Origin of the sequence: Paractinoplanes pyxinae (assembly GCF_026626335.1) — a bacterium.
Lineage (GTDB): Bacteria > Actinomycetota > Actinomycetes > Mycobacteriales > Micromonosporaceae > Actinoplanes > Actinoplanes pyxinae.
Map to the genome: position 1 here is coordinate 1 of NZ_JAPNTZ010000002.1, position 56,287 is coordinate 56,287.

At 70.2% G+C, this 56,287-nt stretch carries 52 protein-coding genes; 30 read left to right on the top strand and 22 right to left on the bottom strand.

Features of this window, described 5'->3' with window-relative positions:
* Together OWR29_RS04665 and OWR29_RS04670 are read right to left on the bottom strand one after the other, a co-directional pair.
* On the bottom strand, positions 1-1,477 hold a 1,477-nt coding region (locus tag OWR29_RS04665), incomplete at its 3' end, for a galactose oxidase (protein WP_267561195.1).
* A gap of 26 nt (positions 1,478-1,503) precedes the next feature.
* Positions 1,504-3,177 (bottom strand): hypothetical protein, encoded by a 1,674-nt coding sequence (locus tag OWR29_RS04670; RefSeq protein WP_267561204.1) that lies wholly within the window; start codon positions 3,175-3,177, stop codon positions 1,504-1,506.
* A gap of 87 nt (positions 3,178-3,264) precedes the next feature.
* Here OWR29_RS04670 and OWR29_RS04675 point away from each other — a divergent pair, with 87 nt between their 5' ends.
* The 3 genes from OWR29_RS04675 to OWR29_RS04685 all read left to right on the top strand — a co-directional run bounded on the left by OWR29_RS04675 (position 3,265) and on the right by OWR29_RS04685 (position 5,968).
* Positions 3,265-4,944, top strand: a complete 1,680-nt coding sequence (locus OWR29_RS04675) for an alpha/beta hydrolase (protein ID WP_267561206.1) — start codon at positions 3,265-3,267, stop codon at positions 4,942-4,944.
* A gap of 120 nt (positions 4,945-5,064) precedes the next feature.
* A complete protein-coding gene (locus OWR29_RS04680) occupies positions 5,065-5,748 on the top strand; it encodes a toll/interleukin-1 receptor domain-containing protein (protein ID WP_267561208.1) in 684 nt (227 codons plus the stop codon).
* Positions 5,645-5,968, top strand: coding sequence for an SCP2 sterol-binding domain-containing protein (locus OWR29_RS04685; protein ID WP_267561210.1), 324 nt, complete (start codon positions 5,645-5,647; stop codon positions 5,966-5,968). Before OWR29_RS04680 ends, OWR29_RS04685 begins: the two co-directional genes overlap by 104 nt.
* A 30-nt stretch (positions 5,969-5,998) precedes the next feature.
* Here the strand turns inward: OWR29_RS04685 and OWR29_RS04690 are convergent, their stop codons facing one another.
* The 4 genes from OWR29_RS04690 to glpK (OWR29_RS04705) form a co-directional block, all read right to left on the bottom strand.
* Entirely contained in the window at positions 5,999-6,631 is a 633-nt protein-coding gene (locus tag OWR29_RS04690; RefSeq protein ID WP_267561212.1) for a CGNR zinc finger domain-containing protein, read from the bottom strand.
* Positions 6,632-6,807: 176 nt separating this feature from the next.
* On the bottom strand, positions 6,808-8,211 hold the full coding sequence (gene sthA / locus OWR29_RS04695; protein ID WP_267561214.1) for a Si-specific NAD(P)(+) transhydrogenase: 1,404 nt from the start codon (positions 8,209-8,211) through the stop codon (positions 6,808-6,810).
* Positions 8,212-8,314: 103 nt separating this feature from the next.
* Positions 8,315-10,039: a glycerol-3-phosphate dehydrogenase/oxidase gene (locus tag OWR29_RS04700; protein WP_267561216.1), complete on the bottom strand. Its 1,725-nt coding sequence runs from the start codon at positions 10,037-10,039 to the stop codon at positions 8,315-8,317.
* Between the two features lie 13 nt (positions 10,040-10,052).
* On the bottom strand, positions 10,053-11,510 hold the full coding sequence (gene glpK / locus OWR29_RS04705) for a glycerol kinase GlpK (protein WP_267561218.1): 1,458 nt from the start codon (positions 11,508-11,510) through the stop codon (positions 10,053-10,055).
* Positions 11,511-11,587: 77 nt separating this feature from the next.
* Between glpK (OWR29_RS04705) and OWR29_RS04710 the strand changes: the two genes are divergently transcribed.
* The gene (locus tag OWR29_RS04710; RefSeq protein ID WP_267561879.1) at positions 11,588-12,349 is read left to right on the top strand and encodes an IclR family transcriptional regulator; all 762 of its coding nucleotides are present in this window, start codon (positions 11,588-11,590) and stop codon (positions 12,347-12,349) included.
* Positions 12,346-13,812 (top strand): glycerol kinase GlpK, encoded by a 1,467-nt coding sequence (glpK, locus tag OWR29_RS04715; RefSeq protein WP_267561220.1) that lies wholly within the window; start codon positions 12,346-12,348, stop codon positions 13,810-13,812. Before OWR29_RS04710 ends, glpK (OWR29_RS04715) begins: the two co-directional genes overlap by 4 nt.
* Here glpK (OWR29_RS04715) and OWR29_RS04720 read toward each other — a convergent pair.
* Positions 13,802-14,638, bottom strand: coding sequence for a universal stress protein (locus OWR29_RS04720; protein ID WP_267561222.1), 837 nt, complete (start codon positions 14,636-14,638; stop codon positions 13,802-13,804). The two genes, glpK (OWR29_RS04715) and OWR29_RS04720, sit on opposite strands and share 11 nt — an antisense overlap.
* Positions 14,639-14,784: 146 nt before the next feature.
* Here OWR29_RS04720 and OWR29_RS04725 point away from each other — a divergent pair, with 146 nt between their 5' ends.
* From OWR29_RS04725 to OWR29_RS04735, 3 genes are all read left to right on the top strand, one after another.
* On the top strand, positions 14,785-15,255 hold the full coding sequence (locus OWR29_RS04725; RefSeq protein WP_267561223.1) for a helix-turn-helix domain-containing protein: 471 nt from the start codon (positions 14,785-14,787) through the stop codon (positions 15,253-15,255).
* Between the two features lie 12 nt (positions 15,256-15,267).
* Positions 15,268-15,831, top strand: coding sequence for a PIN domain-containing protein (locus OWR29_RS04730; protein WP_267561224.1), 564 nt, complete (start codon positions 15,268-15,270; stop codon positions 15,829-15,831).
* A gap of 106 nt (positions 15,832-15,937) precedes the next feature.
* The gene (locus tag OWR29_RS04735) at positions 15,938-16,738 is read left to right on the top strand and encodes a zf-HC2 domain-containing protein (RefSeq protein ID WP_438872551.1); all 801 of its coding nucleotides are present in this window, start codon (positions 15,938-15,940) and stop codon (positions 16,736-16,738) included.
* A 111-nt stretch (positions 16,739-16,849) separates the two neighbouring features.
* On the opposite strand, the gene OWR29_RS04740 is transcribed toward OWR29_RS04735, so the two are convergent.
* From OWR29_RS04740 to OWR29_RS04750, 3 genes are all read right to left on the bottom strand, one after another.
* Positions 16,850-17,083, bottom strand: a complete 234-nt coding sequence (locus OWR29_RS04740; protein ID WP_267561227.1) for a hypothetical protein — start codon at positions 17,081-17,083, stop codon at positions 16,850-16,852.
* Between the two features lie 73 nt (positions 17,084-17,156).
* Entirely contained in the window at positions 17,157-17,594 is a 438-nt protein-coding gene (mscL, locus tag OWR29_RS04745) for a large conductance mechanosensitive channel protein MscL (RefSeq protein WP_267561880.1), read from the bottom strand.
* 117 nt (positions 17,595-17,711) lie between these two features.
* On the bottom strand, positions 17,712-18,065 hold the full coding sequence (locus OWR29_RS04750) for an STAS domain-containing protein (protein ID WP_203814771.1): 354 nt from the start codon (positions 18,063-18,065) through the stop codon (positions 17,712-17,714).
* A gap of 144 nt (positions 18,066-18,209) precedes the next feature.
* On the opposite strand from OWR29_RS04750, the gene OWR29_RS04755 reads away from it, so the two are divergent.
* The 6 genes from OWR29_RS04755 to OWR29_RS04780 are packed head-to-tail and all read left to right on the top strand — an operon-like array spanning position 18,210 to position 23,783.
* Complete coding sequence (locus OWR29_RS04755; protein WP_267561230.1) at positions 18,210-19,052, top strand: STAS domain-containing protein; 843 nt, start codon at positions 18,210-18,212, stop codon at positions 19,050-19,052.
* Between the two features lies 1 nt (position 19,053).
* Complete coding sequence (locus OWR29_RS04760; RefSeq protein WP_267561232.1) at positions 19,054-19,482, top strand: STAS domain-containing protein; 429 nt, start codon at positions 19,054-19,056, stop codon at positions 19,480-19,482.
* Positions 19,479-19,883 carry an anti-sigma regulatory factor gene (locus OWR29_RS04765; RefSeq protein ID WP_267561234.1) on the top strand — a complete coding sequence of 135 codons (405 nt, stop codon included), beginning with the start codon at positions 19,479-19,481 and terminating at the stop codon, positions 19,881-19,883. Before OWR29_RS04760 ends, OWR29_RS04765 begins: the two co-directional genes overlap by 4 nt.
* Positions 19,880-20,911, top strand: coding sequence for an ATP-binding SpoIIE family protein phosphatase (locus tag OWR29_RS04770; RefSeq protein ID WP_267561881.1), 1,032 nt, complete (start codon positions 19,880-19,882; stop codon positions 20,909-20,911). Before OWR29_RS04765 ends, OWR29_RS04770 begins: the two co-directional genes overlap by 4 nt.
* Positions 20,908-22,257, top strand: coding sequence for a sensor histidine kinase (locus OWR29_RS04775; protein ID WP_267561236.1), 1,350 nt, complete (start codon positions 20,908-20,910; stop codon positions 22,255-22,257). Before OWR29_RS04770 ends, OWR29_RS04775 begins: the two co-directional genes overlap by 4 nt.
* Positions 22,254-23,783, top strand: coding sequence for a SpoIIE family protein phosphatase (locus OWR29_RS04780; protein ID WP_267561237.1), 1,530 nt, complete (start codon positions 22,254-22,256; stop codon positions 23,781-23,783). The genes OWR29_RS04775 and OWR29_RS04780 overlap by 4 nt, the downstream gene beginning before the upstream one ends.
* Before the next feature lie 7 nt (positions 23,784-23,790).
* Here OWR29_RS04780 and OWR29_RS04785 read toward each other — a convergent pair whose 3' ends face one another.
* Entirely contained in the window at positions 23,791-25,875 is a 2,085-nt protein-coding gene (locus OWR29_RS04785; RefSeq protein WP_267561238.1) for a S9 family peptidase, read from the bottom strand.
* A gap of 128 nt (positions 25,876-26,003) precedes the next feature.
* Between OWR29_RS04785 and OWR29_RS04790 the strand changes: the two genes are divergently transcribed.
* Positions 26,004-27,146, top strand: a complete 1,143-nt coding sequence (locus OWR29_RS04790; protein ID WP_267561239.1) for an FAD-binding oxidoreductase — start codon at positions 26,004-26,006, stop codon at positions 27,144-27,146.
* 118 nt (positions 27,147-27,264) lie between these two features.
* Here the strand turns inward: OWR29_RS04790 and OWR29_RS04795 are convergent, their stop codons facing one another.
* Both OWR29_RS04795 and OWR29_RS04800 read right to left on the bottom strand, forming a co-directional pair.
* Entirely contained in the window at positions 27,265-27,870 is a 606-nt protein-coding gene (locus OWR29_RS04795; protein ID WP_267561241.1) for a dihydrofolate reductase family protein, read from the bottom strand.
* A gap of 113 nt (positions 27,871-27,983) precedes the next feature.
* A complete protein-coding gene (locus OWR29_RS04800) occupies positions 27,984-30,068 on the bottom strand; it encodes a SpoIIE family protein phosphatase (RefSeq protein ID WP_267561242.1) in 2,085 nt (694 codons plus the stop codon).
* Positions 30,069-30,129: 61 nt separating this feature from the next.
* On the opposite strand from OWR29_RS04800, the gene OWR29_RS04805 reads away from it, so the two are divergent.
* Positions 30,130-34,536: a HAMP domain-containing protein gene (locus OWR29_RS04805; RefSeq protein ID WP_267561243.1), complete on the top strand. Its 4,407-nt coding sequence runs from the start codon at positions 30,130-30,132 to the stop codon at positions 34,534-34,536.
* Between the two features lie 24 nt (positions 34,537-34,560).
* Positions 34,561-35,109: a response regulator gene (locus OWR29_RS04810; RefSeq protein WP_267561245.1), complete on the top strand. Its 549-nt coding sequence runs from the start codon at positions 34,561-34,563 to the stop codon at positions 35,107-35,109.
* On the opposite strand, the gene OWR29_RS04815 is transcribed toward OWR29_RS04810, so the two are convergent.
* The 3 genes from OWR29_RS04815 to OWR29_RS04825 form a co-directional block, all read right to left on the bottom strand.
* Positions 35,110-35,457, bottom strand: coding sequence for a thioredoxin family protein (locus OWR29_RS04815; protein WP_267561247.1), 348 nt, complete (start codon positions 35,455-35,457; stop codon positions 35,110-35,112).
* The gene (locus OWR29_RS04820; protein WP_267561249.1) at positions 35,430-35,819 is read right to left on the bottom strand and encodes a MerR family transcriptional regulator; all 390 of its coding nucleotides are present in this window, start codon (positions 35,817-35,819) and stop codon (positions 35,430-35,432) included. The genes OWR29_RS04815 and OWR29_RS04820 overlap by 28 nt, the downstream gene beginning before the upstream one ends.
* Positions 35,820-35,969: 150 nt before the next feature.
* Positions 35,970-36,296 (bottom strand): STAS domain-containing protein, encoded by a 327-nt coding sequence (locus OWR29_RS04825; protein ID WP_267561250.1) that lies wholly within the window; start codon positions 36,294-36,296, stop codon positions 35,970-35,972.
* A 146-nt stretch (positions 36,297-36,442) separates the two neighbouring features.
* On the opposite strand from OWR29_RS04825, the gene hemL reads away from it, so the two are divergent.
* From hemL to ccsB, 6 genes are read left to right on the top strand one after another with little or no spacing between them, the layout of a single operon-like run.
* On the top strand, positions 36,443-37,792 hold the full coding sequence (hemL, locus tag OWR29_RS04830; RefSeq protein WP_267561251.1) for a glutamate-1-semialdehyde 2,1-aminomutase: 1,350 nt from the start codon (positions 36,443-36,445) through the stop codon (positions 37,790-37,792).
* Positions 37,789-38,445 carry a histidine phosphatase family protein gene (locus tag OWR29_RS04835; RefSeq protein ID WP_267561252.1) on the top strand — a complete coding sequence of 219 codons (657 nt, stop codon included), beginning with the start codon at positions 37,789-37,791 and terminating at the stop codon, positions 38,443-38,445. The genes hemL and OWR29_RS04835 overlap by 4 nt, the downstream gene beginning before the upstream one ends.
* Positions 38,446-38,447: 2 nt before the next feature.
* The gene (locus OWR29_RS04840) at positions 38,448-39,008 is read left to right on the top strand and encodes a TlpA family protein disulfide reductase (protein WP_267561254.1); all 561 of its coding nucleotides are present in this window, start codon (positions 38,448-38,450) and stop codon (positions 39,006-39,008) included.
* Positions 39,008-39,811, top strand: a complete 804-nt coding sequence (locus tag OWR29_RS04845) for a cytochrome c biogenesis CcdA family protein (protein WP_267561255.1) — start codon at positions 39,008-39,010, stop codon at positions 39,809-39,811. Before OWR29_RS04840 ends, OWR29_RS04845 begins: the two co-directional genes overlap by 1 nt.
* Positions 39,808-41,430, top strand: a complete 1,623-nt coding sequence (resB, locus tag OWR29_RS04850; protein WP_267561257.1) for a cytochrome c biogenesis protein ResB — start codon at positions 39,808-39,810, stop codon at positions 41,428-41,430. The genes OWR29_RS04845 and resB overlap by 4 nt, the downstream gene beginning before the upstream one ends.
* Positions 41,430-42,410, top strand: a complete 981-nt coding sequence (gene ccsB / locus OWR29_RS04855; protein ID WP_267561258.1) for a c-type cytochrome biogenesis protein CcsB — start codon at positions 41,430-41,432, stop codon at positions 42,408-42,410. The genes resB and ccsB overlap by 1 nt, the downstream gene beginning before the upstream one ends.
* Here the strand turns inward: ccsB and OWR29_RS04860 are convergent.
* Positions 42,407-43,342: a hypothetical protein gene (locus tag OWR29_RS04860; RefSeq protein ID WP_267561260.1), complete on the bottom strand. Its 936-nt coding sequence runs from the start codon at positions 43,340-43,342 to the stop codon at positions 42,407-42,409. The genes ccsB and OWR29_RS04860 overlap by 4 nt on opposite strands.
* 94 nt (positions 43,343-43,436) lie before the next feature.
* Here OWR29_RS04860 and OWR29_RS04865 point away from each other — a divergent pair, with 94 nt between their 5' ends.
* Genes OWR29_RS04865 through OWR29_RS04885 form a run of 5 tightly spaced genes read left to right on the top strand, consistent with a single transcriptional unit; the run spans position 43,437 to position 48,157 of the window.
* Positions 43,437-44,897, top strand: a complete 1,461-nt coding sequence (locus OWR29_RS04865) for a menaquinone biosynthesis decarboxylase (protein ID WP_267561261.1) — start codon at positions 43,437-43,439, stop codon at positions 44,895-44,897.
* Positions 44,894-45,790, top strand: coding sequence for a menaquinone biosynthesis prenyltransferase MqnP (gene mqnP / locus OWR29_RS04870; protein WP_267561263.1), 897 nt, complete (start codon positions 44,894-44,896; stop codon positions 45,788-45,790). The genes OWR29_RS04865 and mqnP overlap by 4 nt, the downstream gene beginning before the upstream one ends.
* 31 nt (positions 45,791-45,821) lie before the next feature.
* Positions 45,822-46,346 (top strand): SigE family RNA polymerase sigma factor, encoded by a 525-nt coding sequence (locus OWR29_RS04875; RefSeq protein WP_267561264.1) that lies wholly within the window; start codon positions 45,822-45,824, stop codon positions 46,344-46,346.
* Positions 46,333-47,463 (top strand): hypothetical protein, encoded by a 1,131-nt coding sequence (locus OWR29_RS04880; RefSeq protein WP_267561266.1) that lies wholly within the window; start codon positions 46,333-46,335, stop codon positions 47,461-47,463. The genes OWR29_RS04875 and OWR29_RS04880 overlap by 14 nt, the downstream gene beginning before the upstream one ends.
* A 55-nt stretch (positions 47,464-47,518) precedes the next feature.
* The gene (locus OWR29_RS04885) at positions 47,519-48,157 is read left to right on the top strand and encodes a UbiX family flavin prenyltransferase (RefSeq protein ID WP_267561267.1); all 639 of its coding nucleotides are present in this window, start codon (positions 47,519-47,521) and stop codon (positions 48,155-48,157) included.
* On the opposite strand, the gene OWR29_RS04890 is transcribed toward OWR29_RS04885, so the two are convergent.
* Positions 48,130-48,405 carry a BldC family transcriptional regulator gene (locus tag OWR29_RS04890; protein WP_030442123.1) on the bottom strand — a complete coding sequence of 92 codons (276 nt, stop codon included), beginning with the start codon at positions 48,403-48,405 and terminating at the stop codon, positions 48,130-48,132. The genes OWR29_RS04885 and OWR29_RS04890 overlap by 28 nt on opposite strands.
* Before the next feature lie 213 nt (positions 48,406-48,618).
* Here OWR29_RS04890 and OWR29_RS04895 point away from each other — a divergent pair, with 213 nt between their 5' ends.
* Positions 48,619-49,068, top strand: coding sequence for an Lrp/AsnC family transcriptional regulator (locus tag OWR29_RS04895; RefSeq protein WP_267561268.1), 450 nt, complete (start codon positions 48,619-48,621; stop codon positions 49,066-49,068).
* 38 nt (positions 49,069-49,106) lie between these two features.
* On the opposite strand, the gene OWR29_RS04900 is transcribed toward OWR29_RS04895, so the two are convergent.
* The 3 genes from OWR29_RS04900 to OWR29_RS04910 all read right to left on the bottom strand — a co-directional run bounded on the left by OWR29_RS04900 (position 49,107) and on the right by OWR29_RS04910 (position 52,478).
* Positions 49,107-49,763, bottom strand: coding sequence for a putative glycolipid-binding domain-containing protein (locus tag OWR29_RS04900; protein WP_267561269.1), 657 nt, complete (start codon positions 49,761-49,763; stop codon positions 49,107-49,109).
* A 92-nt stretch (positions 49,764-49,855) separates the two neighbouring features.
* Positions 49,856-51,664, bottom strand: coding sequence for a DEAD/DEAH box helicase (locus OWR29_RS04905; RefSeq protein WP_267561270.1), 1,809 nt, complete (start codon positions 51,662-51,664; stop codon positions 49,856-49,858).
* Between the two features lie 304 nt (positions 51,665-51,968).
* Positions 51,969-52,478 carry a hypothetical protein gene (locus tag OWR29_RS04910; RefSeq protein WP_267561271.1) on the bottom strand — a complete coding sequence of 170 codons (510 nt, stop codon included), beginning with the start codon at positions 52,476-52,478 and terminating at the stop codon, positions 51,969-51,971.
* 403 nt (positions 52,479-52,881) lie between these two features.
* Between OWR29_RS04910 and OWR29_RS04915 the strand changes: the two genes are divergently transcribed.
* On the top strand, positions 52,882-53,556 hold the full coding sequence (locus OWR29_RS04915) for a hypothetical protein (protein WP_267561272.1): 675 nt from the start codon (positions 52,882-52,884) through the stop codon (positions 53,554-53,556).
* An 826-nt stretch (positions 53,557-54,382) separates the two neighbouring features.
* Here the strand turns inward: OWR29_RS04915 and OWR29_RS04920 are convergent.
* Positions 54,383-56,098: a C40 family peptidase gene (locus tag OWR29_RS04920; protein ID WP_267561273.1), complete on the bottom strand. Its 1,716-nt coding sequence runs from the start codon at positions 56,096-56,098 to the stop codon at positions 54,383-54,385.
* Positions 56,099-56,287 lie beyond the last annotated feature (189 nt).

The following is a 56,287-nucleotide window of genomic DNA, read 5'->3' on the forward strand; positions in this document are numbered from 1 at the left end:
CGACCAGCGCGACCTTGCGGATGCCGGCCGCCTGCGGGGACGAGACGGTGAAGTTCGCGCCGATGCCGACGGTGGCGGGTGCGGCCGAAATGGCCGGGCGGTCGGCGAGTCCGCCGCTGCCGTCCTTTTTGTAGAGATACGGCGGGGTGAAGTATTCGATGTTCTTCTCGAGATACCCGGCGTCGAGGCAGGCCAGGCAGACGCCACCGCCGCCGGTCATGACCCGGCCGTCGGGCAGCAGCGCGGCCGTCGAATGGTATTGCCGGATGCGGCCGGCACTGGCCAGAACCGTCCAGGAACCGGTCGCGGGATCCCACCGTTCGGCCGTGGTCGCGGCATTCTGCAGGTCGATCAGCGCATTGTTGGCCGTGCTGGTCATGCCGCCGGTGGCCAGCACGGAGCCGTCGGCCAGCAGGGTCGCGTTGAGCTGGCGGCGACCGGTCGAAAGGGAACCCGTCGGGGCTAATGAAGGGAAGAGGCTGGCGTCGCTGTTCAGCACCACCGCCGTACGCGTGGGAACTTTCGCCACGCCGTTCTCGGTGATGTTGCCGCCTCCGACGACGACGGATTTCCCGATGTCGTACGTGGCGAAGCTGCCGTAGTCCCGCAGAATGCTGTCCCGGTTGCCGGTCGCGGTGATGACGCCGTTTCCCGACGTGGTGATGGTGTACGCGGTGGCGTGCGGGCCGAACAAGCCGAGTTGGGTGTCCGGGCGCGAACTCAGGAAGGGATAGAGCCGTGCGCTGTATTTGGTGAAGCCGGTGAGCGGTCGGATGGCGCCGTTCGTCTGGTACACCTCAGCCGTGGCCGGTCCGCCGCCGACGATGACGCTTTCGCCGTTCGCCGTCTCGGCCACCGACGGATACCAGCGCGCGGCCGCCATGTCTTTGCCACGGGTCCACGTTTCGTTGCGCCAGTCGAAGACGTACGTGTGAACCGTGCCGTCCAGCTGCGCGTTGGCGTTTCCACCGGCGACCAGAATGTTGCCGTTCGCCAGGTGCGCGAACCCGGCACAGAAGATGTTCGAGCCTTGCAGATCGACCCGCCGGTACGTGTCGTCGGCCGGATTCCAGAGCATGGCCCGGGTGAAACTGTGGTCGGGATAGTCCTCGCTCGGCAGGTCGCCGACCGAGTCCCAGATGAGCATCTTGCCGTTGGGGAGAACCGCCGTGAAGACGGGAACGACCGGAGTATCGACAACCGGACTCCACGATCCGGCCTGTCCGGGATCGGCGTCGGCCGCCGCTTTTGTGCGGGCTGTTCCGGGGCGTACTCCGGTCGCCTTTTGAATGCGGGCGGCGTTCTCGGTCGTACGGGCCTCGATGGTCCGCATCGGCGTGCCGGCCAGATCTTCGGTCATGTGGTCGTGAAGGTGGCCGTGGTCGTGCTGGTGCGCGTGCCCAGCGGCGGAGTCTGTATCGAAGACCGTGGTGCTCAGAAGCAGCAGTCCGCAGAGCAGTCCGGCGACTCTTCGCATGCCACGGTCCTCTCGATCGTTGCTGTCTATCGGGCCGGGCACACGACGATGCCCGTGGGTGCCGGCAGGCGGGCCGCCGGCGAGCAGTCGAAACGGTGGCGCAGCGCCGTACGCACCTCGACGCTGGACCGCGAAATGGAGAACCAGCCGGGCTGCCATACGAGATAGCGCGCCCCCTGGTCGTCGGTGACGCACCGGAGGTTGTCGGCATAGCTGCGGGTGGAGCGAACCGGTCGCACGTACGTGCCGCGCTGAACCCACTGCGGCGACGGATAGCGGCAGTGCGTCGGATTGCCCAGCCGATGGTTGACCGAGCCGAAGGCCAGATACAGCACCGGAGTGTCCGGTCCGATCCGTCGGCGCAGCTCTGAATAGCCCGCGTCGGCCGGACGCTCGTTGCTGAGGGCGTGGTTGAAACCGCTGAAGGCCAGCGGGGCATGCGGCAGGTTGGCCAGCACGATCGCCGCGATCAACGCGAGGGCGCCGGCCGTGGCCGAGGCGGGACGCGCCGCCCGGCCGTGATTCAGCCAGGTCGCGATGGCGGTGAGCACGGCGGCCGCCGCGAAGGCCAGGGTGATCACGGTGACGTTGTCGTGCCGCCACTCCGGCGGGCGGCGCAGCAGCACAAAGCTGACCGCGGTGACGGCCACTGTGGTCACCAGCAGCGGCATGCGAGCCGCCGGGCTGAGCACGAACGCCGCGGCCCAGACGCCCGCGGCCAGCACGGGCACGGCGGCGAAGTGGTACATGAAGAACTCGCCCTGGCCGTAAGCGGAAGCGAGCGACAGTCCGGCGGCGAGCAGGGCCACCACGGCCGCTGTCCGCCGGGGACGCCCACGCCCGGTGCGCCGGATCAGCGCCACGGCGGCGGCCGGCGCGACGGCCACCACCGGGCTCAGCAGCATGACGTCGCCCAGGCCGACGAGCAGGCGGTGGATGTTGTGCCACTCGACGCCGTGGTGGATCGGCGAGTTGGCCACGAGACCGGCCTGATCGGCCAGCCAGATGGTCTCCCAGGGCAGGAAGTGCCTGGTCACGGCGTACCAAATAATCGCGAAGCCGACGGTGTGAGCGGCGGCCCAGGCGGCTCGGCGGCGATCGAATGCGCTCAGCAGAAGCAGCGCCAGAATGGCCAGCGGAAACGTGGCCAGCTTGACGGCGATGGCCAGGAAGGCGGCGAACCCGCCAAGCAGAGCCCCGAGCCAAAGCGATCGCGGCGCCAGACCAACACCGATGGCGAGTACGGCTAGAAGCGCGGCGACCCAGTCGGGCTCCAGGAAGTGCCACGGCGGCGCGACGATCAAGGCCAGTCCGGTCGCCGCCGCCACGAAGACGCTGACGCGGGTGTTCCAGGCGCGGCGCAGCCCGAGAAACAGGACGGCGGCGACGCCGGCCGCCAGCAGAACGGCTCCGAGGCGGGTGACCCCTTCGCCTCCGGCCGGCCCGTCGATCAGGGTCATGAACAGGCGGTAGGCGATCGGCCGGGCGATGAAGACGTCCCACACGCTGACGCCGCCCCGACCCGCGGTTTCGATGCCGCCCAACGCGTACGTGACGTCGTTGTTGAGGGCCGACCAGAAACTCATGCCGATCGCGGCCAGCGCAGCCGCGATCGGCCCGGCCAGTCTCAGCGGAAAGCGGCTGGTCCGGGGCCTCTCGTGGTGGCTCGCGACTGCGGGAGCCTGAACGTCGGTCGTCATTGAGCGCGGAGTATGGCAGTGCATCGAGCTTGATCACTATCCGTCAACCCGTTGACTGGAGCTGTGCACGTGCACAGAATGGCGGTGATGCCGAAGATGGCGCTGCTTGCTTGCTCAGTCCTGCTTCTCGCGCCGGCCGCCCCGGCGTCCGCCGCCACGCCGTCCTGCGCCACCACCGGGTCCGTCGACTTCGGAATCGACCTGGCCGGCAGCGGGTGGAAGTTCACCACCGGGGACGACCCGAGCTGGTCCGATCCGTCGTTCGTGGACAGCGGCTGGCGCGACTGGAGCGTGCCCGACAACTGGGGTGCGGTCAGCGACCTCTCCTCGTACGACGGTTACGCCTGGTACCGCAAGACGTTCACGCTGCCGGCGCGGCCCGAAGGCGTCACCGACTCGGCCGTGGTGGCCGCACTCGGGAAGATCGACGACGCCGACCAGACATTCCTCAACGGCACCGAGATCGGGCACACCGGCGGCTTCCCGCCCGCCTTCGACTCGACGTGGGAGGTGCCGCGCGAGTACTACCCGGCCGACGGGCTGCTGCGCTGGGGTGCGACCAATGTGATCGCGGTGCGGGCCTACGACGGGACGGGTGGGGGCGGCTTCCACCAGGGGCCGGTCGGGCTGTTCTCGAAGGCGCGGCTGCGTGCGCTGGCCGGGATCAGCGGGACGCCGGCCAGCCGTACGCAATTGGCCCACGTCTGCGCCGTGCTGGGCAAGCAGCATCGCGCCGTCGCCGCCGGCGATCGGCGTGCCTACGCCTCGACGCTGGCCGACGGCTTCTTCCACCAGGGCGATACCGCGGCGCGCCGGTTGGCCTCGTTGCCGGGCTCCGTGTCGGATGGGCAAGCCGAGGTCTTCGTGGACAGCCAGGGCCGGCTCGTCGTCGACACGATCCGGCAATGGGGTGACCTGGCACCGGCCCGCGAACTGCTCTCCATCGACCCGCGGCGCAAACTCGAACTGGGCGACCATTCCCGGTTCTTCCGCGACGAGTACGAGTCGGCCGCGATGAAACGGCGGGTGCAGTTCAACGTCTATCTGCCCAAGAGCTACACGCGCACGCAGGCCAAGCGGTACCCCGTCGTCTACATGCTGAACGGCTTCAACGGCAGCAACATCGAATGGGAGTCACGAAAGATCGACGCCGTGCTCGACAACCTGGCCCTCGACGCCATCGTGGTCTTCCCGGACGGCGACAGCGGCTGGTACGTGGACACGTCGGCCGGCAACTTCCGCACCATGATCGTCGACGGGATCGTGCCGCTGGTGGACCGGTTCTACCGGACGATTCCGGACCGCGACCACCGCGGCGTGAGCGGTGTGTCGATGGGCGGGCAGGGGGCGTTCACGCTGGGGTTGAAGAACCCGGAGGTGTTCAGCTCGATCGCCAGCCACATGGGGGCGTTGAGCTTGGCCCCGCTGGTCGGCACGGCCGAGGAGCAGGCCGCCAACGCCGGGTTGCGGCCGCTCACGCTGGTCGCCGCGATGAGCGCGGCGGATCTCAGTCGCCACCGCTTCTACTTCGACGGCGGAGACCAGGACGACTACCGCTTCGGCGCGGCGGCGCAGCAGATGAGCACTTTGCTGGCCTCCAAGGGCGTCAAGCACGACTACCAGCTGGGCCCGGGCCGGCACGATGACGCCTATTGGATGCCCAAGCTGGATCGGTCGTTCGCCCTGCACACCGAGCAGTTCAACGCCCATCCCTACCGCCAGCCGAAGGAGCCCAAGCCCATCAAGTCGCCGTACGTCTGGCCGTGACGGAGGTGTACTCCCGCGCGGTGTCACTGGTCGGTCTTACTAGCCTCTTCCCGGTCTAGAAGGAAGATTGACACGGTTAAGGAGATGGAGGTGTGGCCCGCGAGCGGTACGGTTTGCTTCGTGGACGGCCACGTGTTCATCAGCTATCGCCATGAGGACAGTGCCGCTTATGTGAAATTGCTAGCTGCTCACTTGGCGGCTGCGGGCATACCGGCTTGGTACGACGCGGAGATCGTCTCCGGTGACCGATGGCTCAATCTTATCCGGAAGCAGATTGAAAGCTGCTCGGCTCTCGTCGTAGTGATGACGTCCGCAGGTGAAGAGTCGGTGTGGGTGCAACGCGAGATCGCACTTGCGCAGCAACGCGGCAAGCCGATCCTCCCGTTACTGTTGTCCGGCACGGGCTACTTCAGCATCCTAGATGTGCACTTCGAGGACGTCAGAAACCGACGCATGCCGGGAGGTGCATACACTGATCAACTGCGTCGTCACCTGCCTTCGCCGTTCGTTTCGGCAAGGGTGGCGAACCCCGCGACGGATGTGCGCCCGCAACCTGACTCCGGGAATAGCGCACCGCCTTTGTCGAAACTCGGCTCGCTGGTTTCAATGAGCCCGCTCGAGCTCGCACGGTACGTCAAGACGGCGTCGGACACGGAGCTTGGCCGAGCAGTGGACGGAGCCTCACGTGCGGAGGTGCTCGATGGCCTCTTCAACCGCTTCCCCGGTAGCTTACGGGCCGGATACGGTCTTCACCAGGCTGGCCGTTATTCACTGGACCATCACAGGTGGACCGAATGGCAGTAGTGACACGTACGAAACAGTAATTGAGAGTGGTCTGTGCACAGTCACCAGCAAGCCGGTGCGTAAGCCGTTGCTAATCATGACCATGGATCCTGTCAGCCTTCTCAAGCTCATATCTGGCGTAGGCAGACCCATGATGATGTTCATGACCGGCAAGATTAGAGCGAAGGGTGACCTTGGCCTGGCCGCCGATATGTCCAAGCTCTTCAACGTTCCGATCTAAGTTTCTATCGGAGTGGAACGTACGTAGGCGTCAGATGAGGCTGGGTGGGCCCTGGACTGTGGGGCGCGGGGGCAAAGCTCCACTCCCACCCATCAGGCGGCGGCGTTCGCGGAAAGCTCGCAAATTCGCAGTGTTGCCGCAGGTGCTTACGTCGTGCCAGACGCCGCTGTTGTTGCGGGACGTGTCGAAGAAGGCGGCCCGGCACTCGATGTTGTTGCACAGCTTCAGGCGGGGCCACAAGCCGGCCTGTTGGGCCAGCAACGCCTCGGCCCAGAGGGCTGACGCCAGCCAGCGGGTGCCTCGGCCGGTGGGGACGATCCTGACCCAGCCGTCGGCGTCGGGGACCAGGCTCACCGGGACGTCGGCCGGGGGGAGGGAGCCGGCGGGGCCGCCGCTGGCGAGCATCACGTTTTCAAAGGTGCTGCGGAGGCGGCGCAGTGAGCGCAGGTCGGATGAGGACAGCAGCAGCGTCGGCGCCGGCAGGCCGGAGATGTGGGACCACGTGGCCAGCGCCTCGGTGAGCCAGCGCTGGGCGTCGTCGACCTCCATCAACAGGTCGGTGCCGTATGCCATGGGTGGGCGCGTGTTCAGCAGCTCCTGCAGGAGCGCCAAACCGGCGGGTGCCTCCCGCACGCCGTGCCGGGCGCTGGCCATCCATGACATAGCCGAAGCGTACTTGATTCTTTTTCATGGCCGTCTCTGCGAAAGGTTTGGTTCCCCTTAAGAGATCAGTTTTTCACCAGCACGGGGTGGCCGCTTTATCCAGTTTGTCCCGAAGGGCGGGGGAACCGGGCGGCCGGTAACGAAAATTCGCTGGTTAGGAGAGTCTCAGAAACGGCTTATCCGTCGATCCGGGTGATGTTGCGAATCTTGTTGGACGCGTCGAGCGCGGCCACCTTGTACGCCTCGGACAGGGTCGGATAGTTGAAGACCGCGTCCACCAGATAGTCGACGGTGCCGCCGCAGCCCATCACGGCCTGGCCGATGTGGACGATGTCGGTGGCGGCGGTGCCGAAGACGTGCACGCCGAGCAGCTTGCCGTCGTCGGGCGCGACCAGCAGCTTGAGCATGCCGTAGGAGTCGCCGACGATCTGCCCGCGGGCCAGTTCGCGGTAGCGGGCGATGCCCACCTCGAACGGGGTGGCGGAGTCGGTCAGCTCGTCCTCGGTCTTACCGACGAAGCTGATCTCGGGGATCGTGTAGATGCCGATCGGCTGCAGCTGGTGCATCTCGCGGGCCGGTTCGCCGCAGGCGTGGTGCGCGGCCAGGCGGCCCTGCTCCATCGAGGTGGAGGCCAGCGCGGGGAAGCCGATGACATCGCCCACGGCGTAGATGTTGTCGACCGCCGTACGGTAATTGAGGTCGACCTCGATGCGGCCGCGACGGTCGGCTTCGAGCCCGGCCGCCTCGAGCGCCAGGTCGTCGGTCTGGCCCTGGCGGCCGGCCGAGTACATGACCGTGTCGGCGACGATCTTCTTGCCGCTCTTGAGGATGCAGAGCGCGGCCGTCTGGTGGCGCTCGACGGCGGCCACCTCTTCGCCGAAGCGGAACGTCACGCTGAGGTCGCGCAGGTGGTACTTCAGCGACTCGATGATCTCGTCGTCGCAGAAGTCGAGCATCTTCTCGCGGCGCTCGACCACGGTGACCTTGGTGCCGAGGGCGGCGAACATCGACGCGTACTCCATGCCGATGACGCCGGCGCCGACCACGACCATGCTGCGCGGCACGGCCTGCAGGTTGATCACGCCGTCGGAGTCGACGATCGTCCGGTCGTCGAAGTCGACGCTGTCGGGCCGGGCCGGCCTCGTACCCGCCGCAATAATGATCTTGTCGGCGCTGACCTTGCTCTCGCGGCCGCTGCCGCCGTCGACCCAGATCGAGTGCGCGTCGGCGAACCGGCCGGTGCCCGTGATCATGGTGATCTTGTTGCGGGCCAGCTGGTTGCGGATGACGTCGGTCTGCCGGCTGATCACGTGCTGGGTGCGGGCGGCGAGGTCGCTCACGGTGATCTCGTCCTTGACCCGGTAGCTGCTGCCGTACAGGTCACGCTGGCTGAGACCGGTGAGGTAGAGGACGGCCTCACGCAGCGTCTTGGACGGGACGGTGCCCGTGTTGATGCAGACCCCGCCGATCATGTCCCGCCGGTCGACGATGCCGACCCGGCGCCCGAGCTTGGAGGCGGCGATGGCGGCCTTCTGACCGCTGGGCCCGGAGCCCAGCACCAACACGTCGTAGTCATACACAGTGCTTAGCGTCGCAGTGACCGGGCCCTCGGTCCACCGAGTCCGTCAGATTTTTCATGGTCTATTCACCGCCGGGCCCCGCCGCCGGCCGGTCCCGCACGGCTCAGACCGCCAGGGGCACGACCTCGGTGGCGTGGCGGCGGGTGGCGTCGGCGCTCTCGTCGTCCGGCTGTTCCTGAGCGGCGAGTTCGGCGGCGACCCGTGACTCGTACGCCTGCAATTCCCGAGCGGCGTCGGCCGGGGTCCAGCCGAGCGGCCCGGCCAGCAGCCCGATCGCGTCCCGGGCGGCGGCGAGGCCCCGGTCCGGCGTCTCGATCGAGATCCGGGTACGGCGGGTGAGCACGTCCTCCAGATGCCGGGCACCCTCGTTGGTCACCGCGTACACCAGTTCGGCCCGCAGGTAGTCGGGCGCGCCCGCGACCGGCCGGCCCAGCGCCGGATCGGCCGCCACCAGGGCCAGCACCTCACCGGTCAGCGTGCCGTAGCGGCGCAGCAGGTGCTCGACCTGGGCCACCTGCAGCCCGGCCTCGCGGGCCAGCGTCGCCCGCCGGTTCCAGGCCGCCGGGAAGCCCTCGGCCCCCAGCAGCGGCACCTGGTCGGTGCACGAGGCCGGCACCGGCGAGTCCAGGTAACGGGCGGCCATGTCGACGGCGTCCTTGGCCATCACGCGGTAGGTCGTGTACTTGCCGCCGGCCACCACGACCAGGCCGGGCACCGGGGAGCCGACCGCGTGCTCGCGCGACAGCTTGGCCGTGGTCGACGCCGCGGCCGACAGCAGCGGGCGCAGACCGGCGTACACACCCTGCACGTCATCCCTGGTCAGCGGCTCGGCGAGCACCTTGTTGACCTCGGCCAGCAGGTAGTCGACGTCGCCCGCGGAGGCCGACGGGTGGGCCTTGTCGAGCGTCCAGGCGGTGTCGGTGGTGCCGATGATCCAGTGGCGGTCCCACGGGATCACGAACAGGACGCTGGTCGCGGTGCGCAGGATCATGCCGGTGCCGCCAGAGATGCGGTCGCGCGGCACGACCAGGTGGATGCCCTTGCTGGCGGTGACCTTGAACTGGGCGTCCTCGCCGTTCCCGCCGTCGAGCAGGGCCTGGCTGTTGCCGGTCCAGACGCCGGTCGCGTTGATCACGACCTTGGCCCGGACCTCGAACTCGCGGCCGGTCTCGGCGTCACGGAGCCGGGCGCCGACCACGCGCTTCCCATCGCGTACGAAGCCGATCACCTCGGTGCGGGAGGCCACCTTGGCCCCGTACGCCACGGCCGTGCGCACCAGGAACATGGTGTGCCGGGCGTCGTCGACCTGGGCGTCGTAGTAGCGGATGGCGCCGACCAGCGAGTCCGGCCGCAGCGACGGGAACGCCTTCATGGCCTCGGTCTTGCTGAGGTGGCGGTGCCGCGGCAGCCCGGCGCCCCAACCCGACAGAGCGAGCACGTCGTACAGGGCGACGCCGGCTCCCGCGTACAGCCGCTCCCACGCGCGGTGCCGCAGGGGATAAACGAAGGGCACTGGGCGTACGAGGTGGGGAGCGAGCCGCTGAATCAGGAGCCCACGCTCGCGCAGCGCCTCGCGCACCAGCGAGAAGTCCAGCATCTCGAGGTAGCGCAGCCCGCCGTGGATCAGCTTGCTGGACCGGCTCGACGTGCCGCTCGCGAAGTCGCGGGCGTCGACCAGGGCGACGGACAGCCCGCGGGTGGCGGCGTCGAGGGCGGACCCCGCGCCGACCACGCCGGCCCCGACGACCAGCACGTCCAGCTCGTCGCCGCCCGACATGGCGGCCAGGGCCTCGGCCCGGGTCGCCGGCGAGATCATCGGTGTGTTCATGAGGATCCCCATCTCAAATCACCCAGTCGAGGGTTCGGTCGATGGCGGACCGCCATCGGGTGGTGCCTTCCGCGCGCCGCTGATCGGTCCAGGCCGGCTGCCAGCGCCGGTCCTCCCGCCAGTTGGCGCGCAGGTCGTCTACGGATGTCCAGAACCCGACCGCGAGGCCGGCGGCGTACGCGGCCCCGAGCGCGGTCGTCTCGGCCACGGCCGGCCGGCTGACCGGAACGCCGAGGATGTCGGCCTGCAGTTGCATGCAGAGCTCGTTGGCGGTGACGCCGCCGTCGACCTTCAGGCAGTCGAGCGCGGCGCCGCTGTCCTGCGCCATCGCCTCGACGACGTCGCGGGTCTGGTAGCCGATGGCTTCGAGCGCGGCCCGGGTGATGTGGGCGGCGGTGTGGAAGCGGGAGAGCCCGACGATCGCGCCGCGTGCGTCCGGCCGCCAGTACGGCGCGTACAGGCCCGAGAAGGCCGGCACGAAGCAGACGCCGGCGCTGTCGTCGACCGACGCGGCCAAGGTCTCGCTCATCGCCGCCGAGTCGAGGATGCCGAGCTGGTCGCGCAGCCACTGCACGGCCGCCCCGGCGGCGGCGATCGACCCCTCCAACGCGTACGCGGGCTTGTCGTCGCCGAAGCGGTAGGCCACCGTGGTGATCAGTCCGTGGCTCGAGCGCACCGGATCGGTTCCGGTGTTCATCAGCAGAAAACCGCCGGTCCCGTACGTGCATTTGGCCTCGCCGGGGGCGAAGCAGGTCTGCCCGAACAGCGCCGCCTGCTGATCCCCGATCGCCGCGGCCAGGGGAACCCCGTCCAGCGCCGTGCCGTAGACCTCGGCTGACGACCGGATCTCGGGGAGCATGGCCCGCGGGATGTCGAACAGCGCGAGCAGCTCGTCGTCCCACTCGAGCGTCGTCAGGCTCATCAGCATCGTGCGGCTGGCGTTGGTGACGTCGGTGAGGTGCAGGCCGCCGGTCAGGTTCCAGATGAGCCAGCTGTCGACCGTCCCGAACAGCACCTCGCCGCGTTCGGCGCGGGCACGCAGGCCGTTGTCGAGCAGCCACTGGATCTTGGTGGCCGAGAAGTACGTGGCCGGGGTGAGCCCGGTGCGTTCGCGGATCAGGTCGCCGTCAAGCTTCTCGACCAGGGCCGACGTACGGGTGTCCTGCCAGACGATGGCCGGGGCGAGCGGCGTACCCGTGGCCTTGTCCCACAGCACGACGGTTTCGCGCTGGTTGGTGATGCCGATCGCGGCCAGGTCGGACGGGGCGAGCCCGGCGTGGCCCAGCGCCACGTCGATCGTCTTGCGGGTGTTCTCCCAGATCTCGGTGGCGTCGTGCTCGACCCAGCCCGCGGCCGGGAAGATCTGCCGGTGCTCGAGCTGGTGCCGGGCGATCTCGGCCCCGGACCGGTCGAAGATCATGAAGCGCGTGCTGGTCGTGCCCTGATCGATCGCGCCGACGTAGTGGGTCAAGGTGCCTCCCGAGCTCTAGCGCAAAGGTAGGAAGCAGGCCCCCGAGCGGCAACGGCCACCGTGCGACAATGTCGCACGTGCCGGGCCTGATCCAGTCCATCGAGCGGTCGTCGGCCGTGCTGCGGCTGCTGGCTGCCGGGCCGGGCCGGCTGCGGGTCAAAGAGGTGGCCGACGCGCTGGCCCTGCCCAAGTCGACGGCGCACAGCATCCTGCGCACGCTTGAGCACGTCGGCTTCGTCGAACAGGACCCGGACACCGCGCGCTACCGGCTCGGCCGTGGTCTGCTCGACCTCGGCCACGGCGGCATCGACCTCAACGAGCTGCGCGGGCGGGCCCTGAACTGGGCCGACGCGCTGGCCTCGCGCAGCGGCGAAGAGGTGCGCATCGGCGCGCTGCGGGACGACAAGGTCGTGGTGGTTCATCACGTGTTCCGGCCCGACGACTCGGTGCAGTCGCTGGACACCGGCCGGTTGCTGCCACCCCACGCCACCGCGCTGGGCAAGGTGCTGCTCGCCTACAACGCGCCGGCTGTGGAGGCGGCCGAGCGGGCCGGGCTCGAGGCGTACACCCGGGGAACCCTGACCACCGCGCGAGCCCTCGCCCGATCGCTCAGCGAGACCCGCGAACGGGGTTGGGCTCTCTCGGTCGAGGAGTGGGAGGCCGGGCGGGCCGGAATCGCGGCGCCGGTGCGCAGCTTCGGCGGGCTGGTGGTGGGGGCGATCGGGATCTCGGGGACGGTCGAGCGGCTGTGCGACACGCGGCGGCAGGCGCTGACGGTTCAGGTCGAGCATGTGCTGTCCACGGCCCGGGCCATCTCGCGCGATCTGGCGGCGTCGTGACCGACCGTTACGTGCTGGCCATTGATCAGGGGACGACGTCTACGCGGTGCATCCTGTTCGATCGGCGGGCGACAGTGGTGGCGGTGGCGCGGGGCGAGCATCCCCAGTCGTATCCGCGGCCGGGGTGGGTCGAGCACGACGCGGCGCGCATATGGCGGGACACGCAGCGGCTGATCAAGCGGGCGCTGAGCGAGGCCGGCGTCGAGTCGTCGCAGGTGGCGGCGGTCGGCATCGCCAACCAGCGCGAGACGGTGGTGGTGTGGGACAAGGCCACGGGCACGCCGGTCGCGCCGGCCATCGTCTGGCAGGACACGCGTACGTCGGCGTTGGTCGAACGGCTCGATGCTGAGCTCATTCGTTCGCGTACGGGATTGACCCCCGCCACTTATTTCTCGGCGACCAAGGTGCAGTGGCTGCTCGACAACGGTCTCCGGGCCCGCGCCGAAAGAGGCGAACTGCTGTTCGGGACGATGGACAGCTGGCTCATCTGGAATCTGACCGGCGGCCTGCACATCACCGACGTGACAAATGCCAGCCGGACGATGCTGATGAACTTGACGACGCTCGAGTGGGACGACGAGCTGCTCGCGTTGTTCGACATTCCGCGGGCCATGTTGCCGCAGATCCGGTCGTCGGCCGAAGTGTATGGAACGGCCTCCCTCCTGCCGGGCGTGCCGATCGCGGCGGCCATCGGGGATCAGCAGGCGGCATTGTTCGGGCAGACGTGCTTCTCGCCGGGCGAGGCCAAATGCACGTACGGGACCGGTGGTTTTCTGCTGATGAACACCGGCACTGAACCGGTGCGGTCGAATCATGGGCTCATCACCACGGTCGGCTATCGGATCGGGGCGGGCGAGGTCGCGTACGCGCTGGAAGGGTCGATTGCCGTCGCCGGCTCGCTGGTGCAGTGGATGCGGGACGGGTTGGGGCTGATCGCGACCGCCTCCGAGATCGAGACGCTGGCCGGCACGGTCGACGACAACGGCGGCTGCTATATCGTGCCGGCGTTCTCGGGACTGTTCGCGCCCTACTGGAAGAGTGAGGCCCGAGGCGTCATTGTGGGGCTCACTTCGTACATCAATAAGGGTCATCTGGCTCGCGCCGTGCTCGAGGCGACCGCGTGGCAGACGCGGGACGTCGTCGAGGCGATGAACGCCGACTCCGGGCTGACGCTGACCGCGTTGAATGTGGATGGTGGAATGACGGCCGACAATCTGCTGATGCGCACCATCGCCGATTTCCTGCAAGTTCCCGTCGTACGACCGATGGTGGCCGAAACCGTTTCCCTGGGCGCGGCCTACGCGGCCGGCCTGGCCGTCGGCTACTGGTCCGACCTGCGCGACCTGCGCAACAACCGGCACAGCGCCGGCCGCTGGTCACCCTCGATGGACGAGGCCCGGCGCGCCGCCGAATACGCCAACTGGAAACGCGCCGTGGAAAGCGCGGTCTTCTTCAGCTCTTGACGATCGCCACCGGGCAATCGGCCTGACGCAGCAAAGCCTGACTGGTCGACCCGAGCAGCATCCCGGCCAGTCGCCCGCGCCCCCGCGAACCGGCGACAACCAGCCCGGCGCCGGCCGTCTCGCGCGTCATCACCGACTCGGCCGGCCCCTCCAGCAGCCGCTCGTGAATGGCGACCTCCGGAAAAGCACTGCGCCAGGGCGCCACGACCTCGTGCAACGACCGCCGGGCGGCCTCGGCCCAGTCCTGCCGGTCGACCACCCCACTCGACGCCGCGACCGCCATCGCTCCCGCCCCCGACGGCACCAGCGGCTGCTGCCAGGCATGCACCGCGAACAGGGCGACATCCCGCCGGGCGGCCTCCCGCACGGCGAACCCCATCGCCGCCTCACTGCCCTCGTCCAAGGCGACCACAACCGGCGCGCCCCAGTCGTCCTCACCCCGCACCACCACAACCGGACATTCCGCCTCGGCCACCACCTGCACAGCCAGCCCACTGCGGCGGTGGCTCTCGCCCAGCACCAATAGGTCGGCCTCGGCCTCGATCAAAGTGCGCGCCGGAGGGCCTTCGGCCAAGACGACACGAGCCTCGTAGGGCGCAGCCGCCGCAGCAGCCGCGCTGAGCACCCTTTCCCGCACCCGCTCAGCCGTCTCGACCTCGCCGGTGCTGACCCCGATCAACCCGGTCGGGGGCCCGGCCGCGAACACCAGATGCAGCGGGCTGCCGGTTTCGCTCGCGTACCGGGCCGCCCACCGCACGGCTAGGTCTGCGCCCTCAGACCCGTCCACCCCTACGACTACCGGCCGGCCTACCTTGTCCGCGGTCATGACATCTCCCTTCAGGCTCCTCATTCCTGAATGCCTGACGGGTGTCTCAGAGCTTCCGCAGCCAGATGACAGTTCCTTGTCTTCATCCAGTCGCCGCGACGCGTCGATGCGCTTTCGGTTTTTTCGAATACGGCTAGACTGGCCTCATGCCGAGTGCGTTGCGTGAGCGAACCGTTCTGCCCCCCGAAGACCCTGCCGACCTCAACCGACTGGCGCAGGGGCTGATCGACGTCGAGGCGGCCGGCCGCGCCAAGCTGGTCGGCCCGGACGGATCGCACATCGACATCCCGGATGAGCTCTACGAGGTGCTCCGCGACGTCGTCGGCGCTCTCTCGCAGGGCCTGGCCATCTCGATCGCTCCGCACAACACGATGCTGACCACGCAGGAAGCCGCCGATCTGCTCAACGTCTCCCGGCCCACGCTGGTCCGGCTGCTCACCGACGGCGAGATTCCGCACACCATGCGGGGACGACACCGCCGTGTCCTGTTGCGCGACATCCTCGATTACGCCGAGCGCACCCGAACCGAACGCCGCAGCGCCCTCGACCAGATGGCCGCCGACGCCGAAGACGACGACCTCTACGACGCCACCATCGACTCTCGACCCAGCCGGTGACAGGCGACGGCGATGGCCTTCCCCGCGTTCCTTGACACCTGTGTGCTTTACCCGGCCTACCTCTGCGACACGCTGCTCCGGCTGGCCGAGGCTTCGGCCTACCGGCCGTTGTGGTCGGCCGAAATCTTCGCCGAACTGCGGCGCAACCTCGTCGAACGCGGGATCTCAGCCGACCGGGTCGACCGGCGACTGGCCCAGATGTCCCGGTCATTTCCCGACGCGCTGGTCGCCGGGTACGAGTCGCTGACGGACGGGATGACCAACCATCCCAAGGATCGGCACGTTCTCGCGGCGGCCGTACGAGCCAATGCCGAGGTCATCGTGACCTTCAACCTCGCCGACTTCCCGGAACCGGCACTCAAGCCCTACGACGTCGAGGCGATCCATCCCGACGAGTTCCTCCTCGACCAGCTCGACCTCTATCCCGGCGTCACCATGGATGTGCTCCGCCGCCAAGCGGCGTCCTATCGGCGGGTGCCCAACACCGTTCCGGACATCCTCGTTCTTCTCGAACGCACGGGAGTGCCGAGATTCGCCGCTGAGGTGCGACGCCACCTCGAACCGCCGACATGGTGACGCGGAGCGCCGAGGTCTTGAGACGGATTGACGAGCCGCTTCCTGCCGGGAACTTTGGGCCCGGGGTGAGCGACTATTGGTCATGGCTTGTGAGCGGTGGCGCGAGATGCTTTCGGCGCAGCTGGACGGCGAGGACGACCCGGCCGACCGGCCCGCAGTCGAGGCGCACCTGGCCGGGTGTGCCGGGTGCCGGGAGTGGCTTGATCGGGCTGCCTCCGTCAATCGCCTGACCAGCACGAGCATGGCCACGCCGCCGGATCTGAGCGCGGCGATCCTGGCCGCCCTGCCGGGTAAGCGGGATGAGCCGGCTCCGGCTGGGCGGTGGCGTGGGCTGCCGCTGGTGGGGCGGGTTCCGTGGGGGCGTTTTCCGCTTGCTGCTGTGCTGATCGTGGCGCTGGCTGTGGTGGGGGCCGTGCAGCTCATCCTCGGGCTCGATCAGATCGGCGGCGGGGTGGTCGGGGCGCACGTGCACACGGGGCTCGACGCGACTCCGGGGCATCTGTGGCACGAGTCGGCGGCCTGGAACGTGGCTGTGGGGGCCGGCTACCTCTTTATTGCACTGCGGCGTACGCGGCCGTCGGGGCTGGTGCCGATGCTCACGGCCTTTGTCGGGATGTTGCTGCTGCTCTCGGTCAACGACCTCACCGCGGCCCGGGTGGACCTGGCCCGGCTGATCAGCCACGGCTTCGTGATCCTGGGCTATCTGCTGATCGTCGCCCTGTCGCGGATCCCGGGCGGGTTCGTCACCACGCCGCCGGGGGCGCGGGTCGCGGGCGGGGGCGCCTGGCGGGCCAGCTTCAACGACGAGGACGACGACGAGCGGTTCGCCGAGCCGTTCCGGCCCGGCCTGCGCCTGGTGCCGCCGGGCCCGATGACCGCCCACCACGACGAGCGCCGCGCCGCCTGACTAAGCCGGTAATGGCAAGCGCCGCCCGGCAGGATGAGCGCCGGGTGGCGCGGATGTGCTGCTGGAACGTCGTGCCGCTGGAGCGAGCGGCTGGGAACGGGAAAAGCTGAGTCAGCGGGTGGGTGGGCGGACGGAGAGCTCGCGCCAGTCGCCGGGGGCGGCCAGCAGCGCGCGGACCGTGTCGAGGGCCGACTCTTCCGAGTCGTACTCGAAGAAGTGGGAGACGCCGTCGGCGCCGCCGGCGCGCTGCTCGACGTACCACTGGTCGCCGCTCACCCGCAGGTAGACATCTTTGCGGGCGGCGCGGCCCCACTTACCGTTCCACCAGTGTTTGCGCTGCTCCATCCCGGCAGCGTATCGAACATCTGTTCGAGACGCGCCGGGTGGGGATGATCTTTTTCGTGAGGTCGGGCAGATCTCAGCGGGGCGGTTCCTGCTGGTGACGGCCCGGAGCGTCGCCGTAACCACGCGTCTGGAACGAGGACACGAGCGCGTCGCGGATCTGGGTGAGCAGGACGATGTCCTCGGCGGGGGCCTTCGGCGGCGGCTCCTCGCCGCGGCGGCGGCGCTCGGCCAGGATGTTGAGCGGCAGGACGACGAAGAAGTACAGCACGGCCGCCGTGATCAGGAACGTGATCAGCGAGTTGAGGAACGTGGCCCAGTCGAAGGGCACGCCGTTGACCTTGAAGGTGCCCTTCTCGATGCCCTTACCGCCGCCCATGAGCTGGATCAGCGGCTTGATGAAGCCGTTGGTGAAGCCGGTGACGACCCCGGTGAACGCGGCGCCTATGACGACGCCGACCGCGAGGTCGACGACGTTGCCCCGCATGATGAAGTCTTTGAAGCCTTGAAGCATCTTGCTCACGAAGCACTCCCGCGCGCCGAAGTAGCCGTATCGGTCCGGCCGCAGGTTCCCACGACCGGTCGGCGACAAACTATCGCCGACCGGGACGACCCGGGAAGGGGCTGTGGATCAGTCGAGGGTCGCTTCCTCGGCGGTGACCGCCTCGTCGACCGTGGGGTAGGTGCGCAGCACCTCGACCAGGCCGCTCACCTCGAGAATGCGCAGGACCCCGCGCTGCGGGGCGGCCAGGCGGACCGTGCCGCCGGCGTCGTCGGTGCTGTTCTTGGCCCGGACGAAGACCGACAGCCCGGTGGAGTCGCAGAAAGACACCTCGGCCAGGTCGAAGACCAGACGGGTGCGCCCCTTCTCCAGCAGGTCGCTGATCTGGTCCTGAAGCTGGGGCGCGGTGGCCATGTCCAGCTCGCCCGCGACCGACACGACGACCATGTCGGCGCGCTGTTCCGTTTGTACCGTCAGAGACATTCAGGACCTCCAGTTATGTGCTGAACGGTACTCCAAGTGGTGTGCCGCGCGCAGAACGGGGTTTATTTGGCTCACAGCAAGCAACTGACTTGGCGATGGTAAAGTCCCGCCCGTTGCAGGCAGGACTCGAGTCGGGAGGCAGCGGTGACGCTGAGTGCGGATGAGGCGGCCCGCTTCGCCGTTGTGCTGGAGGATCACCAGGAGGCTCTGGTCACGGCCTGGACCGAGCGGGTGGCTTCCACTCTGCGGGGCCGGCTGAGTCACACCGAGCTTCTGCGCCAGAACACCGAGCTGCGCCGCGGCTTTCAGCAGGCGCTGGCCGGCTCGGCGCAAGACCTGAGCGGGGAGCCGGCGGCCGAGCTGCGCGCCCAGCTGGCCGAGCTGTCGTCGACGCGGGCCCGGCAGGGTTTCAGCGCCACCGAGACGGCCGTCAGCATCTTCGCGTTCAAGGACGCCGTACTGGCCACCCTCGACGCGCAGGGAACCACCGACGCCACCACCCTCCGCGACTATGTCGCCCTCTCCTCTTTCGTCGACGAGGCGGCGCTGTTCACCTTCGACAGCTACGTGCGCGTCCGTGAGGAGCTGATCGCCGACCAGGCCGAGCAGCTGCTCGAGCTCTCCACCCCGGTGGTGAAGCTGTGGGAGGGCGTCGTCGCCGTCCCGCTGGTGGGCACCCTCGACTCGGCGCGGGCCCAGGTCGTCATGGAACGGCTGCTGCAGACGCTGGTCGACACCGGTTCGCCGTACGCGATCATCGACATCACCGGCGTGCCGGCCGTCGACACCCAGGTCGCTCAGCACATCCTGAAGACAGTCGTGGCGGCCCGCCTGATGGGCGCCGACTGCATCATCTCGGGCATCCGCCCGCAGATCGCGCAGACGATCGTCGCCCTCGGCATCGAGTTCGGCGACATCGCGACCAAGTCCTCGCTGGCCGACGCACTGCGGTACGTGCTCGCTCGTACGGGCAAGAAGGGTCGCTGACGTGGAACGCGTTCCGATCCTGAAGATCGGCGACATACTTCTCGTCTCGATCCAGATCGACATGGAGGACCAGGTCGCCCTGCAGCTGCAGGAAGATCTGGCCGACCGGATCGTCGCCACCGGCTGCCACGGTGTGATCATCGACATCAGCGCGCTGGACATCGTCGACTCGTTCGTCGGGCGCACCCTGGCCACCATCGCCGCGATCTCGAAGGTGCTCGACGCCGACACCGTCGTGGTCGGCATGCGTCCCGCCGTCGCGATCACCCTGGTCGAGCTGGGCCTCTCGCTGCCCGGCATCCGGACGGCACTCAACGTCGAGCTGGGCATGGACCTGCTGGCCCGCGAGCGCGCGGCCGCCGATGACGACGCCGACGAGGAGCCGGACGGCGCGGACGACGCCGAGACGCCCGCGGTACCCGCACCGTGAGCGAACCGGCCCAGCGGATCGAGGTCGTCTCCGACCAGGATGTCGTCCGGGTCCGCCAGCTCGTGCGCACGCTCGCCGTCGCGGTGAAGCTCTCGCTCGTCGACCAGACCAAGCTCGTGACCGCGGCCAGCGAGCTGGCCCGCAACACGCTGGTCTACGGCGGGGGCGGCACGGTCGAGGTGGGTCCGGCCGACAACGGCCGGCGGAAAGGCATCCGGATCGTTTTCAGTGACCAGGGTCCGGGTATCGCCGACCTCGACCTGGCGTTCACCGACGGCTACACCTCCGGCGGCGGCCTGGGTCTCGGACTGAGCGGCGCCCGGCGACTTGTCGACGAATTCGACATCGTCACCGCGGTCGGCGAGGGTACGACCATTACCGTGACCAAGTGGTGCCGATGAGCGGAGGCGCGGTGGCGTCGCTACCCGAGGGGCTTCTCGACGGGGGAGTCTGGTTCCGGGTCGAGGCCGCGCCGAACGCCTCCACCGTCCGCCGGACCGCCGAACGTCTCGCCGTCGAGCTGGGGCTGCCCGAGCGCCGGGTGGCCGACCTCTCGATCGTGGCCGCCGAGCTGGCCGGGAACCTGGTCAAGCACGCCGATCAGGGCACCCTGCTGGTGCGCGCCGTCCGCACGCCGGAGCAGGCCGGTGTCGAGCTCGTGGCGGTCGACAGCGGGCCCGGCATGGCCGATCTGGCCGTCTCGGCCGGCGACGGGCATTCCACCGCGGGCACGCTCGGCATCGGGCTGGGCGCGATCGCCCGGCAGGCTGCCTGGTGCGACGTGCACTCCGTGCCGGGCAAGGGAACCGTCCTGGCCGCGCAGGTCTGGGCGTCGGCCCGGCCGGTGGTGCCGTGGGCGGCCGGGGTGACCCGGCCGTTGACCGGCGAGCCGATCAGCGGCGACGCCTTCGCCGTCCGCGACGCGCAGGGCCGCCGTCAGGTGATGATGTGCGACGGGCTCGGCCACGGCGGGCTCGCCGCGGCGGCCGCCCACGAGGCGGTCCGGGCCTTCCAGGACGCGCCTCCCGGCCCGCCCGCGAGCGTGCTGGAACTGCTGCACCGCCGGCTCAGCCGCACGCGGGGCGCCGCCGTGGCCATCGCCGAGCTCGACCCGGACGCGGGCCTGGTCCGGTACGCCGGTCTGGGCAACATCACCGGCACGGTGATCCCGCCCGTCGGCCCGCGGCGCGGCATGGTCTCGCTGCCCGGCATCGCCGGTCACCAGCGCCGCCAGATCCGCGAGTACGACTACCCGATCACGCCGGACGCGATCGTGCTCATGCACTCCGACGGGGTGGCCGACCGGTGGACCCCGGACGGCTATCCCGGCCTGTTCACCCACTCGCCGCTGGTGATCGCGGCGACCGTGCTGCGTGACGCGGGTGTGCGCCGCGACGACGCCGGCGTGCTCGTGGCCCGGCTGCCATGACCGGCCGGGGCGAGCCGCTGATGCGCGTACGGCTGCGCGTGGAGCAGGACATCTTCGTGGCCCGCCAGCTCGGCCGCGAGGTGGCCCGCGAGGTCGGGCTCGAGCAGCAGGACCAGACCCGGCTGGCCACCGCGCTGAGCGAGGTGGGCCGCGTGGTCATGGCCGACGGTTCCGATGCCGAAGTGACGTTCACAGTGCGCTCCGAGGGGGTAAGCACCGCCATCCGGGTGGCGGTCGAACGCCGCTCGCACGGTGACGAGCCCAGGCTGCGGGCAGAACTCGCACATGTCGGCCGCCTGGTCGACAAGTTGGAGGTCGAGAATGGTGAGACCGGTACGGTCGTGTGGATGGCCCGACGCTTGCCGGCCAGCGCGCCGCGGTTGACCCGGGACCGGATGGACGAGATCCGTGCCGGTCTGAGCCGGCACGTTCCCAGCAGCCCGGTCGACGAGCTGCACGTGCAGAATCAGCAGCTCATCGCCGCCCTCGACGAGGTGCGCTCGCAGCGTGACGACCTGGCCCGGCTCAACGCGGAGCTCGAGGAGACCAACCGCGGCGTCATGGCGCTGTACCACCAGCTCTCCGAGGAGCTGGAAGAGACCAACCGCGGCGTGGTCGCGCTCTACGCCGAGCTCGACGAGAAATCCGAGCAGCTGGCCGCGGCCAGCGAGGCCAAGAGCCGCTTCCTGGCCAACGTCAGCCACGAGCTGCGGGCCCCGGTCACCGCGGTCATCGGGCTCAGCCGCCTGCTGGCCGACGGCGCCTCGGACCCGCTCACCGTCGAGCAGGAAAGGCAGGTCGAGCTGATCCGCAGCTCCGCCAGCGATCTGCTCACGCTGGTCAACGACCTGCTCGACCTGGCCAAGGCCGAGGCCGGCCGGCTCGAGCCGAACTGGGAGCAGGTCGACCTGCGGGCCATGTTCGGCCAGTTGCGGGGCACGCTGCGGCCGCTGGCCACCCGGCCCGAGGTCGACTTCGTGATCGACGAGCCGGCCGTGGCGACGATGCGCTCGGACGAGGTGCTGCTGGCCCGGGTGCTGCGCAACCTGCTCACCAACGCGCTCAAGTTCACTGCCGAGGGCGAGGTGCGGCTGACCGTCCGCGAGGTGGGCACCGACCTCGAGTTCACCGTCACCGACACCGGCACCGGGATCCCGCCCGAGCTGATAGAACGCATCTTCGAAGAGTTCTATCAGGTGCCCGGCAGCAAGGCTCTGAGTGGCAAGGGGACCGGCCTCGGCCTGCCGTACGCGCGCCGGCTGGCCGCCATTCTCGGTGGCGCCCTGCGGGCCGACTCCACTCCGGGCGAGGGGAGCACCTTCACGTTACGGCTGCCGGCGTCATGAAACCGGTCACCGTCCTCGTCGTCGACGACAGCGCCACCAAGCGCTATCTGCTGGTCAGCTGGCTGACCCGGGCCGGCTACACGGTCCGCCAGGCCGAGACCGGCGGTGAGGCCCTGCGGGTGCTGCCGGGCTCCGACGTCGACCTGGTGGTGCTCGACGTCAAGCTGCCCGACATGAGCGGCTTCGACGTCTGCGAAAAAATCAAGACCGATCCCGCGTACGGGACCATGCCCGTCATTCATGTGTCGGCTCACGCGGTCGACGTGGTCGACCGCACCCAGGGCCTGAACCGGGGCGCCGACGCCTACCTGGTCGAGCCGATCGAACCGGACGAGCTGATCGCGACCGCCCAGGCCGTGCTGCGCTACTACTCGGCCCGGCGGCGCGCCGAGTCGCTGGCCGAGCGCATGGTGCGACTGGCCGAGGCCACCCTGGCGATCAACACGTCGACCACGCTGATCGGGCTGCTCGAGGCGGCCGCGGAAGGTGCGCACCAGATCTTCGGCGGGCCGGTCGTGGTGCTCACCGAGACGACGGACGGCGAGGGCGTGGCCGTGGTGGGCTCGCCCCCGGTCGTACGCCCGTGGCCCATGCCCGACGAGGACGTGGCAGTCGGCTCGCTGGTGCGCACCGACGAAGCCGCCGCGTGGAGCGTCGTCACCTGGCCCGAGGACGAAACGGTGACGGTGGCCGCGGCCCGGCTGCGCAACGACCGTCCGCCCATCTATCTGGCCGTGGCCACCAGCACCCAGAACCCGGGCTTCCCGGTGCTGCGCCAGCTCTCCCAGACGGTCGCGGCGGCGGTCGAGGCGCAGCGCTCGTACGACGAGGAGCACCGCATCGCGGTCACCCTGCAGCGCAGCCTGCTGCAGTCGCGGCTGCCCGAGGTGCCGGGGATCGAGCTGACCATGCGCTACGAGCCGGCCGCCGCGCAGACCGAGGTGGGCGGCGACTTCTACGAGCTCACGATGCTCGACGGCAAGCTGCTGGTGGCCATCGGCGACGTCGCCGGTCACTCGCTGCACGCCGCGACGGTGATGGCCGAGGTACGCCATGCGGTCCGGGCGTACGCGGTGGAAGGGCATCCGCCGGGCACGGTGCTCACGCTCGTCAACCGCTTCATGCGTACGGTGTTGCCGGCCGACTCGGCGACCATCTGCCTGCTCACGCTCGACCCGGCGAGCGGCCGGGTGCGGATGGCCAGCGCCGGCCACCTGCCGCCGCTGCTGCACACCAGCGACGGCGCCCGTTACATCGAGCCGCACGGCCCGCTGCTGGGCATCAACGCACCCCGTCCCGACGACTTCGAGTTCGTGCTGCCGCCGGGCGGGACGCTGGTGCTCTACACCGACGGCCTGGTCGAGCGGCGGGACGCCGACATCGACGTGGGCCTGGCCGCGCTGGCCGAGGCGGCCACGACCGTCGAGTCCAACCTGGACGCCTTCTCGCGGCGCCTGATGACCGAGCTCGGCGGCGCCGGGCAACAGGCCGACGACATCGCGATCGTCGCCCTGCGCCGCCGGTGACAGCTCGCTAGTTTCCGGCCCGGCCGAGCACGTCGAGAACCCAGGCCAGCACGAACGCCTCTTCTTTCCAGGCGTCGTAGCGGCCGCTGGGGCCCGCGTGGCCGGCGCCCATCTCGGTCTTGAGCAGGTAGTCGCCGTCGGGGGCGACCGCGCGCAGACGGGCGATCCACTTGGCCGGCTCGTGGTAGAGCACGCGGGTGTCGTTCAGGCTGCTCATGGCCAGGATGCGGGGGTAGGGCAGCTTCGTGACGTTCTCGTACGGGCTGTAGCCCTTCATGTACGCGTACACGTCGGCCGATTCGATCGGGTTGCCCCACTCTTCCCACTCGGTGACCGTCAGCGGCAGCGACGGGTCGAGGATCGTGTTGAGCGGGTCGACGAAGGGCACCTCGGCCACGATGCCGGCGAACGCCTCGGGCGCGAGGTTGGCCACCGCGCCCACCAGCAGGCCGCCGGCCGAGCCGCCCCGGGCGACCAGCTGCTCGGGCGACGTCCAGCCCTCGCGCACCAGGGCCTGGGCGCACGCCACGAAGTCGGTGAAGGTGTTGCGCTTGGCCAGCAGCTTGCCCTCTTCGTACCAGCGGCGGCCCATCTCGCCGCCGCCGCGGATGTGCGCGATGGCGTAGACGACGCCGCGGTCGAGCAGCGACAGGCGGGCGATCGAGAAGTACGGGTCGATGCTGGTCTCGTACGAGCCGTAGCCGTACAGCAGCGCGGGCGCCGAGCCGTTGCGCGGGGTGTTCTTACGGGCGACGATCGAGATCGGCACCCGGGTGCCGTCGGGCGCCGTCGCCCACTCGCGGAACTGCTCGTAGTCGTCGGGCTCGTAGCCACCCAGCACCGGCCTGCGCTTGCGCAGCGTCATCGCCCGGGTCACCAGATCGACGTCGTAGACCGAGTCGGGCGTGATCATCGAGGCGTAGCTGATCCGCACGGCGGTGGTGTCGTACTCCGGGTTGCCGGCCAGCCCCACGTTGTAGATGGGCTCGGGGAACTCCATGTCGTAGAAGTCGGTGCTGCCGTCGCCGATGACCCGCAGACCGGTCAGCCCGTCGCGGCGCTGCGAGATGACGATGTGCCGGACGAAGGCGTCGACCGACTCGAGGCGGGTGCCGGGCTCGTGGGCGATCAGGTCGACCCAGTCGCCGGGGCTGTCGGCCGACGTGTACGCCAGCGCGAAGTCTTCCGCGTCCTTGTTGTGCAGGATGAGGAAGCGGTGGCCGTGGTGCTCGATCGAGTACTCGACGCCGTGCTCGCGGGGCGCGATCAGCGTGGGCTCGGCCTCGGGGGTGTCGGCCGGGATCACCCGTACCTCGGAAGTGATTTTGCTTGACGCCTCGATGACCAGGAACTTCTCGCTGCGGGTGAGCCCGACGCCGACCCAGAACCGCTCGTCCGGCTCCTCGAAGACCTTCACGTCGTCGCTCGCGGGACGGCCGACCGTGTGGCGCCACACGCGGTGGGGGCGCCAGGCCTCGTCCACAGTCACGTAGAAGAGCGCGCCGGCGTCGGCCGACCACGCGCTGCCGTACGACGTGTCAGGCACCTCGTCGGCCAGCACCTCACCGGTACGCAGGTCTTTGACCCGCAGCGTGAAGCGCTCGTCGCCGGAGAAGTCGGTGGAGTAGGCGAGCCAGTTGCCGTCGGGGCTGACGTCGAAGGTGCCCAAGGCGAAGAAGTCTTTGCCCTCGGCCAGCGCGTTGCCGTCGAGCAGCACCTGCTCGCCGGGGTGGCCGGCGGTCGACGGGGGATCGGTCTGGCCGTCCTGCACCGGCACCCGGCACGAGATGCCGTACTGCTTGCCCTCTTCGGTGCGGGTGTAATACCAGTAGCCGCCCTTGCGGGAGGGAACAGACAGGTCGGTCTCTTGTGTGCGGCCCTTGATCTCGTTGAAGATCGTCTCCCGCAGCCCGCTCAGGTGGCTCGTCGCCCGCTCGGTGAAGGCGTTCTCGGCCTCCAGGTAGGCGGTGGTGCGCGGGTCTTTCTTGTCGATCAGCCACGCGTACTCGTCGGTGACGGTGTCGCCGTGAAAGGTGCGCTCGTGGGTGCCCTGCTCGGCGGTGGGCGGGCTGTCGGCAGTCGGGTTCGTCACGCGCCCTACGTTACCGGGCAGTCCGGTTTCCCCGTCTTCTTTACTTCTTGCGCTCGCGACCGCGCTCGTTCGAACACGTGTACGATATGCCAGAGTGGACGATCTTCGAGGACGTGGGGAAGCTGGACGTGAGTGAGCCACCAGAAGATCAGGTGCTGAGCGCGCTTGTGGACATTTGCGGTCCCGACTATGCGCGCGTCGCGCGGTCGATCGACACGGTCGATGGCCGCCGGGCCGGCTTCGTCGCGGTGCCCGCCACCGCGCGCGCGGTCTCCGATGTTCTGCGGCTGGCGGTCGGCCGCGGCCTCAGCTTCCTGCCTCGCGGCAGCGGATCCAAGATCGATTGGGGTACGCCTCACGAGCCCGTCGACGTGCTGGTCGACACGGGCCGGCTGAGCGGGCTGTGGAGCCACGACGTCGCCGGCGCCACGGTCCAGGTGGCCACCGGCACTCCGGTTCGCGCTCTTCAGGCGGCGCTCGCGCTGCAGGGCCAGCGGCTTCCGGTCGACCCGCCGTCCCGGGCAGCCACCGTCGGCGGCATGCTCGCGGTGAACGAGTCGGGCCCGCTGCGCTACCGCTACGGCACCCCGGCCGAATACGTGTCGAGCGTGGCCTACATCGACCGCGCGGGCGAGGCGGCCGAATCCGACGGTGAGGACGGTCGCCCCGGGCTGGCCGAGGTCGACGGCGTGATCACCGCCGCCTCGCTCCGGCTCGAACCGCTGCCCCAGGCCCGCCGCTGGGCCGGCATCGCGGTGCCCACCCCGCTGCAGCTGGGCAAGCTGGTGGCCGCGGCCGACGAGCTGGAACCCAGCGCGATCGAGGTCGACCTGCCGGTCGGCGGCCAGGGCGGCACGCTGGCCGTGCTGTTCGAGGGGGCCGAGGCGGCCGCGGTCGACCAGGCCGAGCGGCTGGCCGCCGCGTGGGGCGCCGGGGCCGTGGTGACGCCGATCGCGCCGCCGTGGTGGGGCGCCTACCCGTTCCGGCGCGACGACGTGGCCCTGCGGCTCTCGGTCTCGGCGGCCGACCTGCCGGCCACGCTCTACGCGCTGAGCGACGCGGCCGGCTTCGCGGTGCCGGTGCGCGGGTCGGCCGGGCTGGGCCGCGTGCACGCCGTACTGCCCGGGCGCGCGGCGCCGGCCCAGATCACCGCCATCATCGAAAGCGTCCGCCACGTGCTGCTGGCCCGCGGCGGCCGCGCTTCGATCGTTGCCGCGCCGCCCGAACTGGCTCGCGAGCTCGAGATGGCCGCCCGTCCCGACTTCTTCTGACGGCCGCCTGTGGATGCGCTGCCTGTGGATAACTCGCCGCCGCCCGCTTGACATCGCGTAGCGTCTTCCCCCAACGCCCCTGGGTGGCCGGGGGAGGTGGTGGGTTACCCCGGCAAGATCAGTGCAGGACGGCGTAGCGGTGCTCGGCGGGGTGGCGCTCGGGCAGGGGCTCGCTGCCCACGGCGTAGGTCAGGTAGGCGAAGCGCCCGATCTGCGCGGTGCCGGTGAGGGCCAGGTGCTGCGCGGTCAGATGCCGGGGCAGCAGCGGGGCGCCGCCGCCGAGCACGACCGGCGCGATGCCGAGGATGATCTCGTCGAGCAGGCCCTGGTCGACGAACTGGCCGACCAGGTCGCCGCCGCCGACCAGCCACACGTTCTTGCCCTTGGCGGCGACCAGCATGGCCTCGTGCACGCGCTTCACGTCGCCGCTGACCATGAAGATGTTGGCGTCCGGCACCAGCGGCAGCTCCCGGTTGGCGAAGACCCAGCACGGGGCGTCGCCATACAGGTCGTGCCAGTTCTGCGGCTCGGCCAGCACGTTGTCGTTCGCCAGCACCCATTCGTAGGTGGTCGCGCCCATGGCGAACGCGCCGACACCCGCGAAGAACCCGCCGAAGGGGTTCTCGTTGCCCCCGTCGACGTCGAAGAGCCACTCCAGCGAGTTGTTCTCGTCGGCGATATAGCCGTCGATGCTCGTCGCCGTGTAGTACTGCGTTTTCGCCATGACAAACACCATGCCACGAAATAAACGCAGAAAAGGGGCGAATTGGCGGGCTTGAGCGGGGCACCGACAGGGCGAGGTCGGACGTTTGCGCAGCGCGCGGCGGCCGGACCAGGTCAGGCGTCGTTGCGCAGGACCAGGATCGCGATGTCGTCGCGCGGCTCCTCGACCGAGAAGTTGATCGTGGTGGAGCGCAGCCGGGCCGCCATCACCTCGGCCGGGTAGCCGGCCAGCGGGCCCGCCGCGTCGCGCAGCCGGCCGGTGCCGAACAGCTCGCGGCCGCGCCGCCGCTCGGTCACGCCGTCGGTGTAGAAGATCAGCGAGTCGCCGGGCTGCAGCCGTACCTCGACGTCGGGCGAGGTGATCGACTCGAGCAGGCCGAGGGCCGTGCCGCCCTCGCCGACGAAGGAGGTCTTGCCGTCGGCGTGCACCAGGACGGCCCGGTCGTGCCCGGCCAGGTGCAGGCAGACCGACAGCACGTTGTCGGCCGAGCGGCTGACTGAGGCCATCGCGAGCGTGCAGTAGCGCCCGCCACCCCGCTGCACCAGCGTCTTGTTGACCCGGCAGAGGATCTCGCCCATCGGCTTGCCGTCGTCGACCAGGATGCGGATCACGTCGCGGACCAGGCCGGTCACCGTGGCCGCCTGCACGCCCTTGCCGGAGACGTCGCCCACCACGACCAGCCACGTGTCGTCGCCCTGGGGCACCACGTCGTAGAAGTCGCCGCCGACCTCGGAGCCGGTGGGCACGTACTCGGCGGCGAAGCCGATGCCCTCGACGCGGGGGAGCGCCGGCGGCAGCAGGGAGGCCTGCAGCGTACGGGCGACCTTGTGCCTTTCGTCGTGGATGCGGGCGTTGTCGATGGCCAGGGCGGCGCGACGAGCCACGTCCTCGAGCACGGCCACCTCGTCCGAGTCGTGCCGGATGCGGTGGTGCCGGCCCACGGCCAGCGTGCCCAGGCGGGTGCCCCGGGCCACCAGCGGCACCGCGAAGCCCTCGGTCGGCGCGCCCAGCATCACCTGGGTGCCCAGCCGGGACGCCTCCTCGAGCCGGGTCAGGATCGAGTCGGGCCCGGTCTCGGCCAGGATCTCGTGCAGCTGGGCCAGGGTTCCCTCGTCGGCGTGGGTGGCCGCGGCGAGCTGCAGCCGCCCCCAGGCGTCGGTGGTGTGCACCGCGCACCACTGGCCCAGCCGGGGCACCACCAGCTGCGGGATCAGCGCCATCGTGAGGTTGACGTCGAGCGACTGGGCCAGCAGCTCGCTGGCCTCGGCCAGGAACGTCAGCCAGGTCTGCCGGCGCAGGTCGGCCCGGCGCAGACGGTCGTTCTCGAGGTGGAGCGAGAAGCGCTCGGCCACCAGCGTGGCCAGCGGGTGGGCGTAGCCGATGGGGGACGCATCGAGTTCGAGCTCGCCCGAGTAGGGCCGCTGGACGGTCAGCGGCACCCGGATCGTGTCGGCGTCGTCGCGCGGGGCCCGGCCGTAGCGGGCCAGCAGCTGGCGGCCGCCGCCGTCACCCCGGTCGAGCCGGATGACCCCGCCGGCCGCGCCGGTCAGCCGGGAGAGCTGGGCCAGCAGGTCGGCCGCGAACTCGGCCACCCCCTCTTCCGACTGCCGCTCGGGGTGCACGTGCAGCAGGGCCGTCAGCGCGCCCAGGCTGGGCGTCCCGCTCTCGGCCGCCGTCGCCGGCACCACCGCCGTGACCTCGCCGGTGTGCTCGCGCTCGAGCCGGAACCAGACGCCCTTGCCGGTGCCCTCGTGCACCGTGCCCCAGCGGCTGGCGAAGTGGTCGACCAGCAGGAGGCCGCGGCCGCGTTCGGCCACCTCGCCGATGTCCACGCTCTCATTGCGGGGGCCGACGGCCAGCTGCTCGACCGGGCCGGGCGCGAAGTCGGTGACCGTCACCGTCAGCCCGGTGGCGTCGGAGCGCACCTCGATGTCGAGCTCGGTGTTCGCGTGCACCACAGCATTGGTGGACAGCTCGGTGGTCAGCAGCAGAGCCTCGTTGAGCAGGGATTCGAGCCCCGCCTCTTCGAGCACGGAGCGGACGAGGGCGCGCGCCGCCGCCGGTGTGCGCCGGTCGTTGGGCAGCCGGACACGCCGGAGCAGACCACCCGCCGGGGTGTCCGAGATCGCATCGGCCTCCACTGACACGCATGCATCCTCTCCTGCCGGTGGGCCTGTGCACAAAGTCGTCTCTCGCATTGACCCGGTCGGGCGAGAGAGGATAGGGGCCCACCAAGGATGGACAGCGAGTGAGGACAGCATGACCGCGGCCAAAGAAGCCAGCGTCGGCATGCCCGACGACACCGCAGTGCTCGGTGAACTCGCCGAGGCCCTGCGGCGTGTTCGCCGTGGCGATCTCAAGGTTCGGTTGCCCCGCCGCAGCGGATTGCCCGGCGAGGTCGCCGACGCGTTCAACGAGGTGGTCTCGCTGCAGGAGCGGCAGAATCTCGACCTGAGACGGATCAGTCGCATCGTCGGCCGCGACGGCCGGCTCACCGAGCGGCTGGACGACGAGGGCCTCGACGGCGCCTGGGCCGACAGCGTGCGTTCGGTCAACGCGCTGATCGACGACCTCGGCCGGCCGACGACCGAGATCTCCCGCGTCATCGTGGCCGTCGCTGAGGGTGACCTCTCTCAGCACATGGCGCTCGAGATGGACGGGCGACCCCTACGGGGTGAATTCTTGCGCATCGGCCGCACCGTCAACACGATGGTCGATCAGCTGTCGTCGTTCGCCGACGAGGTGACCCGCGTGGCCCGCGAGGTCGGCACCGAAGGCGAGCTGGGCGGTCAGGCCGACGTCCGTGGCGTGGCCGGCACCTGGAAAGACCTCACCGACTCGGTGAACACGATGGCCTCCAACCTGACCCACCAGGTGCGATCAATCTCACAGGTCGCGACGGCGATGGCCCGGGGCGATCTGTCCCAGAAGATCACGGTCTCCGCCCGCGGCGAGGTGGCCGAGCTGTCCGACACCATGAACGGGCTGACCGACACGCTGCGGCTGTTCGCCGAGCAGGTGACCCGGGTGGCCCGCGAGGTGGGCACCGAGGGCAAGCTGGGCGGTCAGGCCGAGGTGCCGAATGTGGCGGGCACCTGGAAAGACCTCACCGACTCGGTGAACTCGATGGCCTCCAACCTGACGAGCCAGGTGCGCAACATCGCCCAGGTGTCGACGGCGGTGGCCAAGGGCGACCTGTCGCAGAAGATCACGGTGGCCGCGCAGGGCGAGATCCTGGAGCTCAAAGACACCGTGAACACGATGGTCGACCAGCTGTCGTCGTTCGCCGACGAGGTGACCCGCGTGGCCCGCGAGGTCGGCACCGACGGCCGGCTGGGCGGTCAGGCCCAGGTGCGCGGGGTCTCCGGCACCTGGCGCGACCTCACCGAGAACGTGAACCAGCTGGCCGACAACCTCACCGACCAGGTCCGCAACATCGCTCAGGTCTCGACGGCGGTGGCCAAGGGTGACCTGTCGCAGAAGATCACGGTCGACGCCCGGGGCGAGATCGCCGAGCTTAAGAACACCGTGAACACGATGGTCGACCAGCTCTCGTCGTTCGCCGAAGAGGTCACCCGCGTGGCCCGCGAGGTCGGCTCGGAGGGCAAGCTCGGCGGCCAGGCCCAGGTCAAGGGCGTTTCGGGCACCTGGCGCGACCTGACCGACAACGTGAACTACATGGCGTCCAACCTGACCAGCCAGGTCCGCAACATCTCGTCGGTCACCACGGCCGTCGCCAAGGGTGACCTGTCGCAGAAGATCACGGTCGACGCCCGCGGCGAGATCCTGGAGCTCAAGTCGACCGTCAACACGATGGTCGACCAGCTGTCGAGCTTCGCCGACGAGGTGACCCGCGTGGCCCGCGAGGTGGGCACCGAGGGCAAGCTGGGTGGTCAGGCCCAAGTGCGCGGCGTGGCCGGCACCTGGCGCGATCTGACCGACAACGTGAACTCGATGGCCTCCAACCTGACCGGCCAGGTGCGCAACATCGCCCAGGTGTCGACGGCGGTGGCCAAGGGTGACCTGTCGCAGAAGATCACGGTCGACGCCCAGGGCGAGATCCTGGAGCTCAAGAACACCGTGAACACCATGGTCGACCAGCTGTCGTCGTTCGCCGACGAGGTCACGCGCGTGGCCCGCGAGGTGGGTTCCGAGGGCAAGCTGGGTGGTCAGGCCCAGGTGCGCGGCGTGGCCGGCACCTGGCGCGACCTCACCGACAACGTGAACTACATGGCGTCCAACCTGACGGCCCAGGTGCGCAACATCGCGAGCGTGACCACGGCGGTGGCCAAGGGCGACCTGTCGCAGAAGATCACGGTCGACGCCCGGGGCGAGATCCTGGAGCTCAAGGACACCGTCAACACGATGGTCGACCAGCTCTCCAGCTTCGCCACCGAGGTCACCCGGGTCGGCCGTGAGGTCGGCGTCGAGGGCAAGCTGGGCGGTCAGGCCCAGGTCAAGGGCGTTTCCGGTACGTGGCAAGACCTCACCGACAACGTCAACCAGCTCGCCTCGACCCTGACCATCCAGCTGCGGGCGATCGCCGAGGTGTCGACGGCCGTGACCCGGGGCGACCTGACCCAGAGCATCGCGGTCGAGGCCCAGGGCGAGGTCGCCGAGCTCAAGGACAACATCAACCAGATGATCGTCACGCTCCGCGAGACGACCAAGGCCAACGCCGAGCAGGGCTGGCTCGACTCCAACCTGGCCCGCATCGGCGGCCTGCTGCAGGGCCAGCGTGATCTCGGCGAGGTGTGCCGCATGATCATGACCGAGGTGACCCCGCTGGTCGACGCCCAGCTCGGCGCGTTCTTCCTGGTCGACAACGAGCAGGCGGTCATGCGGCTGCGACTGGCGGCGTCGTACGGCTATGTCGCCCGCAACCACGAGGTGACCTTCGGCCCGGGTGAGGGCCTGGTCGGCCAGGCTGCCGTGTCCCGCCGGACGATCCGGGTCCGGGCCACCCACGACGGCATCCTGACCATGCGCTCCGGCCTGATGTCGATGCCGCCGAACGACCTGGTCGTGCTGCCGGTGCTGTTCGAGGGCGAGATGCTCGGCGTCATCGAGTTCGCCTCGGTGGCCACCTTCTCCGGATTGCATCTGACGTTCCTCGAGCGTCTGGTGTCCACGATCGGCGTCGCCCTCAACACCATCCAGGCCAACCGGCGTACGGAGGAACTGCTCTCCCAGTCGCAGCGGCTGGCCCGCGAGATGCAGGACCAGTCGGCCGAGCTGCAGCGCACCAACGCCGAGCTGGAGGACAAGGCTCAGCTGCTGAGTGAGCAGAAGGCCAACATCGAGACCAAGAACCGCGAGATCGAGCAGGCCCGCCGCGGCCTGGAAGAGAAGGCGCAGCAGCTCAGCCGGGCCAGCGCCTACAAGTCCGAGTTCCTGGCCAACATGAGCCACGAGCTGCGCACACCGCTCAACTCGCTGCTGCTGCTGGCTCGCCTGCTGGCCGACAACCCCGAGACCAACCTGACCGAGAAGCAAATCGAATTCGCCCGTACGATCCACAGCGCCGGCACCGACCTGCTGTCCCTCATCGACGACATCCTCGACCTGGCCAAGATCGAGGCGGGTCGCATGGACGTCGAGCCCGACCAGGTCGACTTCGAGGGCGTCCGCAGCTACGTCGAGCAGGCGTTCGCGCCGCAGGCCAACGAGAAGGGCCTCGAGTTCCGGGTCTGGCTGCAGCCGGGCCTGCCCGAGGCGATCTTCACCGACGCCCAGCGGCTCCACCAGATCCTGCGCAACATGCTGTCCAACGCGGTCAAGTTCACCGACACCGGCTCGGTCACGCTGAGCATCTTCGGCGCCCCGCCCGAGACCGACTTCGAGATCCCGGCGCTGGCCTCGGCCCGGCAGGTGATCGCCTTCGCGGTCACCGACACCGGCATCGGCATCAACGACGAGAAGCTGGCCATCATCTTCGAGCCGTTCCAGCAGGCCGACGGCACGACCACCCGCAAGTACGGCGGCACCGGCCTCGGCCTGTCGATCAGCCGCGACCTGGCCGCCCTGCTCGGCGGCACGATCGTGGTCTCGTCCCGGCCGGGCGAGGGCTCGACGTTCACGCTCTACATGCCGGACGCGCTCAGCGCCGAGGCGATCCCGCCGCTGAGCCTGCCCACGCTGCCCTCGGCCACGGTGGTGGTGCAGCCCGCGCCGGCGCCGATCGACATCCCGCTCATGGAGATGCCGGTGCTGCACCAGGGCCCGGCGCTGGAGGGGCACGTGGTGAGCCCGGCCAGCCGGCAGCTCGACGGCGCGACCGTGCTGATCGTCGACGACGACGTGCGCAACGTCTTCGCGCTGACCAGCGCGCTCGAGATGCACGGGCTCAACGTCCTGTACTCCGACAACGGGGTCGACGGCGTCCGCCTGCTGGGTGAACACCCCGAGGTCGACATCGTGCTGATGGACGCGATGATGCCCGACCAGGACGGTTACGAGACCACCCGGGGGATCCGGCGCAACCAGCGCTTCCAGGACCTGCCGGTAGTGTTCCTGACGGCGAAGGCCATGCCCGGCGACCGGGAATCGGCCCTCGCGGCCGGGGCCAGCGATTACATCACCAAGCCGGTCGACCTGGACGAGCTGATCGAGCTGATGGCGCGCTGGGTGAACGCCGACAAGACAACGGAGCCGGACCTGGGCTGATCAGGCCCACGGAGAGGATGGGGTGTGGCCGAGCGCGCGAAGGCCCTGCTGGTCGACGACCGAAAGGACAACCTGCTGGCCCTGGAGGCGATCCTGCAGGGCCTGCCGGTGACCGCGGTCGCCGTCGAGAGCGGCGAGGCCGCGCTCAAGCAGCTGCTCACCGACGACTTCGCGGTGATCCTGCTCGACGCGCAGATGCCCAACATGGACGGCTTCGAGACGGCCGGCCACATCAAGCGGCGGGAACGCACCCGGCACGTGCCGATCCTGTTCCTCACCGCCGCCGACCGCGACGCCCAGCTCGCGCTGCGGGGCTACGCGGTCGGCGCGGTGGACTACCTGACCAAGCCGTTCGACCCGTGGGTGCTGCGGGCCAAGGTGTCCATCTTCGTCGAGCTGTGGACCAAGACGCAGCAGCTCAAGGCCCAGGCCGAGGCGACCCGCGAGCGGGAGTCGCAATGGCAGCGGCTCACCGAGACGGTCGACGAGGCGGCCCGGGTGCTGCGCGGCGGCGGTGACGAGGCCGCCGCCGAGGCTCTGGCCCTGCTCGAGAAGGCCCGCTGGGGCAACTAATCAAACATTGGCGTACGGCGTGAGGGCGCTGGCCAGCAGAGGCCGGAGCACCGACTTCGGTCGCGCGCCGACCAGGCGCTGGGTCACCACGCCGTTCTGAAAGATCAGCAGGGTCGGCAGCGACATGATCCCGTACGCGCGGGAGGTCTCCGGATTCTCGTCGGCGTTCAGCGCGGCGATCAGCAGCCGGCCGGCGAACTCGGGCTGCAGTTCGGCCAGCGTCCGGGCCATCGGGCCGCAGGGCGGGCACCACTCGGCCCACACGTCGACGGCGACCGGAACGCCGGCCTCGGCGAGGTAGGCGCCGATGGTGGCATCGGTCAGGGCTGGCAGGTCTGGGTGTGACATGGCGACTCCCGGTGTGCGACGGCCTCGTCCAACTGGGCGCGCAACTGCTGCCGGAGGTCGGTGAGCTGCCCGATGAAGCCGTCCACTTCGGCCAGCTTGCGGCGCAGCACCAGCACCGAGTCGGGGCAGACGTGACCCGATTCGTTCCCGGCTCGCAGGCACGCGACGAAGGGGCGGATGTCTTCGAGGCCGAAGCCGGCCGCCAAGAGCGACCGGATCTCGTGCACTACGCGTAACTCGGCGTCGTCGTACTGCCGGTAGCCGTTGGCGTCCCGGTCAGCCTGGACGAGACCGTGCTGCTCGTAGTAGCGCAGGGTGCGCGTGCTCGTTCCGGCCCGCGACGCCAGCTCCCCGATCAACATGCCGATGTCCCCTCGTCGTCACCCGACGCTAGGCGTTGACACCGGCGTCAAGGCAACCATCCAACCGCCCCGCCCGCCACCCAAGACCGGACTGAAGCCATCCAACCGCCCCGCCCGCCACCCAAGACCGGACTGAAGGCTGCGTCTTGGTCAGGCGGTGCTGGAGATCATGAGGGCGCTGCGCAGACCCGTGATATCGAGCACTCGCAGCAGGAAGTCGCCGACGTTGGTCAAAGCCAGGACGGACCGGGCATGCTGGGCCTTGCGGCTGAGCACGACCAGCGTGCCCAGGCCCTGGGAATCGCAGAAGGTGACGCCGGCCATGTCGAGCACGATGCGGGCCGGCGGCTCGATCAAGGCCTCGTTGACCAGCGCCGACAGCTCGGTGACGGTGAGCACGTCGATCTCACCGGCGAGGTGGAAGGTGACCTCGTCGGGTGCGTGCTCAGCCGTGATCGACAGCTCAGGTCGTTCCACCGGGCCAGCCTATCGCCTGCGCGCTTGTTCGGCCTGTTGGGCGCGAGCGTATCGGGGCGTTCGGGACATCAAGGCAGGACACGATCGGTCATCCTCGGGTGATGTGAGGAACCCTCTTGAGATTCCCGCCGGACCGCGCTGACACAATGGGAGCCGCTGTGACCACCTCATACCGCCCCGAGGGCCTCCCCTACCCGGAGGACGCCCCGGCATCCCAGGCCCTTTTCGACCGCGCCCAGGCCGTCGTGCCCGGCGGGGTCAATTCACCCGTGCGTGCGTTCCGAGCGGTCGGCGGCACGCCCCGTTTCATGGTCCAGGGCCAGGGCCCGTGGCTCACCGACGCCGACGGGCGCCGCTACGTCGACCTGGTCTGCTCGTGGGGCCCGCTCATCCACGGCCACGCCCACCCCGAGGTCATCGCCGCGATCCAGGCGGCCGCGGCCCGGGGCACCAGCTTCGGCACGCCCACGGCGGGCGAGGTCGACCTGGCCGAAGAGATCGTCCGCCGCACCCCGGTCGACGAGGTCCGCCTGGTCAACTCGGGCACCGAGGCCACCATGTCGGCCATCCGCCTGGCCCGCGGGTTCACCGGCCGCTCCAAGATCGTGAAGTTCGCCGGCTGCTACCACGGGCACGTGGACGCGCTGCTGGCCGCGGCCGGCTCCGGCGTGGCCACCCTCGGCCTGCCCGACTCGCCCGGTGTCACCGGCGCGGCGGCCAGCGAGACGATCGTGCTGCCGTACAACGACGTGGCCGCCGTCGAAGAGGCTTTCCGCTCGGAGGGCGACCAGATCGCCGCGATCATCACCGAAGCCGCCGCCGGCAACATGGGCGTCGTCGCCCCGCGGGAGGGCTTCAACCAGCGGCTGGCCGAGATCGCCCACGCGGCCGGGGCCCTGCTGATCGTGGACGAGGTGATGACCGGCTTCCGCGTCTCGGCCGGCGGCTGGGCCGGGCTCGACCCGGTCGACGCCGACCTGTTCACCTTCGGCAAGGTGATGGGCGGCGGCCTGCCCGCGGCGGCGTTCGGTGGCCGGCGCGAGATCATGTCGCGGCTGGCCCCGGCCGGCCCGGTGTATCAGGCGGGCACGCTCAGCGGGAACCCGCTGGCCTGCGCGGCCGGGCTCGCCTCGCTGCGGCTGGCCGACGACGCGGTCTACAAGCGGCTCGACGAGCTGTCGGCGACGGTGGGCGCGCTGGCCGCCGACGCGCTGAACACCGCCGGAGTGCCGCACCGGCTCGCGTACGCGGGAAACATGTTTTCGATCTTCTTCACCGCGACCGAGGTGGTCGACTACGAGTCGGCCAAGACCCAGGACGCGGGCGCCTACAAGGGGTTCTTCCACGAGATGCTGGCGCGCGGCGTCTACCTGCCGCCGAGCGCCTTCGAGTCGTGGTTCGTGTCGACCGCGATCGACGACGACGCGCTGGAACAGATCGCGTCGGCGTTGCCCCATGCGGCACGCGCCGCCGCGGCGGGGGGAGCACAAGCATGAGCGAGCCGACCAGGACCACCGTCCACGTGATGCGGCACGGCGAGGTCTTCAACCCCAGCAAGGTGCTGTACGGGCGGCTGCCCGACTTCCATTTGTCGGAGCTCGGGAAGCAGATGGCCGTGGCGGCGGCCGAGTCGCTGGCCAAGCGCGACGTCACGTACGTCGTGGCCAGCCCGCTCGAACGGGCACAAGAGACCGCCGTGCCGATCGCGGCCGAGTTCGACCTCAAGATCGCCACCGACTCCCGGCTGATCGAGAGCTCGAACTACTTCGAGGGCAAGAAGGTCTCGGTCGGCGACGGCGCGCTCACCAACCCCCGGCACTGGTGGGTGCTGCGCGACCCGATCACTCCCTCGTGGGGCGAGGCCTACCTGATCATCGCCCAGCGCATGTTCGCCGCCGTGCAAGCGGCCCGGGTGGCCGCCGAGGGGCACGAGGCAGTCTGTGTCTCGCATCAGCTACCGATCTGGACGCTGCGGCGCTATATAGAGAAGAAGCGTCTGTGGCACGACCCGCGCCGCCGCCAGTGCGGGCTGGCCAGCATCACGTCGTTCCGCTTCGAGGACTCGAAGGTGGTCGGCATCGACTACGCCGAACCCGCCGCGCACCTGGTGGCCCTCTCCGCGACAGCCAAGACCGCCAAGGGAGCTTGACCATGCGCCGCCTCGCCGCAGTCCTGGCCACCGCCGCCCTCGCGGCCGGTGTCCTCGCCGGATGCGGAGGGGAGGACGGCAACTGGGCCAAGAACTGCACCACCACCAACGGCGTGGTCGAGTGCGCGCCCGACAAGCGCCCCGCGGTCGAACCGATCACCGGCGAACTGCTGGACGGCAAGGCGTACGACATAGCCCAGGAAAAGGGCAAGGTGGTCGTCGTCAACTTCTGGGGCTCGTGGTGCGCGCCGTGCCGGGCCGAGGCCGACGACCTCGAGAACACCTATCAGGCCATGAAGGACAAGGACGTCAGCTTCATCGGCGTCAACTCGCGCGACGACCGGGACGCGGCCCGCGACTTCGAGAAGGGCCGGGTCACCTACCCGAGCCTCTACGACTTCCCGGGCAAGATCGGCATCCAGTTCGACGTGACCAACGTCAGCATCCCGTCCACGCTGATCATCGACCGGCAGGGCCGTATCGCGGTCGCCCTGCGCCAGGCCACGACCGAGACCCAGCTCAAGCCGCTGGTCGAGAAGATCGCGGCCGAGGGGCAGGGCTGATGGCCTCGACCTTCGCCGAGATCGCCAGCGGCGGGCCGCTGGTGCTGGCGATCGGTGTCTCCGCACTGGCCGGGCTGGTCAGCATCCTGTCGCCGTGCGTTCTGCCGCTGCTGCCGGGCTATCTCTCGTACGTCACCGGTCTGGCCGGATCCGACCTGGACGATTCCGCGGAAAAGGATGCCGGCGGGGGCGGTGTCGCCACCCTGACGAAGCCTCGCACCAGCCACCGGGGGCGGGTGCTGGCCGGCACCAGCCTCTTCGTGCTCGGCTTCGCTGTCGTCTTCACCCTGCTGGCCACTCTGGTCGCCAACCTGGGCTTCCTGCTGGTCCACAAGGACGCCCTGAACATCGGCCTGGGCGTGCTGGTCATCGTTCTGGGCCTGGGCTACCTGGGCTGGATCCCCGGCCTGCAGCGCGAGGCCCGGATAACCAGGCTGCCGGCGGCCGGCCTGGTCGGCGCGCCCATCTTCGGCGCGGTCTTCGCCTTCTCGTGGCTGCCGTGCACCGGCCCCACCCTGGCCGCCGTGCTGGCCCTGGCCACCACCAGCGGCGAGACGAACCGGGCGGTGGTGCTGGCTCTGGCCTACAGCCTGGGTCTCGGCATCCCGTTCATCGCCTTCGGCCTCTTCTTCCGCAAGCTGCTCGGCGTCTTCCGGTTCATCCGCCGCAACAGCCAGTGGGTCACCCGGATCGGCGGCGTGCTGCTCATCCTGGTCGGGATCATGCTCGTGACCGGCGGCTGGAACCACTTCCTGGTGTGGCTGATGACCACGTTCGACTTCGGCGCGGGGACGCTGCTGTGACAGTTGTCGAGGAACGTCCCGCCCCGCCCGCCGCCCCTCCGCCGCGGCCGGTGAACCGGCTGTGGGCTCTGCTGCGCAACTCGTGGCGGCAGCTCACCTCCATGCGTACGGCCCTGGTCCTGCTCTTCCTGCTGGCCGTCGCGGCCATCCCGGGCTCGGTGTTCCCGCAGCGCGCGGTCAACGCCGAACGGGTCACGCAGTACTACCAGCAGCACCCCGACCTGGCGCCGGTGCTGGAACGGCTGGGCGGCTTCGAGGTCTACGCCTCGCCCTGGTTCGCCTCGATCTACCTGCTGCTGTTCACGTCGCTGATCGGCTGTGTGGTGCCGCGGCTGATCGATCACGTGCGTGCGCTGCGGATGGCTCCGCCGGACGCGCCGAAGCGCATGGAACGGCTGCCGCAGCACGCGGAGGACCTGACTCGTACGGGCGCTCCCGACGAGGTCGCGAAGAGCCTGGCCGCCGGGCTGCGCCGCCGCCGCTTCCGGACGAAGGTGCGCGAGCGCGAGGACGGCGTCTGGACGGTCTCGGCCGAGAAGGGCTTCCTCAAAGAGACCGGCAACCTGCTCTTCCACTTCTCGCTGCTGGCGGTGCTCATCGGGGTGGGGTTCGGGCACTGGTACGGCTGGCACGCCAACCGGTTGCTCGTCGGCGGTCCCGACCAGGGTTTCTGCAACACGCTGACGCAGTACGACGACTCGACGCTCGGCCCCCGGGTGCACCCGGCCGACCTGCCGATCTTCTGCCTGCAGCTGACCGACTTCGACGCCACCTTCCAGACCACCGGCCAGCCCAAGACCTTCCTGGCCACCGTGCAGGTCACCCAGGACAACGGCGCGGCCGAGACCCGCAAGTTCACGGTCAACGACCCGCTGCGGCTCGACGGCGCCAGCGTCTACCTGCTCGGCCACGGCTACGCGCCGATCCTGAAGTACACCGACCGCAACGGCGTCTCGCAGACCAAGGTGGTGCCGTTCCTGCCGATCGACGCCATGCAGACCAGCGAGGGCGTCGCGCAGTTCCCCGACATCAACATCGACCCCAAGACCGACAAACGGGATCCGAACCTGCAGATGGGCTTCGAGGGCCGGTACCTGCCGACCGCGCCCACCGACGGCCGCGCCACCTCGGCCTTCCCGGCCGAGAACAACCCGATGCTCTACCTGACCGCCTACCGCGGCGACCTGGGCCTCGACGTCGGCACCCCGGGCTCGGTGTACTCGCTCGACCAGGGCCAGATCGCCACCGGCGAGCTCAAGAACGTCAGCGGCGCCCGCCCGCACGCGCTCAAGCTGGGCGACACGTGGACGCTGGACGACGGCACCAAGCTCGAGTTCGTCGGCACCCGGGAGTTCGCGACGCTGTCCATCCGGCACGACCCGGCTCAGGGGCTGCTGCTCGTGGGCGCGGTGGTCGGGCTGCTCGGCCTGATGCTGTCGCTGGCCGGGCACCGGCGCCGGGTGTGGTTCCGTGTCCGGCCAAATGCCGACCTGCCGGGTTCCGCGGCGGCTCGCGGCGGTAGCGTGGTGACGGCCGGTGGCCTGCCGCGCACCGACTATCCGGGCTTCCCGGAAGAATTCAAGGCTGTGGTGAAGGCCGCCGAAGAAGGGACGCCCTGATGGCGGAGTTGTCGAATCAGTTGATGGCGGCGGCCGTCCTCGCGTACCTGTTCGCGATGGTCTGCTACGCCGGTGAGTACGCGTTCGGCAAGCGCAGCCGGGTCGGGCGCGCAGCCGTGCGGCCGGTCGAGGCGAAGCAGCTCGTCGGCGCGGGCGGTCCGGTCACCTCCGAGCCGCCGGTGGCCGACGATGCCCCGATTCCGCCGGCCAAGCGCGGCCGCGGCGAGCTGATCGGCATGATCGCGGTCGGCATCAACGTGCTCGCCGTGCTGTTGCACCTGGGCGGTCTGGTCACCCGCGGCGTCGCGGCCGACCGGATGCCGTGGGGCAACATGTACGAGTACATCCTGTCGACGACGTTCATCGCGTCGGCGGTGTGGATCGGCGTCGTGCTGCGCCGCCCGGCCGTCCGCCACCTGGGCCTGTTCGCCTCGCTGGCGCTGGTCGTGATGCTGGGCGCGGCCTCCATGGTCGCCTACACGCCGGTCGGCCCGCTGGTGCCGGCGCTCAACTCGTACTGGTTCGTCATCCACGTCTCGACGATCATCATCGGCTCCGGCATCTTCCTGATCGGCGCCGTGCCGGCCGCGATGTTCCTCATCCGCAACGGGTACGACGAGGGCAAGCGCCGGTTCCCGTACACGCTGGGCAAGCACGTGCCGGCCGCGGTGACGCTCGAGCGGCTGACCTTCCGGCTGCACGCCTTCGCCTTCCCGCTGTTCACCTTCGGCGCGCTGATCGCGGGCCCGATCTGGGCCGAGGCGTCCTGGGGCCGCTACTGGGGCTGGGACCCGAAAGAGGTCTGGGCGTTCATCTCGTGGGTCGTCTACGCCGGCTACCTGCACGCCCGGGCCACGCCCAGCGTCAAGCGCACGGTGGCGACCTGGATCGCACTGCTCGGCTTCGTGACCATGCTGATGAACCTGTTCGGCGTGAACCTGTTCTTCGAGGGCCTGCACTCGTACGCCAACGCGGGTTAGCCCTTGTCCGAGCCGCAGTCGCCGGCCGTCCAGGTGTCGTAGCGGGTCAGCCAGTCCAGGCAGAAGCCGCCGTTGAGCCGGCGCTGGGCCGGGTCGGTCCCGGTCAGCGTGGGCACGTCCTCGCGCCACAGCTTGGCCTCGCCGCCTTCGCCGGGCCGCAGCCGTACGTTGTCCACCATCACGGGCGGGACGTCGATCAGTCCGGGCTTGCCCGCGTCGACGTGCACCTCGACGTACTGCTCGACGGTGGCGGTGCGGCCGATCGGCAGGAGCTGGGCGGTGAGCAGGTTCCACCGGTCGCCCCACCACAGCCAGGCGCTCCACAGCCCGCTCGGGTCGGAGTGCAGGTCGATCCAGATCTTGTCGCCCGGCTTCACCGCGTACTGGCCGTAGAACTGCCAGGTCTTGGTGTTGGTGTTGAACGTGTAGATCTGCTGGCGGCCCGGCCCGGCCCAGCCGGTCTCGGCCCAGCCGGCCTCGAGCCAGGCGATGTTGCCGCGGCCCATGTTCCGCTTGGCCATGAAGCGGCCGGCCACGAAGTCGTACGAGCGGGCGCGGACCGAGCCGTCCACGACTGACATGCGGCCGGACACCCCGGCCCATTCGCCGCTCGTGTTGGCCCCCAGGTGGTGGTAGCCACTGGGGGTGACGCCGCCCTGGCCGCGCCCGGAGAGCCGTACGCCCGATTCCAGAATGTGACCTGTGGCACGGCACGCTCCCGGCGCCTGCGGCCCGGCCCGTCCGGCCGGCGCCCGGGTCGAGGCCCGAGCCGGTGCGCAGGCCGGCAGCCGTTTCGTCGCCGACGACCCGGAACTATCGATCTGAGCTGCGGAAACAGTCGGCATGAGGCCGGTCAGGCCGGCGGCCAGAGCGGCCATCGCGCACCACAGCGCCACTTTCCGGACCTTCACCTGCACCTCGCCTGCTGTCACGGATCAATCGCCCACTCAACGCGTATCGGACAGCGTGAGTGACGGTGATCGCCCGCGCGCGGAACTGTCGGACCCGTGCGCGAGACTTGGTGTCATGGCGCCTCGTGGATTCCCCTACCAAGATCTGCAGAGCTTCTTGGACGCCCTCGAGGCGGCCGGTGAGCTGCGCCGGGTGACCGTCCCGGTCGACCCGACGCTCGAGATCAGCGAGGTGGTGACCCGCACGGTTCGCGAGGGTGGGCCGGCGCTGCTGTTCGAGCGACCGACCCGGGGCTCGATGCCGCTGGCGATCAACCTCTTCGGCACCGAGAAGCGGATGGCGATGGCCCTCGGGGTCGAAAAACTCGACGATGTGGGCGACCGCATCGGGGGGATGATCAAGCCGGAGCTCCCGGTCGGCTGGTCCGGCATCCGCGAGGGCCTGGGCAAGGTGCTGCAGCTGAAGTCGCTGCCGCCGCGCAAGGTGAAGACCGCCCCCTGCCAAGAGGTGGTGCTCAAGGGTGACGAGGTCGACCTCGGCCTGCTGCCCGGCCTGCAGGTGTGGCCCGGTGACGGCGGCATCTTCCACAACTTCGGCCTCACCCACACCAAGCACCCTGAGACGGGCAAGCGCAACCTCGGGCTCTATCGGCTGCAGCAGCATTCGAAGAACACGCTGGGCATGCACTGGCAGATCCACAAAGACTCGACGGCCCACCACGCCGTGGCCGAACGCCTCGGTCAGCGCCTGCCGGTGGCCATCGCGATCGGCTGCGACCCGGTGGTCAGCTACTCGGCCAGCGCTCCGCTGCCCTCCGACATCGACGAATACCTGTTCGCGGGCTTCCTGCGCGGCGAGCGGGTCGAGATGGTCGACTGCCTCACCGTGCCGCTGCAGGTGCCGGCCGAGGCCCAGATCATCCTCGAGGGCTATCTCGAGCCCGGCGAGCGCCTGCCCGAGGGCCCGTTCGGCGACCACACCGGCTTCTACACCCCGATCGAGCCGTTCCCGGTGCTGCACATCGAGTGCATGACCATGCGGAAGAAGCCGATCTACCACTCGATCATCACGTCGCAGCCCCCGCAGGAGGATCACGGCCTGGGCAAGGCGACCGAGCGCATCTTCCGGCCGCTGCTCAAGATGATGATCCCCGACATCGTCGACTACGACCTGCCGTCGGCCGGCGTCTTCCACAACTGCGCGATCGTCTCGATCCGCAAGCGCTATCCCAAGCACGCGCAGAAGGTCATGAACGCCGTCTGGGGCGCCCACTCGATGGCCTTCACCAAGCTGATCGTGATCGTCGACGAGGACTGCGACGTCCACGACTACAACGAGGTCGCCTTCCGCGCGCTCGGCAACGTCGACTACAGCCGCGACCTGCTGCTCACCGAGGGCCCCGTCGACCACCTCGACCACGCGTCCTACCAGCAGTTCTGGGGTGGCAAGGCGGGCATCGACGCCACCCGTAAGCTGCCTTCCGAGGGCTACTCACGAGGCTGGCCCGAAGCGATGGCGATGTCGCCCGAGGTGATCAGCCTGGTCGACAAGCGCTGGAAGGAGTACGGCTTATGACGGCGGTCGCGGCGGTCCCCGAGAAACCGGGCAAGGTCAAGGCGTTCCTGCGCCTGGTGGCCATCGAGCACTCGGTCTTCGCGCTCCCGTTCGCCTACCTCTCGGCGGCGGTCGCGCTCGACCGGCTCGGCACGGGCGTCCACTGGGTCGACCTGCTTCTGGTGACGGTGGCCATGGTGTCGGGCCGCACCTTCGCCATGGCGGCCAACCGCATCCTCGACCGCAAGATCGACGCGCTGAATCCGCGTACGCGGAACCGGGAACTCGTCACCGGCGCCGTCTCGCTGCGGACGGCCTGGACCGGTGCCGCGATCTCGCTGGTCGTGCTCTTCGTGGCGGCCGGCCTGCTCAACCCGCTCTGCCTGGTGCTGTCGCCGCTCGCCGTGATTCCGCTGGTCGTCTATCCGTACGCGAAGAGGTTCACCAACTTCCCGCACTACGTGCTGGCCCTGGCCCAGGCTGTGGCCCCGGTCGGGGCCTGGCTCGCGATGACCGGCCCGTTCGACGGGTCGGGCCCGGCCTGGCTGCTGGGTGTCGCCGTCGGCCTGTGGATCGGCGGGTTCGACATCATCTACGCCTGCCAGGACGTCGAGGTCGACCGGCAGATCGGCGTGCACTCCACCCCGGCCCGGTTCGGCGTGCGCACGGCGCTGCACATCTCCACCGTGACCCATGTCGTGACGTTCGCGCTGTTCGTCTGGTTCGGCGCCGTGGTCGGCCTGGGCTGGCTGTGGTGGATCGGCCTGGCGCTGACCGCGGTGGCCTTCGTCTACCAGCACATCGTCGTCACCCCGAACGACCTGTCCAAGGTCAACCGGGCCTTCTTCACGGCCAACGGCTTCGTGGGCATCGCGCTGTTCCTGTTCGCGCTGCTCGACCTGCTCCTGCTGTAACCGTTCGCGCAGCGATCTCCGTCTAACCCCCGTGAGCGACAAAGAAGCCGAGTTCCGCGAGTTCGTCGGCACGCAGATGGAGGCGCTGCGGGGGCTCGCCTACCTGACGTGCGGCGACTGGCAGGTGGCGGAAGATGCCGTGCTCGGCGCTCTGGCCCGCCTCTACGTGAAGTGGGGGCGGGTCGAGAATCCGCAGGCGTACGCGCGCAGCGCCGTGGTGCGCGCGGCCATCGACGAGACGCGAAGACCGTGGTGGCGGCGCGAGCAGTCACATGGCGACGCGCTGCCCGAGGTGATGGCGCCCGACGAGATTCTGAACGTCGACGACCGGGTGCATCTGCGACAGGCATTGCTGCAGGTGCCGGTGAAGCACCGGGCAGTGCTCGTGCTGCGCTTCCTGGAAGGGCTCAGCGTGCCGCAGACGGCGGCGGCGCTGCGCTGCCCGGAGGGCACGGTCAAGGCGTACACGTCCCGTGGCCTCGACACCCTGCGGCGGATCCTCGGCGCCGGCCTGAGCATCGACGAGCGCGTGGAGGCCCGTCATGAAGCTGTCTGACCTGCTCGAGACGGCCCGCGAGGACGCGCCGGCCGCGCGCTACACCGTCGACGACGTCGTGGCAGCGGGCCGCCGGCGCAAACGGCGACGGAACACCGGCTGGGCCATCGCGGCCCTGCTGGCCGTCTTCGCGGCGATCGGGGTGCCGCAACTGGTCGCCCGGCCGTCGGTCCCACCGGCCACCCCGCCCCCACCCCGGTCCGGATCCCTCGACCTGCTTTTTTCGGGCTACCGGAGCGGAGACCTGCGCGTCGGCGATCCGGAATGGGTGAGCCTCACCAACCAGCTCGCCTCGATCGGCCGGGAGGTGTCGCCGGGCGTGTACCGGTCCGTCGGCCGGATCGCCTTCTATCCCGCCGGGTCCCTGGCGCAGACCTCCTGGTTGGGTGGCCCGATGGAGCCGGCCGGCGTCATCAACGGCCACGCGGCCAACTTCATCACGGTGAGCCGCAACGCGCTGGTCAAGGACACCAGCTTGCTCACCTGGAAAAATGCCGACGGTTCGATGGTCCTCATGGCGGCGCACGAGAATCGCCTCAGCCGGGCGGAGATGGTGCGGCTGGCCACCGCCTTCCGCGTGACCGCACCGCGCCCGGCCCGGCTGCCCTTCGCCATCTCGTGGATGCCGCCCACCATGCGACTGGTCGCGGTCGACGTCAGCCGGCCCGAAGCCGCCACGGCGTTGGTGACGCCCGCGCGGGACGGCATCGGCTTCGAGCTCGAACCGGTCTATGAACAGGCGGCGTTCGTCGACGCCTGGTCCGACCCGGCCCTGAACTCGGCGCCGCGCCCGATCGGCTTGTCGTTCCCGCGGAGCACTCCAGGCAAGGCCTCGGCCCCGAGCGGCGGCATCGTGATCGGCGTCCAGCGCGGCTTCGTGCCCGGAACCGGGCCCACGCCCGACTGTGCGGAGTTCACCCTGCAGTTCCATGCCAGGCAGTGCGTGGCGGCACCGGACGCGACGAGCAACGTGGTGGCCCGGGCCGGCTACGACGTGCCGGTGGCCGACCTCGAGCGAGTGGCCACGGCGGCCCGGACCGTAGGCGTCATCAACGATCCCGAGACGTGGCCGACCGCGCGGGAGGCCCTGCCCGCCTCGGCCTGGGTCGAGCGGTGAGAGTCTTTCCCCACTTCGGCCCAGCTGTCGCGGGACCAGCGGGCACACTTGAGGCATGCGTGAACCATGGGTCGTGGGGGTCTCGGGAGCTTCGGGGACGCCCTATGCCCGGGCTGTGCTGTCGGCGTTGTTCGACGCGGGGGAATCCGTCGATCTCGTCATCTCGAAGGCCGCGCGGCTGACGATCCTGGACGAGACCGGGTCCACTGTGCGGGACGCGCACTGGAAGGACGACGTCGCGGCGTGGCTCGGGCGGGAACTGGGCGACCTGACGTACTGGCCCGCGAGCGACCTGGCGGCCGGGCCCAGCAGTGGGTCGTACCCGGCCAAGGGCATGATCGTGGTGCCGGCCAGCACGGCCGCCTGTGCGGGTATCGCGATTGGACTCAGCAAGGATCTGCTGCAGCGGGCGGCCGAGGTGAACCTCAAGGAACGTCGACGCACGGTGATCGTTCCTCGCGAGACGCCGGTGACGCGCAGTCACCTCGAGCACCTGATCGCGCTGCACGACGCCGGCGCGGTAGTTCTGCCTGCGAGCCCGGGCTTCTACGGCGCCGGGGCGCAGGCCACCGCACAACAACTCGTCGACTTCGTGGCGGGCAAGGCGCTGGACGCCCTGGACGTGCCGCACACGCTGCTGACCCGCTGGAAGGGTGAGCTGAACGCTCAGCGCAGCCCGTTGGGTGGGCCGTAACCCATGCCCGGGTTGGTCGGGCCGGCGTTGCGGGGCCGGTTGGCGGCGTCGTCCTCGCGCATCTCCTCGACCACGCCGTCGCCCTCGAGCAGCGCGCGGACCTCGGATTCACGGAATCGGCGGTGGCCGCCGGGAGTGCGAATGCTGCCGATGCGCCCGGCGGCGGCCCAGCGGGTCACCGTTTTCGGGTCGACGCGGAACAGCGCGGCCACCTCGCCTGGTGTGAGCAAGCGATCTCCAGTGTCCACAGCCCCCTCCTCGCGTCGGTCTTCTGGAGCGGCCGTGATCACGGTGAGTGTCGGCGTGCTCGATCGGGACGTAAAGCCATTAGAGCATTGCCCCGGAACCGAGTCCCTGGAATGCGGAAAAAGCCCTAATTGCGACAGTGATCGTTATCCTGCCGCCGTTTACGCTGCTACCGGGCGTGAGTGACGAAGTGCCACCCGTTTAGGGTCATCGACATGGACTCCATCGACCTCCGGCTGATCGAGCTGCTACGAGAGAACGCCCGCTCCTCGTACGCCGAGCTCGCGCGCAAGGTCGGGCTCTCCGCGCCGGCCGTGCACGAGCGGGTCGGCAAGCTCGAGACGGCCGGCACGATCCGGGGCTACCGCGCCGAGGTCGACTACGACGCGCTGGGCCTGGGCGTCACCGCGCTGATCGGCATCATCGAGGACTCCGGGGCCGACACCGACGACGTGCTCACCGCGCTGCGGGCGATGCCCGAGGTGGAGAGCTGCTACTTCATGGCGGGCGTGGAGTCTTATCAATTGACCGTACGGGTCGGCACGATAGCCGAGCTCGAACAGCTCATCGTCCGCGTCAACCGGACGCCGGGCGTGGCCTCCACGCGTACGGCAATCGCTCTTTCGACGAAGTGGGAGAACCGGCCGCAGCCCAACCTCGGCTGAGCACCACGCCGCGGCCCCCTCAGCGCCCCTCTCCGCCGTCAGGACGGCCGTTTGGGGTGTGGATCACCGACCCGCTCGGCCAGGCCCGGATAGTCGACGACAAAGCCGTCCTCGTCGATGGCCAGGTCGGCGCTGAACGTCTCGTTGGCGAAGCGCACCCGGCCCTCGCCCAGCGCGGTGTAGATCTGGTCGGCCTGCACCACCTCGAGGCTGGGCAGCAGCACCCAGGCCACATTGAGCCGGTGCGCCACCCCGACGCCGTCGGCCGCGGGCCGGTGCAGGCCGAGACGGCGGACCGGCAGCGTGTTGGTCAGCGGCGAGCCGGTCAGGTCGACGTCGAACGCGCCGTACAACAGATCCGGATCCTCCAGACCGGGCAGACCCGCGCCGGCGTGCCCCGCGGCCGACAGCACCGCGTCCAGGTTGCCCTGCTCGGCCGTGGTGGCCCGCCAGGTGCCGGCGGCCAGCTCGAGACGCAGCGTGCGAGCCCAGCCGGCCCCCTCGGTGGCCACGTCGAAGTGGGCGGTCACCCAGCCGGGATCGGTGCGCAGCTCGTAGCGGCAGGTGTACGGGATGGGATCCACCGCGAGCGCGGTGCCGCGGGCGTAGAGGCCGTTGGTGGCGTCGAGCAGCGTGTGCTCGGAGCCGGCCGTGTCCTTGCGTTGCCAGAACAGGGAGTGGGGCAGCAGCGACATGTCTTCTGTGTACCCGGCCCGCCCGGCCCGGAAAAGCCGGACGCCCGGCACATCGAGGTGCCGGGCGTCACGGGTGCTGCTTTTAGGGTGAATCAGTAGCTGCGAGCCGGGCGCGGGGTGCCGAAGCGGCCCGCGGGGCCCTCACGGCGGTCGTTGCGCTGGTTGCTGTCGCGCCGGAAGTTGCCGGTCCGCTCGCCGTTGCGGGCGTAGCCGCGCTCGGTGCGCTCGCCGCCGAAACCGCCACGGTCGCGGCCGCGCTCGTAACCGCCGCGCTCGCCGCCGCCGAAGCCGCCGCGCTCGGGCCGGTCGCCGTACGACCGTTGCGGACGGTCACCACGGGGGCGGTCGCCGAACGAGCCGCGCTCGCCGGCCGGCCGGTCGCCGTAGGAACGTTGCGGACGGTCACTGCCGGGACGGTCGTCGTAGGACCGCTGCGGACGGTCACCGTACGACCGCTCCGGACGGTCACCACGCGGCCGCTCGCCGTACGAGCCGCGGGACCGGTCGCCGAAGCGGCCACGCGGACGGTCGCCACGCTCGCGGCGGGGCTCCGGCTCGTCGACCACGGGCACGCCGCTCGGCTCGCGGGCGCCGGTGATGGCGATCAGCTTCTCGTCGCCCTGGCGCACGCGGGTCTCGTCCGGCGAGACACCGGCCTTCGACATCATGGCCTGGGTGCTGCGGCGCTGCTTCGGCAGAACCAGCGTGACGACAGCGCCGGACTCGCCGGCCCGGGCGGTACGACCCGCGCGGTGCAGGTAGTCCTTGGGGTCCTTCGGCGGGTCGACGTGCATGACCAGCGAGATGCCGTCGACGTGAATGCCGCGGGCAGCGACGTCGGTGGCAACGAGGACGCTGGTGCGGCCCTCCTTGAACTCGGCGAGCGTACGGGTGCGGACCCGCTGGGTCTTGCCGCCGTGCAGCCCACCGGCCCGGACGCCGACCTGCCGCAGCTGCTCGACCAGCCGGTCGACGCCCATCTGGGTGCGGGCGAAGACGATGGTCTTGCCCTCCCGGTTGGCGATCGACGCCGCGATCGGGAACTTGTCGTGCGGCGGGATCAGCAGCAGGTGGTGGTCCATGGTGGACACGCTGGCCTCGGCCGGGGCCGTGGAGTGCGTGACCGGGTCGTGCATGAACCGCTTGACCAGCGCGTCGACGTCACCGTCGAGAGTGGCCGAGAACAGCAGCCGCTGCGCGTTCTCGGGCGTCTTGGCCAGCAGCTCGGTGACCTCGGGCAGGAAGCCCATGTCGGCCATCTGGTCGGCCTCGTCGAGAACGGTGATCTCGATGTCGTCGAGCTTGCAGGCGCCCCGCTCGATCAGGTCGCCCAGGCGGCCCGGGGTGGCCACCATGACCTCGACGCCGCGACGGAGCGCGTCCATCTGACGGTCGTAGGGCACGCCGCCGACGGCGGTCTTCAGGAAGACGCCGACCGAGCGGCCCAGCGGCATCAGCGCGTCGGCGACCTGCATCGCCAGCTCACGCGTCGGCACCAGGATCAGGGCCTTGGGGTGGTGCGGGCGCGCCTTGCCGCCCTGGGCCACGCGGGCCAGCAGGGGCAGGCCGAACGCCAGGGTCTTGCCGGAGCCGGTCTGGCCGCGGCCCAGGACGTCCCGGCCGGCCAGTGCGTCGGGCATCGTCGCGGCCTGGATCTCGAACGGGGTGGTGATGCCCTCACGGTTGAGGACGCGCACCAGCTCGGCCGGCAGGCCCAGCTCGGCGAAGGTCGGGACGGGCGCCTCGGCGGGGGCCTCGACGGCCTCGTCGGCCGTGACGGAGGTCTCGTCGGCCGGGGCCTCGATGACGACGGTTTCGGTGGTCTCGACGGCCGGCTGCTCGTCGGTGGAACGGGTTTCGAAGACGGACGGGAACGTGCTGGGATCAGCGAAAGTGGTCAAGAGAACCTCTCTACGGGGGCGCATGCTCGCAAGTGGCCCGCCGCGGCTACAGAAGCCGACCGCTGAAATGCCCGCAAGAACGCCCGTGGCGCGCCCGCTAGGCACGCCGCTGGAATAACTGTCATAAGTGTACGGCTCAACGTTTGACGCGCCGACCGCATTCCGCGCTGGTAGTGGGCAGGCTCACCCCTGACCTGGCACACGCGGACCGCACGGAACCGAGCCCAGCGCACAAACCAAGCAAGCTTAGGTCGCGCTCGGCGTCACGCCAAATCCTCCGACCGGCCCGCCGGGCCGTGCCGGGTCAGGAGAAGACGCCGCCAAGCCAGTCGCTGAACGAGCTGCCGGCGGTCAGCAGGAACACCACGCTGACGGTCACCAGCAGGCCCAACACCACCAGCATGGCCACCGCGACCTTGAGGTTGCCGCGCCGCCGGTCGATGACCTCGTCGCGCCAGCCCTGGGCCAGGATGTGTCCGGTCAACGACCCGGAATTCTCCACCGGGTTGGTAGATACGGGCATCGTCGCGTCGATCGTCTCGTAGCCGCCGGTGCCGTAGACGGTGCCCGGCATCGGCCGCTGCGGCGGAACGGCGATCGTGGGCTCCGGGTCGAAACCGGGCGGATAGGCCGGGACGTCGCTCACCCGGGTGGCCGCTTCGGTCGGCACGACCTGGGTCGGCTCGGCGGGCGCGCCCGGAGAGCCGAACGGCTGAGGCGATTTCGCACCGAACGGCGCCGGGCTCCCGTGCGGGTCGGCGACCCCGAACGGGGTGGTGGCGGGTGAGGGGCGTCCTGAGGTGGCTGGCGGCACGGTGTAGGAGGGTAGTCCGGTCCCGCCAGTCGCAATCATCGGCGGCGGCGGAACGATCGGCGGCACCGGACCGGGCACCGGGCTGGGCCCGGGCGGCGGCGGCACAGGACTAGGGCCGGGCCCCGGCGGAACCGGGAACGGATCGGGCCCAGGCGGGACGGGCGACGGCCCAGGCCCGGGCGGCACAGGCGACGGCCCGGGCCCCGGCGGAACCGGTCCGGGCGGCGTCGGGCTGGGCGACGGGCCGGGTCCGGGCGGCGTCGGGCTGGGCGACGGGTTCGGAGTCGGGCTGGGGAACGGGCCCGGGGTCGGCGCCGGGAACGGGCTCGGGGTGGGCTCGATCGGATCCGGTCCCGGGGTCGGCGGCGCCGGCCGACCGGGCTCGGGGCGCGACGGAGGCGGTGTGGGCACCGGGGCCGGACGCTCGGGCTCGGGCTCGGACGGCTCAGGCTTCGGCTCGGCCGGGTCGGGCCGCGGCTCCGACGGGTCGGCCGGCTCGGGTGTCGGCTCGGGCCGCGGTTCGGCGGGCCCGGGCTTCGGCTCGGACGGCTCGGGCTTCGGCTCCGTGGGTTCCGGCCGGGGTTCGCTGGGCTCGCTCGCCTTGGGCGGCGCAACCTTCGCCCGAGCCACCACGGACCGGCTTCCCTGCCCAGCATCCGGCGGCGCGGAGGCCTGGCCGGCAGCCGGCGTGAAGGCCGAGAAAGCAGGCGACGCGGAAGTGGGCGCAGCAGCCGGGGTCGAGGTCGACGCGGAAGTGGGCGCAGCAGCCGGGGTCGAGGTCGACGCGGCAGGTGGCGCGGATGTCGGCGCGGGGGCTGAGGCGGCCGGTGACGTGAAGGAAGGCGGCGCGGAAGACGAGGAGGCAGGCGGTGCGGAGGCTCGCCCGGCGGACGACGTGGGGGCCGGAGGCGTGGAGGTCGGGGCGGCGGGCGGCGCCGACGTCGGGGCCGGGGGCGCGGACGCCACGATGGGGGCGGACGGGGCCGCGGAGACGGGGGCCGAGGCGGAGACGGTGGGAGTCACGACCTTGGCGCCGGCCGGGCCGGTGGCGGGCGGAGTGGCCTGGCTGCTGCCGTAGAGCTTGGCTTCGCCGGTGGTCCAGCCGGTGGCGCGGACAGCGTCGGCCGAGTCGCGGTTGATCGCGCCGGGGACGCTGGCGCGGGCGGCGCCGGAGCCGAGCGTCGTCGGCAGGCGGCGGCTGGAACCGTCGACTCGCTCGGGTGTGCGCTCGGCATCGGCCGGGCTGACCGGTCGCGCTGATCCGACAGCTCGTCTGTTCAGGCCGGCTCGGTCTTCCGCGCCGGCTCGGTCGGCGCTGGCGGCTTGGCTGCCCGTGCCTGCTCGGTTGGCAGTGGCGGCTTGGCTGTCGGTACCTGCTCGGTCGTCCGCGGCGGCTTGGCTGTCGCCGTTTAGGCCGCTGTCACGAGCGGCGTCGTGCGCGGGCGGCTCCGCATCGAAGGCGGAGGCGGCGGACGCGGAAGTCGCGGACGTGGAGGGGGCGGGCGCTGCGGAGACCTGGGCGGTGGCGCGGACTGAGCCGGTGCCGGCGCGGTCACCGGGCTGCTTGGCGGCCCACAGGGCGCCGGGTGCGGGCGGCGGCGGCGGGGCGTACTCGTCCTGGTCACCGACCACCGGCGTCCCCGTAGCGGGCGGCTTGGTGCCGTCGCTGTCCGGTTTCGCCTGCCGCTCGTCCATGGAACCTCCCGACCGCCGCGCGCCGACGGATTCGGTCGTCGGGCGCTGCACATAACCGTGCCATATCAGTGCGCGTCAGCACACCCGGCATCAACCGGACCATGCCCCCGGCCGGGCACTGACCACCGGAAAGACGAAATTGCCGCACCTCGTGGCCCAGTGCGTCATACCCACCGAGACCGAAGCGGACACCCCGGCCGCCGCGGGCCTCAGGAGCCCGAAGAGGACGCCGAGGCCGAACCCTTGGCCGACTCGGTGGCGTTGGCCGAACTGGTGGTGCCGCTCGGGGTCGAGGCCGAGCGGGACTGGCTGCTGCTGGAGCTGGCGTTGCCACCCGACGGGCTGTTACCGCCGGACGGGCTGTTGCCGGACGAGTTGCCACCCGACGGGCTGTTGGAGCCGCCGCCCGAGCTGGAGCCGCCCGTGGCCGGCGCCGTGGTCGCCGGCGGGTTCGTCTTGGGCGGGTCGGTCGTCGGCTCGGGGGCCTTCGTCGTCGCCGGCGGGGTGGTGACCGGCGGCGTCGTGACGGGCGGCGTGGTCACTGGTGGCGTCGTGACCGGCGGGGTCGTCACTGGCGGCGTCGTGACGGGCGGCGTGGTCACCGGAGGGGTGGTGACCGGCGGCGTCGTGACCGGTGGCGTCGTGCCCGGCTGGGTGGTGACCGGCGGCTTGGTGGTGCCCGGCGGGGTGGTGCCGGGCGGCCGGGTGGTGCCGGGCGGGGTCGTCGGCCTCGGATTGTCCGGCGTCGTCGGCGGCTCGGGATCGGGGGCGCCCAGCTCGGGGCCGGGCACGATGCCCTCGATCGAGCCGAACACGCGAGTGGCTTGGAACAGGCGCGACCAGCGGACGGGGGTGAGGCGCACGTTGAGGCCGGTGCGCGGCGCCTCGACCATCATGCCGTTGCCGGCGTACATGGCGACGTGGTGGATGCCGCGCCAGCTGTTGGTGTAGCTGAAGAACAACAGGTCGCCCGGGAGCAGGGAGTAGCGGGACACGACGCGGTTGCGCGTCTGCCAGTACTGGTCGCGCGAGACGCGGTTGAGCTGGAAGCCGACCGACCGGTAGGCCGCCCACATGAGACCGGAGCAGTCGTACTCGTCCGGGCCCTCTTCGGACCACACGTACGGGTCACCCCGCTGGGCCAGCGCGAACTCGAGCGCCTTCATGGCCCGGGCGTCAGCGCCGCGACCGGCCTCGGGACCGGCCAGATAGTTGGTGCCGAGCGCGCTGTCGACGCCGGCCTGGCTCGCCTCGGCCGCGGTCAGCACGTCCGAGTTGGCCAGCTCGAGGGCCTGCTGGGCCGCCTGCTTCTTGGACAGCTGGGACTGCAGGGACTTGTAGGTGGCGGCGAAGCCGGTGTGGCGCTCGTTGCTGAGCGCCTGCTCGTCCAGCGCGAGCTGGGCGGTGACCTGGGCCAGCTCGATCTGGCGGGCGATGGCCTGGGCGGTGCCCTGGCCGCGCTGCAGGCGGGCCAGCTCGTCGAGGCTGCCGGCGTTGCCGAGCGCGCCCGGCGGCAGGGCGGCGGCGTCGATCACGGCCTGGGCGGCCGCGTCGGCCGCGGCGGCCTGCGCCTGCTGCAGGTTGGCCGACGCCTGCTCGTACTTCAGGCGGGCCGCCTCGGCCTGGGCCTGGGCCAAATCACGGTCCTGCTCGGCCTGGATGAGCTTGTCGCCCATGGTGGCGATGTCGTTGCGGCCCTTTTCGATCTGCTGCAGCACCGGGTTGGTGGCGGCGCCGGGCAGCGAGGTGACGGTGGCGGTGGGCGCCTTCTGACCGGGGAGGGCCAGGGTGCCGAGCGCCATCGGGCGGGAGCCGACATCGGGCACGGCCAGGTTGAACGTGTCGCCCGGGGCGGTGGCCGGGTCGGCCAGGGCCGGAACGGGCTGGAACAGGGCAGCGATGGTGGCGGCAACGGCGGAAAACACAACGGGGCGCCACCATGGGCGTGCGTTGCGTGATCGCCGAACCCCAACTCGTGCTGTCGCCATGTGCTCCCCGTCCCGTCGCGACGCTGGGCGCCGCGTGCCGTCCCCCTAAAGACTTACCTCAAAGCTCGCATGCCTGTCGATTGATCGCAGGTGAAAGAAGTCTGGGAATCCGACGAACGGCAGCGT

Excerpts from the sequence above, each read along its gene's own strand:
- OWR29_RS04670 (WP_267561204.1), bottom strand. The coding sequence starts at position 3,177 with ATGACGACCGACGTTCAGGCTCCCGCAGTCGCGAGCCACCACGAGAGG.
- OWR29_RS04675 (WP_267561206.1), top strand. The coding sequence starts at position 3,265 with ATGCCGAAGATGGCGCTGCTTGCTTGCTCAGTCCTGCTTCTCGCGCCG.
- OWR29_RS04685 (WP_267561210.1), top strand. The coding sequence starts at position 5,645 with ATGGCCTCTTCAACCGCTTCCCCGGTAGCTTACGGGCCGGATACGGTC.
- OWR29_RS04690 (WP_267561212.1), bottom strand. The coding sequence starts at position 6,631 with ATGTCATGGATGGCCAGCGCCCGGCACGGCGTGCGGGAGGCACCCGCC.
- OWR29_RS04700 (WP_267561216.1), bottom strand. The coding sequence starts at position 10,039 with ATGAACACACCGATGATCTCGCCGGCGACCCGGGCCGAGGCCCTGGCC.
- OWR29_RS04720 (WP_267561222.1), bottom strand. The coding sequence starts at position 14,638 with ATGACCGCGGACAAGGTAGGCCGGCCGGTAGTCGTAGGGGTGGACGGG.
- OWR29_RS04725 (WP_267561223.1), top strand. The coding sequence starts at position 14,785 with ATGCCGAGTGCGTTGCGTGAGCGAACCGTTCTGCCCCCCGAAGACCCT.
- OWR29_RS04730 (WP_267561224.1), top strand. The coding sequence starts at position 15,268 with ATGGCCTTCCCCGCGTTCCTTGACACCTGTGTGCTTTACCCGGCCTAC.
- OWR29_RS04735 (WP_438872551.1), top strand. The coding sequence starts at position 15,938 with ATGCTTTCGGCGCAGCTGGACGGCGAGGACGACCCGGCCGACCGGCCC.
- OWR29_RS04740 (WP_267561227.1), bottom strand. The coding sequence starts at position 17,083 with ATGGAGCAGCGCAAACACTGGTGGAACGGTAAGTGGGGCCGCGCCGCC.
- mscL (WP_267561880.1), bottom strand. The coding sequence starts at position 17,594 with ATGCTTCAAGGCTTCAAAGACTTCATCATGCGGGGCAACGTCGTCGAC.
- OWR29_RS04750 (WP_203814771.1), bottom strand. The coding sequence starts at position 18,065 with ATGTCTCTGACGGTACAAACGGAACAGCGCGCCGACATGGTCGTCGTG.
- OWR29_RS04770 (WP_267561881.1), top strand. The coding sequence starts at position 19,880 with ATGAGCGGAGGCGCGGTGGCGTCGCTACCCGAGGGGCTTCTCGACGGG.
- OWR29_RS04775 (WP_267561236.1), top strand. The coding sequence starts at position 20,908 with ATGACCGGCCGGGGCGAGCCGCTGATGCGCGTACGGCTGCGCGTGGAG.
- OWR29_RS04780 (WP_267561237.1), top strand. The coding sequence starts at position 22,254 with ATGAAACCGGTCACCGTCCTCGTCGTCGACGACAGCGCCACCAAGCGC.
- OWR29_RS04795 (WP_267561241.1), bottom strand. The coding sequence starts at position 27,870 with ATGGCGAAAACGCAGTACTACACGGCGACGAGCATCGACGGCTATATC.
- OWR29_RS04800 (WP_267561242.1), bottom strand. The coding sequence starts at position 30,068 with ATGCGAGAGACGACTTTGTGCACAGGCCCACCGGCAGGAGAGGATGCA.
- OWR29_RS04805 (WP_267561243.1), top strand. The coding sequence starts at position 30,130 with ATGACCGCGGCCAAAGAAGCCAGCGTCGGCATGCCCGACGACACCGCA.
- OWR29_RS04815 (WP_267561247.1), bottom strand. The coding sequence starts at position 35,457 with ATGTCACACCCAGACCTGCCAGCCCTGACCGATGCCACCATCGGCGCC.
- OWR29_RS04820 (WP_267561249.1), bottom strand. The coding sequence starts at position 35,819 with ATGTTGATCGGGGAGCTGGCGTCGCGGGCCGGAACGAGCACGCGCACC.
- hemL (WP_267561251.1), top strand. The coding sequence starts at position 36,443 with ATGGGAGCCGCTGTGACCACCTCATACCGCCCCGAGGGCCTCCCCTAC.
- OWR29_RS04835 (WP_267561252.1), top strand. The coding sequence starts at position 37,789 with ATGAGCGAGCCGACCAGGACCACCGTCCACGTGATGCGGCACGGCGAG.
- OWR29_RS04840 (WP_267561254.1), top strand. The coding sequence starts at position 38,448 with ATGCGCCGCCTCGCCGCAGTCCTGGCCACCGCCGCCCTCGCGGCCGGT.
- OWR29_RS04845 (WP_267561255.1), top strand. The coding sequence starts at position 39,008 with ATGGCCTCGACCTTCGCCGAGATCGCCAGCGGCGGGCCGCTGGTGCTG.
- ccsB (WP_267561258.1), top strand. The coding sequence starts at position 41,430 with ATGGCGGAGTTGTCGAATCAGTTGATGGCGGCGGCCGTCCTCGCGTAC.
- OWR29_RS04865 (WP_267561261.1), top strand. The coding sequence starts at position 43,437 with ATGGCGCCTCGTGGATTCCCCTACCAAGATCTGCAGAGCTTCTTGGAC.
- mqnP (WP_267561263.1), top strand. The coding sequence starts at position 44,894 with ATGACGGCGGTCGCGGCGGTCCCCGAGAAACCGGGCAAGGTCAAGGCG.
- OWR29_RS04880 (WP_267561266.1), top strand. The coding sequence starts at position 46,333 with ATGAAGCTGTCTGACCTGCTCGAGACGGCCCGCGAGGACGCGCCGGCC.
- OWR29_RS04885 (WP_267561267.1), top strand. The coding sequence starts at position 47,519 with ATGCGTGAACCATGGGTCGTGGGGGTCTCGGGAGCTTCGGGGACGCCC.
- OWR29_RS04895 (WP_267561268.1), top strand. The coding sequence starts at position 48,619 with ATGGACTCCATCGACCTCCGGCTGATCGAGCTGCTACGAGAGAACGCC.
- OWR29_RS04900 (WP_267561269.1), bottom strand. The coding sequence starts at position 49,763 with ATGTCGCTGCTGCCCCACTCCCTGTTCTGGCAACGCAAGGACACGGCC.